The organism is Pseudomonadota bacterium (genome assembly GCA_008501635.1).
In the GTDB taxonomy this organism is placed as follows: Bacteria; Pseudomonadota; Gammaproteobacteria; order QQUJ01; family QQUJ01; genus QQUJ01.
On record QQUJ01000017.1, the window covers coordinates 227,544 to 284,148 of the forward strand.

The following is a 56,605-nucleotide window of genomic DNA, read 5'->3' on the forward strand; positions in this document are numbered from 1 at the left end:
CCTGCGGATTCAGCATCCGCTCGCATTGCGCCGCGTTCTCGGCAACCTGATGGAAAATGCGCTGCGCTACGGGGAGGGAAGTCCCGTCGATGTCGGTTGTTGCTGTTCGGAGGGCACCTTACAGATACAGATCTGCGATCGCGGGCCGGGGATACCCGCCGCAGAGCGGGAAGCCGTGTTCAGACCGTTTCATCGTCTGGAGGGCTCACGCAGCAACCAGACAGGAGGAAGCGGTCTCGGCCTGGCAATCGTGAAGCAGTTGGCGGACGCCCATGGTTGGCAAGTCGCACTTACGCCGCGCAACGGCGGGGGAACCGTCGCCACGGTTACCATCGCCACCAGTTAGCCGCCACCCGGGATCGCCTGTGCCGTTTTATTGAGAAACCGGGGATACAGCGGCCGGGCGGCGTGACGAAAGAGGGAGGGGCTATGTGCGCGCAGCGAGTTTCCGGCACAATCATGCGCGGGCACCTGCGGCCGGGATGGTTGCTCTTGTTGCCACCCCTGGTGATGGCGTGCAAGAGCGTGACGCTGCCGGCCGCGGGGCCGAAGTCTCTCGATGAATATGTACCGCGCGGAAAGGTCGGGCTGGTGCCATTCGCGCAGCGGCGTGCCGGGGTGCAGGCCAATCCCGAGGCCGCGCAGCAACTGTGCAGCCACCGCAGTCCCCGGGTGATGACGCCGATCCGGCAGGAGGTTGTCGGCCATGGCTCGCTCTATGGCATCTACAATCACCCCAATCCCTTCAACCACATCTGGCTGCACACCGACGACAGTATCGCCGGCTGATTGATGACCGCCGACCGGGCGTACCTGAACACGTTGCGTGAATGGCTGCTGCAATCGGGGATTGACGGGTCTTCCTGGTGTCCGGTATACCAACTGCAGAGGTCAACAAGACCCACCACACGATCATGATACGAGGGGGAGATAACAAAATGAAACGACGCGAGTTTGTGAAATCCATTGCTATCGGCGGTGCCATGATTTCCATGGGATCAGCACTTCTGCCACGCCCGGTGTCCGCAACCCCCGGCGGCAAGATTGATATCGGGGCCTGTCGATCCGTCAAGGTCACCTGCATTTCAGAGGTCGGTTGGCACGATACCGGCAAACTGATTGCACAAATGAAAGCCGCCGGCGGGCCGCAGACCGATCAGTGGTCGATTCAGTGGGATCCGGATAATGGTGCCGGCTCGTGCAGCCTGGTGGAGATCGAGGGACTCGACGGCAGCATCCATCGGTTCCTCATGGATGTAGGCTGGAACCCCAAGTACATGGCCGAACGATTTGCCGCGACGGGCGTCGACCGCATGTTGCGCGACGGCGAGATCGAGTTTCTCTTCATCACCCACGAACACCTGGATCATCTGTGGGGCCTGGAGACGGTGCTGCGGCTGAAGCCGGACATCACCATCATGGTGCCAAGCACCTTTCATGAGCCGGCCTTTCAGCTAATCGAGGGCAGCAAGTTCCCGGTACCCGGGGTCGAGAACGCGGTGCACCACACCGGCAAACTCATCAAGCACACGCCCGGCGGGGTCCATCCGCTGGTACCAGGCATGGCAGCAGCCACATTCGATCTACCCATCATTCTGGGGATTCAGGGCGAGCAGTCCCTGTATGCCAACATCGCCGGCAAGGGTGTGGTCTGCATCACCGGCTGTTGTCATCAGACCATTCTCAAGTTCGCCGGCTACGCACGCGAACACCTGGCGGAGGGCGACAAGCTGTACGGCGTCTACGGCGGCCTGCATATCGCGCCGTTCGGCCCGCTCAAGCCCGAACAGGAGGAGATGGTGCGTGCCATCGGTCAATTCGGATTCTCGAAGATCGCCTGCAATCACTGTACCGGCCTACCCGCGGTCGAAATGATGACCACGCTTGGGTACCCAGTCGTGAAAGGCACCGGCGGTTCGGGTTCAGCCAGCGATCTCTATATCGGTAATGGTGACTCGGTAACTTTTACCTAAGGCGCTTAGCTGTAAATTGATACGACCGTCGGGGGTGGCGTCATCACCCCACTCCCGACGGCCTCATAAAAATTAATCTTCCAGGTAGGTGTAGCCGCTGAGCCCCGCCTCCAGCTCTACCAGAAACTGCTTCGCATCAGCGGCGCAGAGACCGGCGCTTTCGATCTGCGCTTTGTAGCGTGACAGCAATACCTCGGGGTCGAAGCGAACGTAGCGCAGCAGGTCGCTGGCGGTGTCGCCCTGCAGCGCTTCGGTGAGTCGGTAGCCCCCGTTGCCGTCCAGCTCCACATTGACCGAACAGGTGTCGCCGAAGAGGTTGTGCATGTCGCCAAGGATCTCCTGGTAGGCGCCCACCAGAAAGATGCCGAGCAGGTAAGGTTCACCCTCGCGCAATTCGTGCAGCGGCAGCGTGCTGTCGATGCCCTCGTTGTCCACGTAGCGCTCCAAGCGGCCATCGGAGTCGCAGGTGATGTCTTCGATGACACCACGGCGGGTGGGAGGCTCATCGAGCCTTTGCAGCGGCACCACGGGAAAGATCTGCTCGATGGCCCAGGCGTCGGGTACCGATTGAAAGAGCGAAAAATTGGCGAAGTAGCGGTCGGCGAGTTTTTCGTTGAGATCGTCGAGGGCGTCGCGGTGGGCGCGTTGACCGGGGACCAGGCGACGCTGCAGTCGCAAGCAGATGGCGTAGTAGAGACGCTCGGCGTGGGCGCGCAACTCCAAGGACAGCATGCCATGACTGAACAGTTCCTGCGCCTCATCGCGCAGGTGAAAGGCGTCGTGGTAGAGCTCCAGCGCAGGGCGCGAATCGGCTTCGCTCAAGGCCAGCCACAGGCTGTGCAGCACAGGATGGTCATCGTCTCGCGGCAATTCGCCGCCTGCAGGAACCCGCGAGACGTCGATGACGTTGGTGATCAGCACCGCATGGTGGGCGGTCATGGCGCGTCCGGCTTCAGTAATCAGATGCGGCTTGGGCAGATCATGGGCCGCGCAGGCATCGGCCATGGCGGCGACGATGTTGTTGGCGTACTCCGAGACGCTGTAGTTCATGGAGCAGAAACTGCGCGAACGCGTGCCTTCGTAGTCGATGCCGAGGCCGCCGCCGACATCGACACAGCCAAGTGGAACGCCCATGCGTTGTAGCTCCACGTAGTAGCGCGCCACCTCGCGCATGGCGCGTTGAATGTCGCGGATATTCGGGATCTGCGAGCCGAGATGCATATGCAGCAACTGCAATGTATCGAGCTTGCCCGCGGCGCGCAGCTGCTCCACCACATCGAGCACGCCCGCTGCGGTAAGACCGAACTTGGACTTCTCGCCACCCGAGTTCTGCCATTTTCCTGCGCCGATGGAGGCGGGGCGCACGCGCACGCCAAGCAGCGGGTCGACGCTCAGTTTCGCAGCCTCCTCCAGCGCCAGCGTGAGTTCGGAGATCTTCTCGATGACAATATGGATGCGGTGACCGAGGCGGCGACCGATGAGCGCCAGACGGATATACTCGCGGTCCTTGTAGCCGTTGCAGATAATAATGCCGTTAGACGGGTTGGACATGGCAAGCACTGCCATCAGTTCCGATTTGCTGCCGGCCTCCAGACCCACGCGCTCACCGCCATGGCCGTGCAGCGCCTCGACCACGCTGCGCTGCTGATTCACCTTGATGGGGTAGACTGCCGTGTAGCCGCCGCTGTAGTCATGACGGCTCATGGCCTCGGCGAAGGCGCCGCACAGGGTGTCGACACGGTCGCGCACGATGTCATTGAAACGTACCAGAACCGGCAACGTGAGATTTGCCTTATGGATCTCATCGACCAGCTGCCGCAGATCGATCTCTCCGCGGCTGGCGTCGCGTCGTGGGCGTGCCACCAGGTGCCCGCTGGCATTGGCGTCGAAATAGCCTTCGGACCAATACGGGAGGTTGTAGGTGGCGCGCGCGGTGTCTAGATCCCAGTCGGTCATCGCTTCACTATCGGTGGTGGAGGCGTGGGCTGCCAAACCTACCGAAACTCAGCCCGGTAGAAAAGTGTTTGTCTGCGAAGGTGCGGTTATAATGCCGACCCCGCGCAAAGTCATCCTCGATCTCGTCCAAGGGTAATCTCATGAGCCTCGATCCCAAAGCCTGGTTTTCCGAAATTCACACCGCGGACGGTTCTGCGTTCTCGCTCAAGATCGAGCAGCGGGTACACGCCGAACAGACCGAGTATCAGCATATCGAGATCTACAGGACGGAAAAGTTTGGTCATCTGATGGTGATCGATGGCTACGTGATGCTCACCAGTCGTGACAATTTTCTTTATCACGAGATGATGAGCCATCCGGTGCTGTTTACGCATCCCGATCCCAAGCGGGTGGCAATCATCGGCGGCGGCGACTGCGGGACGCTGCGCGAGGTGCTTAAACACCCAGGCATCGAATCGGCGCTGCAGGTCGAGATCGATGAGCGCGTGACGCGGCTTGCGGAGCAGTTCTTTCCGGAGCTGTGCGCGGCCAACAACGACCCGCGCGCCCACCTGCTCTTCGACGACGGTATACGCTGGATGCGCGAGGCGGATTCCGGCAGTGTGGACGTAATCATCATCGACAGCACCGATCCCGTGGGTCCCGCTGAGGGGCTGTTTCAGGCTCCCTTCTATCAGGACTGCTTCCGGGTGCTGGGCGAGAAGGGCGTGCTTGCGCTACAGAGTGAGTCGCCTCTCTACCACATGCGTCTGATAAAGGAGATCCACGCGACGCTGCGCGGTGTGGGCTTCCCGGAGTGTCGTACATTGCCGTTCCCACAATGCGTCTATCCCAGTGGTTGGTGGAGTGGAACCATCGCCTCCAAGGGAGTGGCTATCGATTCGTTCCGTGCCCGGGATGCCGCGTCCCGTCCGTTTGCAACTCTCTATTACAACGCAGAAATACACCGGGCGGCTCTGGCCCAGCCACAGTTCATGATCGACGCGCTCGGGGATTAGTGCAGCGCTTGCGGGCCAACCCACTACCGGAGATTATCCGCACCAATGGGCTACATTTTCCTCGGCTTCCCGTAACGCTTTTTTATGGTCGGCATCGCTAAGTATGCGGCGCTTGCCGTGCTGGTCGAGGTCGTAGAGCGTGCTGGCGTTGCGGTAGGTGCGCAGCTGGTCCCGCGCGATGTGACAGTTCTTCTCCCGGTGCTCCTGCGCGGCTCTGCTTTTAGCCGCTTTCGCTTCGCGCTGCAGACGCTCTTCCTTCCAGGCGCGTAGCAGTCGCTGCTGTTTGTCGCGGCGCGCCTCTTCGGTGGGTGCGGCGGGCGCCGATCGCGGTTGCGATTCGATAGCCACGCTCTCGGCGGCCTCCTTATTCGGAGGCTTATCGCCGAAGTGCACCCGACCCTGGGCATCCACCCAGCGAAAGACCTCGCTGTGGACCGGAGATGCAAGCAGCATCAAACCAAGCAGGAGCGCGGTGAGAAGGGGGGTGTGCGAGGGGGTACAAAAAAGCCGCGGGAGGCGATGGCCTGCCCGCGGCGTGTTGCTCGGTACTACCGGCATTCGTTCAACCGCAAAGCTGTTTGAGTATGGTGGCCAGCTTGGAGGTGGAATTGTGCTCGCCGGTATTCTTGGGATAGATCAGGTACATGGGTACGGAGCGCACCCGCCCGCGTTCCAGCGGTAATACCTTCAAATCGCCATTGCGTACCGCATCTTCGATCAGGTGCTCGGGCAGCCAGCCGAAACAGTTGCCGGCCTTGATGACGGCCGAGGCGGTCTCCATGGTCGCGACGTACCATTTGCCCGAACTGCTGACCCAGCCGGAGTGGCGGTCGCCGGTACGGGAATCGGTAAGTATGACCTGAGTCTCCTGGCGCAGATCGTCCTGGGTCAGGGTGCGGTCCAGCTGGTGAAGCGGATGGCTGGGATGGGCGACGGCGACCAGGCGTACTTCCATGAGAAAGTCGGCGAGGCAATCGCGCGGTACCTGAGGACCGATGGCCACATCGGTGGCCTCGGCAAGGTCATCGCTGTCGAGGTTGGCGGCCTCCTGCAGCCGCACCAGGGTATCGGGGCACTCGCGGGAGAAGATGCCGAAAGCGTTGACCAGCAAACTGGTGGGGAAGGCCTTGTCGACCGTAAGACGGATCTCGGTATCCTGGCCGAAGGCGATCTGCTTGGCCATGGCCTCCAGCTCGAGAGCGTCTTTGAGCAGCACGCGCACCTTGTCGACCATGGCTTTTCCGGCTTCGGTCAGGATGGCTTTACGACCCTCCATGGTGAAGAGCTGAACGCCCAGTCGCTCCTGCAGTTTGTTGATGGTGTAGCTGACACCCGATTGGCTGCAATGAAGAAACTCGCCTGCTTGCGCGAATCCACCCGTGTCGATGACCGCCAGGAACGTCACCCACTGATCGAGCGTAGCGAGTGGTGCTCTACCTTGCGATTCTTCGCGGGGGGTAGGAATCCGTGCCTTGTCAGTTGCCGTTGTCATCCTGTGGCCCACCTTTTCTCGGCCCAATGCCGTTTTCACTATATAAAGAGGTTAGAACCAAATCCCGAGGTTATCCGTGAAACCAATCACATTGTAACCCTGATAGGTTCGATGAGCATATCTGTAAGGTTAGCCCTTCACCTCATTGTTTGTCATGTACTTTTTTCTTGATCCTTGAGATGGTCGAGGCGTAATCGCTGGCGCTCGTCAAATAACCGCCGGGCAGCGATCCAGACTGCCGCGATAGTGCCGAAGCCGGTGCCCGCGCTGACCAGGAAGAGGATCATGATCTGATACTTGACGGCCTCCACCGGTGGGCTCCCCGCCAGGATCTGCCCGGTCATCATCCCTGGCAGGCTGACGATGCCCGCGGCGGCCATGGCGTTGACGATGGGGATGGTGCCGGAACGAATGGCATCGCGTAGCACATCGGAAATCGCCTCGCGCCAGGTGTGGCCCAGAATCAGACGCGCCTCGATGACGCGGCGGCGTTCGTGGGCGCCGCTGGTCAGGCGATCCAGCCCGATGGCAACGCCGTTCATGGTATTACCCAGAAGCATACCTAAAAGAGGAATGGCGTATTGGGGGTGATACCAGGGGTCGGCCCCAACGATGACGGTCAGGGCTAACACAGCCACGGCGAACGAGGAGATGAACATCGAGATGCCGCCAACCCCAAAACTCCACCAGCCCGCCAGCCGGTGACGCTGGCGGGCGTGGATCTCCCGGCTCGCCAGCAGCAGCATCAAGAAGCTGAGCCCTACTACCCACAGCAGGTTGACGTGCTCGAACAGGGTCTTGAGCACCAGTCCGACCAGTAACAGCTGTGCGGCGCACCTCACACCGGCAACGAAAACCTGATGGGCGATGCCGAGGTGCATGTAGATCGCCAGGGCAGCCAGAATCAGCATCAGCGCAGCGGCGATCAACAGATCCCAGGTATCGAGCAGGATCATGAGCGTTTCATCTCGCTAAGAACACGGTCGAGGCGCAAGTGGCGGCTCGCAACGCGGGTGATCTGCTCCGGGTCATGGCTGACCCAGATGATTGGCGAACCATGCTCCTGCTGGTAACGCCTGATCAGGGACTCGATGCGCCGTGTGCTCTCTGGATCGAGACTGGCGGTCGGCTCGTCGAGCAGCAACACCTGCGGCTGGTTGGCCAGCAGGCGTATCAAAGCCAGACGCTGGCGTTCGCCCGTAGAGAGGTCGCGTATCCGTGCCTGCCACATCGCCGTCGGCAGTCCTACCTCCGGCAATTGCTGAGCCGCACTGGCATCGGCAAAATGGTCGCTGACCCGGCTTCCCCACCACTCGCTTTCAGCGGGCAGCAGGCCGATCCGCCGTCGCCACTGAGGACCCGACAGCTTCTCGGCCGCGGTACCGCGCCAGGTTACGCTACCCTCGTGGGGCTCCATATCCGCGATTGACCGGAGCAGCAGGCTCTTCCCCGATCCCGATGCTCCGGAGATGCAAAGACACTCGCCTGCGCGCACGCTCAGGCTCAGCGGGCCGATGCCGTGACAACGGATCCCTTCGGCCTGCAGGGTGTCACTGGGTGAAACCTGGTCCACTTGCTAGACTTTGTAGGGTTTGCCCTCTTGTACCTTTAGCTTATGAGCGTTGCAACAATGAAGGAGTCAGCGTCATGCCCGAACCCACCGTTGCCCAGAAAGGTCCCTACGCGCTGGAGTTGGAGCCTGGCACCTACTGGTGGTGCGCCTGCGGGCGATCGAAGAGTCAACCCTTCTGCGACGGATCGCACAAGGGCAGCGGGTTTACACCCACGAAGTTGGAGCTCATGGAGCGAAAAAAGGTGTGGCTATGCGGTTGCAAACGCAGCAAGAAGCAACCGCATTGCGACGGAAGCCACCAGGGTCTCTAGCACGCGCAGCGCGTTGCATAGGTAATCGAGTTGCGAAACAATGCGGCCTTCAGAACCAGCGAAAACCAGAAAGGCGGCGCGGTGATCAACGCCAAAATGCTCGACGACCTTGCCAAGACATTGGCGGGCGCTTTGCCCCCGGGACTGCGTGAGATGCAGCAGGAGGTGGAGAAGAATTTTCGTGCCGTGCTGCAGGGATTCTTCTCACGCATGGACCTGGTGACCCGCGAGGAGTTCGACGTGCAGACCGAGGTATTGATCCGCACCCGAACCCTGGTTGAAGATCTTGAAAAACAGGTTGCGGCCCTGGAGGATAAGGTCCTCGGTGCCGGCAAAAAGGCCAAGGCCACGCCACGCGCACCCAAGGGCGACGACACCGCACAATAGATCTGTTGGCGCGTCGGGAGTGCCGCGTCACGCTCACCAAGGAAGGTTATGCCTCTTGCCGTTGTCTACAGCCGTGCACAGGAGGGCGTTCAAGCCCCGCTGGTGACCGTGGAGGTCCACCTCTCCAACGGGCTTCCCAACCTTTCCATCGTCGGCCTGCCCGAGGCGGCCGTGCGCGAGAGCAAGGATCGTGTGCGCGGCGCGCTGCTCAATGCGGGGTTCGAATTCCCGGCACGACGCATCACCATCAATCTTGCCCCGGCGGATCTGCCCAAGGAGGGTGGCCGCTTTGATTTGCCGATTGCGCTGGGCATCCTGGCGGCATCGGGGCAAATCCCGCAGGCACCGCTTGAACGCTGCGAGTTTCTCGGCGAGCTTGCGCTGGGTGGTGATCTGCGCGCGGTGCGTGGCGGGCTGCCCGCCGCACTCCAGGCGCGCGCTGCGCGAAGGGCACTGTTGGTGCCCGAAAGCAACGTCCAGGAGGCGGCATTGGTGGCCGATGGGGAGGTCTACGGCGCGGCGCATCTGCTCGAGGTGTGCGGCCATCTGACCGGCGCCGCGCCCATCGATGCGGCGCTTGACGCCCACCGGGATACCATGGCGTTCGAGACTCCGGAGCTGGCCGACGTGCGTGGCCAGCATCAGGCGCGCCGTGCCCTCGAGGTCGCGGCTGCCGGTGGACATTCGCTGCTGATGATCGGCCCGCCCGGGACCGGCAAGACCATGCTGGCCAGTCGCCTGCCCGGTATTCTGCCGCCACTCAGCGACGAGGAGGCGCTGGCTACCGCGGCCGTCGCCTCCATCAGCGACCGGGGGTTTCACGCCAATCGCTGGCGGCAGCGACCGTTCCGGGCTCCGCACCATACCGCCTCAGGGGTGGCATTGGTGGGTGGTGGTAGTAACCCGCGGCCGGGAGAGATTTCGCTGGCCCACAACGGCGTCATGTTCCTCGACGAGTTGCCGGAGTTTGATCGCCGCGTTCTCGAAGTGCTGCGCGAACCGCTGGAATCGGGACGGGTAACCATATCCCGCGCAGCCCGGCAGGCTGAGTTCCCTGCCCAGTTTCAGCTGATTGCGGCAATGAATCCCTGCCCATGCGGGTATCTGGGTGATCCCAGCGGACGTTGTCGTTGCACGATGGACCAGGTCCAGCGCTATCGCAATCGGCTTTCGGGACCGTTGTTGGACCGCATCGACCTGCATGTGGAGGTGCCGCGGCTTCCGCACCGGGTCGTGGCGGGCAGTGTATCGCCACCGCCGGAGACCAGCGCGGCGGTACGTGAGCGGGTGGTCGCCGCCCGCAACCGCCAGCTGCAGCGTGCCGGCAAGCCCAATTTCAAGCTGAACAATCGGGAGGTGGAACAGAGTTGCCGCCTCGATGCGGCGGGGCAGCAGCTTCTGGAACAGGCGGTGGAGCGCCTCGGTCTTTCGGCGCGCGCCTATCACCGCATCCTGCGGGTGGCGCGCACCATAGCCGATCTGGACGGCAGTGATCGGTTGCAGGTGCCATATCTTAGTGAAGCAATTGCCTATCGTCGCCTGGATCGCACGGTGCCGGACTAGCCGACGAGAAGAGGCGGACATCATAACCATCTGCCAGATAGACGGATGACGGGGGCCTGAGAATTCGTTTGTCAGGCGTGAGGTAAAACCTGCCCGCCCTGCTAGGGCGCCTGGCTATTCGGTGGAATAGACGGTGAGGATATTGGTGTCTACGATGATGATCTCCGCACGCCCCAGGCGGATCGCGCCTTCCTGCTCCAGGAGTTTGAGGGCCCGTTGCACCACTTCGCGCACGGAGCCCGCCATTGCGGCGATGTCCTGCTGCGTGACTCGCTGACAGGCATCGGCGGCACCCTCGATGAGGGGCTGGTTGCCGGATGCGCAACGCAGCAGCAATCGTGCAACACGACCCACTACGGAGTGCAGGGCGGCGTCCTCGATCATTTCCACCAAGAATCTCTGCCGGTGCGCCATCAGCAACAACATGGCCTTGGTTATATCCGGTTGCGCGTCTAGCAAACGCATCAGTGCGGGACGAGACAGTAAAACCACTTTGCTGTCCTTCGTGGCTACCACCGTGGCCGGATTGGGTTCGCCATCGATAGCGGCGACATCGTTAAAACTGCGACCAGGCCCGAGAATTCGCAGAACCTGCTCACGGCCTTCGCTGGATGTACGCAGCACGCGAACCCGACCGGACACCACCACCCCCAGCCCTGCGCAGGGGTCGTCCTGGATCAGTATCGCCTCTCCAGTTTGGCATTTCCGCACGTTGGCCCTATCAGCCAACGCGGCGACCGCCTCGGTGTTTAGCCTCTTGAAATAGGGAACGGATAGCAGCGCGTCTCGAATATCGTCCATCTCATGCTCTCTGCTACTTAAGTTGCAGACTACCAATTCAGCGATGTGCACTATGTAGCCAGAATCTCAGTCAACGTGGAAAGCGACTGAGGTATGAACGAACAGCAACCGATAGGAGATAGTGCCATGAAATTTTCAATTCCCGAAACGTTGACTCGTGAACATGCGGCTCTGCATGGTCGATTGCACGAGGCCTTGGAGGCAGGTGGTGCAGTCGCTGCCGCCACCCAAAACCTGATCGACAAGCTGCATCCGCACTTTGTGCGCGAGGAAGAGATCGCGATGCCGCCGCTGGGTTTGCTGGCCCCGCTAGCCAAGGGCGAGTATCGAAGTGAGATGGACCAGGTGCTGGAATACACGGAGGCACTGGCCGAAGAGCTACCCCGTATGCTTGAAGAGCATGAGGCTATCAGGTCGGCCGTTCAGCAACTCAGGAGCGCTGCCAAAGAGTCGGGCCGCCAGGACATCGTGGAGTTTTGTGATGATCTGGGCGAGCACGCACGCTCTGAGGAGGAGGTGCTCTACCCCGCGGCTTTACTGGTAGGCGAGGTAGTGCGCCAGCACAGTTTGGAAGCGGTTTAGCGACCCGCCGTGCGCGGTGTAGTGCGGGGTTGTTTGTCAGCGAGACAGCCCCGCCTTGACTCCCCACTGGATGTCGATTCGCCGGGCTGCCACCCCCGAACCTCGGGGTGGCGGCGCTGGTGACAAAGACGGTAACGGGATTGGTTGGCTAGGGACGAATATAAGCCCAGCCCTCTTGCTGGCGCTCCATGAGATGGACCACACCGGCCGGTACCACCTTGGCCGGTGACAGCAGCGCGATCTCCTGGTTCTCCTTCCTGCCCATTCCCTTCATGGTGTTGCCGCAGGCCATGAACGAAATATTGGAGAAGTTCTGCGAAAAAGATTGGACGCGGTCTTTTACCGGTGACGTATCGGCGCGCAGCATGTGCAGCCCCGGGCCGTAGGCGACGATTTCGATCTCCACCTCTTCGGCTTTGTCCTTGTAGTACGCATCCACGTTGGCCGCGTTGTTGAGCGTGAGATTCATGCGCGCAGGGTCATTTTCATCAACATGGAAAACGACACGGTGCACTGGCTGTTATGTCTCTGCTCTCGCATAGACTCTTTTCCCACTTCTGTCTAAGGATCTGTAATGTAGTCATAAACCGATAAGGTAACGGTCCGGCCCGCGGCTAGCCGATCGAGAAAATCATGCGCGACGTTCACACTTGGATGATCGGAGATGGCTACACTGAAGCCGTACCATCAAAACCGGTCGATACATCTGCAGCACGTGATCCGATAGCGTGCTTAGCTCTTTGGTTTCGCGACCTTAAATAGTCGCGGTGTTGCGATTGAGTGCCAAGACGCGGACCGCTTATGTCATGACGTTAGATGGGCGGCTTCCCGTGCTCCTATCCGATGACCGGTGTACCATGGAGTCGTGCGTGCAAAACATCGACGATATTTCCCGCTAGGCATTCTCGATCATACCCTTGGCGCAATCCCTCAATCAGCACCGGTGCTGCCTCTTTTACTTCGGCATGAGGTCCCGTCAAGGCCACGAGCATTGTCTGTTCCACGTGCCCCACAGCGATTCGAACGCCTTCCTTATAATGGCGTCCGTGACCTCTTTGATACTGCACAACGTACGGCGTCGCGGCGTCAGGGGCCAGGGCCGTGATCGCCTCGACCATGCAGTCCTTGAGTTCGGCGCCGGTGCCGCCCGTGGAGACAACCAGACCGAATCCCCGGCCTATGGCGTCCGTCAAAGCACCGATAGCAACGTCGATGTCGTCGTCGACAACCGAGCCCGCTTTCGCCTCATAGCCATTGATAGTGAACAACTCCATCAAGAAGGGGGTATTGGTATCCATCACGTTTCCAGCCATGATCTCGCGACCGGTTGGAAGAATCATGACTTTCCTAGCGAGTTTCTCGCGTAATTGGCCACGGAAGTCGGACATCGCTCCCGGAAGAGTCTCTGCGCGTTCGGGAGAGAGATTGATTACTCCCAGAATGCCGTCCGAATGGATTTCCGTTTCCGTGCCCACGGAAAGACCCGGGATACACGATAGCGATTCAAGGAGAGCCCGTCTCTTACCCGCCAACCGGCCGATGTCGTCGGGGTCGCTCAGGAGATCGAGGGTCAGCTGATCCGAATGCGCATCGACAACCAGTACGTCTTCAGGCGACAGAGTGAGGCTATCGGCGACCGCAGCCGCGATCAGGTCGAGGTCTACATCCGTCAAGCTCAACCCGGTGATTCTGAGTTCGCGTTTGTTGAATAGATGCACGGTCATGGCACGCCCTCCTTCAATACTCAACATGCGAGCGAAAATCCTTCACCGCTGCCTGTAGGGACTGGACGATCAGGGCCATGACGGAGACGGTGAAGTAGCGGACCCCGAGGCTCCGCAACGGGTTTATCTGTTCCAAATCTGTAACGTGGACACCGCATGCCTTGCCTGATGCAACTATCATAGGGATGAGCTTCTGGAGCAGACCAACCATTCGTTGATCGGCAGGCGTTGGGAAGCCATAGTCCAATGACAAATCGCTCGTTCCCAAAAAAACCGCATCAACACCTTCAACGGTCAGGATATGGGTCAATTGATCAACTCCTCGACGGCTTTCCACTTGGATGGCAACCACGGTTTCCGCCTGCGCCTCGCTCATCACATCGGAGCGCTGCCTAAAGCCATATCCGGCGGTCGAAGTGGTTGAGCCGAATCCACGGCGCCCTCTAGGCGGAAATTGGCTGGCGATTACGATTGCATCCGCCTCGGCTGCAGTCACAACTGATGGAACCTGGATTCCGGTAGCGCCAGAGTCGAGGGCGGCTTGAATTCCAGTCGGGTCGGCATCGGCTGTGCGTACTATCGCTGGAGTCCCGCGAAATCGTGCCGAACGCAGGCACTCCTCCATTTCAAGGCGGGAGAAAACCCCGTGCTCCCCATCAAAAATGATGAAATCGAAACCTGCCCGTGCAGCCATTTCCGCCAATGGCGGTGATGCCATCCCGATAAACGCGCCCAGCAGCGGCGTGCCCGAGGAGGCGGCTAGCGCCTTCTTAAAGGTCATCGCCCGTCGACACCAAATAGTCTTCACGGATTGGGCTGAAGACGTCCAGGTTCAGGATCGGCGTGTCTCCGAGAGGGCGCAGTCCGTGCTTAACGTTGGAGGGGACGAGTACGACATCGCCTTTGCTCATACGAATTGTCTCATCACCCAGATAGAATTCGCACTCGCCTAACAAAATATAGGTAATTTGCTCGTGGGGATGGCTGTGAATGGCCGGGCATGCGGATGCCTGTATTTCGTTCATCACCACCGTACTGTTTTTTCCCGAGAACACCCGCCGATCGACACCCTCACGAGCGATGATCCGTCGAATGCTGTCAAAATTCGCCACCTTAGCCATACGATCTCCATTGTTGGCCCCAGTTGCCGCAACGAACGGAATCAATTGGGGAAGGACTGTGTGGTCTGGTGCTTACCGCAGCCGTACCAGTATCAATCTGCCATAAAATACATATCATATATTATATTGACGTGTAAACCTACATCATATATGATCCCTTGCGCCTATGCGGAGAGGGGGATCGGATCTTGGTTGAGCAAATCATACGTTTCGACACCAAGTCGCGTATCGCCTATGGGGCGATAAAGACCGCCATTGCAGAAGGGCGCTATCTGCCGGGAGAGAAGATCGGCATCTCGCAGATTGCCAGAGAGTTGAGCACAAGTGATATTCCGGTCCGCGAGGCTATGCAGCGTCTGGAGGCTGAGGGATTGCTGGAATACACGCCCCACGTCGGTTTCCGGGTGACATCCCCCGATTTCGGCCATTACATCCACTTGTTCGAAGTGCGCCAACTGCTCGAAGGGGAGGCGGCAAAGCGTGCCGCTACGCGAATTTCAGCGAATTCCCTCGCGGAATTGAAGAGGCTGGATTCTGAAATGGCTACCGCGATGCGTGAGGGGGGTATGCAATCCTTCTCGCAGTTAAACCGCCAATTCCATACTGTGCTTTTCGAAGCGAGTGAAAATCCGGTTTTGATACGGGAGATCGAACACGTGGGGTCGATCTATCCCCGCACTAATGCCATTTTCGTGATGTTCCCTCAACGAGCCCAGTCGACCATGCGTGAGCACGCGTTGATCATCCAATGCTTGGAGAGTCGAGATCCCGCCGCAACCAATCACGCCTATCTCGCCCACATGGCCGCCGGATACGAAATGCTGCTCAGGTATCGAGGGGAAATGTCAGGCGAAGTTGGCGCGCAGAACTTAGCTATCAACGGTATCTCAGGAGGTAAGTGATTATGCCATCGGTAAACCGCGTGGCGGTAATCGACGATAAGCTCTGTACGAGATGTCCGGTATGCATCAGGGACTGCCCAACCGAAGCCATCTGGCGAGAAATAATCGACAAAAAGCACTTCATTCGCATCGATAACGATAAATGCCTGGATTGTACAATCTGTTTCACGCGTTGCCCGGAACATGCCATCGGCATGGAGCCCCGAAGCGAACCTCTGTCATTTGGGATCGACTGGACCAAGGCTGACTCGGCTGAAGTTAAACGAATTTGCTTGGCCGCTCACATGCACGAGGAGCAAGTGATTTGCTTCTGCCGGCAGACACAGGCTCGCGAAGTGGCGGCCGCAATACTTCTCGGGCACACCACACCTGAAAGCCTGTCTCTCGCCACAGGTATCCGCACGGGCTGCGGCGTACTGTGCGTGACGGCGGTACTCAGGTTGCTGAAAGCCGCCGGAATCGAAGTCGGCAAGGCGCCTGGATGGCAGTGGTATGGGTCGTATATCACCATCTGGGATATCCCGCCTGAGGTGCGACAGAAGTATCCCGAGTATTTCGTCGAGGATGATTATCAGCTTGCTCTGCAACTCTATCCAAATGAGGTCTGACGATGTCTTTGTCCACGTTGCAACCCGTCGAACCGAGAGCGTCGTACTACAACATCTCTCCGAGCGATCTCAAGATGCGGGCCGTGGATCTGCCCGGACTGATTTCGATACGTACAAAAGACCTGTTCCCGATCCCTGAAACCCCTGTCACTGCCGCATCGCCGGAGGCGATGTGCGACATCATCCGGACCAAGACCATCCAGACGCTCGAAAAGGTGAATCTCGAGCGTGTCCGACCCAACGATTCGGTCAATATCCTGACCTCCCACCATGGGTACTCTATATATGGCGGTCATGCCTATGTGGAGATGATCCGCACCCTTCGTGACGAAATTGAACGCCGCACTGGCGCCAAGGATATTCGGTTGCGTGCCGGGGTCGGGCTACGTTTTCGGGAGACCGAGGAATATATCGAGAAGTTTGGATTGAAAGAGTACTTCCATGGTAAGGCCGAAGGAATCGCTCCTGTCGACCGAGGCGTACCCATCGAAACAGAGATCGGAAGACTCTATGGTATAGCCAAGGCTTACGATGCCCGCTGGATCGTTCACGCGCACAACAACGACGTAAGGGAACTGCATTATCATCGCCAACTCGGGCGCCTGTTCAAGCCCTTTGCCATGTCCTATGCGACTATTGAGACCCGCTCGTCCTATCATCAGAGCACCGGTCCGCGCATGGCCAATCTATTGCCCCGGCTCATTTGGGAATCAGAACATGTACAAAAGCGCTACCTTTGCGGCTGCATGTTGCAGGTAGGACCGGAAGGGATCATGGGTGTTGACGCCAACGAAGATCTCGTGGCGCAGGACAAAGAGTTCTGCAAACTGAACCTGCGTTGGTATGGCAAGCTGCTCACTTTATTGGGAGCGATCGACAAAGCCATCATCATCCTCGACTATCCGGGTCCGATCCCATATACGACTGCGGGAGGGATTCTTTTCGGGAATTTTTTGAATGCCAATGTCGATGAATTCGATCTCAGGCAAGTAACGCCATTTACTCGCTACACAGATATGCTGTACCCGGATGTGAAGCCTTTGGTCACCAACGTGCTAACTCCTCCGAACCCGGCCATTAAAGCGGTGGTGTTGAACTATTGTTCGAAGGGCTATCCAGGAACCTTCTTTCCCAAACAAATGCCGGTTCTGGTCGTTGGGGCGCAAGCGAAGCTATTGGAGGTAGACGAGCAAAATAGCGAGTTCATGAAGTACGCCGTTGAAGTGGACAGTCTACCCAAGGCGGTGAACTTCAGCCGTAACTTCGCCAAGACCGACAACATATTGGTCTTCGACGGCGCCGTTGGCGGGTTCAACGTCAGCGAACCTTTAGCGGAACAGATGTATCGACTCGCGCCAGAAATCTCATCCACTGTAGATGATGTGCTGATGCCTATGTGGCTCAAGCAGCGCGGCATCGTTCATTAAATCTAAGTACGTTTTGTAAGCGCAACAACAACAATAGGGGTGGTAATGGGGGCGAGGTGCTAGGTTTCGACGGCTCCTGGCCCCACTCGTTCCATGACTCTACCGACATGAGATCACAACGTCTAAAAGGAGACGCGCAAATGAAGAAAACAGAAGCGAAGGGGATTCTGAAAAAAGGTTCGATGTCTCTTGCGGTCTTTGGGTTGGCCCTCTTGGGCGCCGTGCCCGGTTCCTGGGCAGCCGACCAAAAAGTGCTTTCGATAGCGACCGGTGGTAGCGGCGGCACCTACTTCGCCATCGGCAGCGGTATGGCGACCTTGGTTTCCAAGTACATGCCTGATTACAAGCTGGTTGTGCAGTCGACTGCGGCGAGCATTGAGAACATCCACTTGGTTGCCAACAAGAAGGTGGATTTCGCCATCGTTATGCCCGATTCTGCCTATTTTGCTACCATCGGCGGGCGGGAATTCAGTGGTAAGGCGAAGTACGACAATCTGCGGGCAGTGACGGCTGGTCATGCCTCCCTCCTGCAGGCGGCCTCCTTGAAATCCTCGGGGATCAAGAACTTTACCGATTTAAGAGGTAAAAAGGTCGCTCTGGGCGCCCCGGGAAGTCCGTCAAAATTCCTGACTATGGCTGCGCTCGAAGCCTACGACTTGAAATCTGACGACTATCAAGCCGCTTTTCTCACCTACGCCGAGATGGTGGAGGGATTGAAAGACGGTAACATCGATGCGTCAGCGGTTTTCGCTGGTATTCCGACTTCGTCCATGCTTGACTTGGCCACCACAACGAAAATCAATTTCTTGCCGGTGGAGGAGAGCAAGTTCGCCTTCCTCAAGAAAAACTATCCCTACTATTCTAAGGCGGTTATCGCAGCCAACACCTATACCGGGCAGGATGCGCCAGTAACAACTCTCGCCGCGCCGGCAATCCTGATCACCAATAGCGACGTGCCGGAAGAGGTCGTGCACCAGTTCATCAGGACGATCTTGGAGCATACCGATGAACTGGCCGCCATTCACCCCGCTGGCGCCAAATGGAACCTGCAAACGGCCACTGATGGCATCGCCATCCCGTTCCACCCGGGGGCGAAGAAATACCTGCAGGAAAAGAACAAGTTGAACTGAAGCGTGGCCACAGGGGAGGTGCCGATAGAAAACGGACCTCCCCTCCGTACCGCTAGTGACGACGATTGCAACCATTTCGATGAAGAAAGCGCGAACTGTTGCAATCTGGGCGACGCTGGGCTTGGCGCTGGTCTTGATGGGGGGATACCTGCTTCTCCCCGTAACGAGGGTACAGTTGAACCTTTCCTCCATGGCTGGCAACCGAGAACACTCTGTGATCCTTTCCGTTGCTCCTGGAGGGAGGATAGGCATCGGTTTTGAGCATTCGTTGTACAAGGTTGAACAAGTCGAGACCTATTTCGTGCAAAAGAGCGGATTACTGCTGAAATCGGTTTATTTCGGCTCATTTGACGCCCTCAACTACTACGACCCGATTGGGGAGCTACCGCGGAAGTCCAAAGGAACCGGCTATGAGGTGGTATTCAGGCGTTCCGTACCGGGAGAAATCAAGTTTTCCATTGCTCGAAGCACCCCGATCTGGCTGGTTGTTGGGGATGATCCTCCGCTGTTCCTGACAGATATCCCTAAAGACTTCACGCAATTTTCTCTTCAAACAATTCGGAGGCCGAGGATCCAGATCCTGTTGGGGAAACTACGCTCATGACCTCGTTCAATAGTTTTTTTCAATCAGCCACAGCACACATCACGAAGCTGGTCTGCATCCTGTTCGGTCTTTTTCATCTCTATACCGCAGGCTGGGGAACGCTTGGTGCCATGGATCAGAGGGTGATCCACATCACCTTCATCCTAGTTCTAGTCTTTCTCAACAAGCCAGTCCACGCGGGCGTCAACGGCGCCTGGCGGCTCTTGGACGTGATATTGACCCTGGTAGCGCTGGCGGTTGGCGGTTACCTGTACCTTAATTCGGAGGAGATTGCCTTTCGTCTGGGAATCGCCAATATGATTGACTTGGCCGCTGGCGCTGCCCTTATCCTCCTACTAATGGAAGCGACCCGCCGGGTCATAGGGTGGCCCCTCCCCTTCATCGCCGGTACAGCCATTCTCTATGGCTTCTTCGGCGACAAGCTCCCGGGTATCCTAGCCCACGGTGGATTTGAGGTGGACCGCCTTATCAGTCATCTATCGTTGACCACCGAGGGAATATTCACGGTGCCGCTCAGCGTTTCTGCAACGGTGGTCGTCATCTTCATCATCTTTGCCACTTTTCTCAACGCCACGGGAGCTGGACAGTATTTCATTGATCTGGTGATGAGCTACTTCGGCCGTAGTAGGGGGGCGCCGGCCAAGGCGGCGGTGGTGGGCAGCGCCATGATGGGAACTCTCAGCGGCAGCGTCATCGCCAACGTGATGGGAACCGGCTCCTTCACGATCCCGCTGATGAAACGCTCGGGGTACCGACCGGTGGTTGCCGGGGCGGTGGAAGCCTGCACGTCCACTGGCGGACAGATAATGCCCCCGATCATGGGGGCGGCCGCTTTCATAATCGCTGAGTTTCTGCGAGTTCCGTACTTGGAGGTGATCAAGGCTGCTGTCATACCGGCTATTCTTTTCTACGTGGCGCTTTTCATTTACGTGCACTTGGAGGCGGCACGGGGTGGCTTGAAGGCGTTGCCCGATGAAGAGATCCGCGAGTATCGGAAGCGCAGGCAGGGCAAGTATTATCAGCTCATCCCCCTCGTCGCTCTGGTGGTGATGATGGCCTCTCTCGGCTGGTCACCAACCCGTTCAGCTTTCTTCGCTATTCTTATCACCCTCGCTATTGGCTTCATTCAGAAGGAAGGGCGACTCACCTTCACTAAGCTGATCGACATGTTCCGGCAGGCGGGGATGACGATGCTGGAGGTAGCCACTGCGTGTGCTACTGCCGGAATCATCATTGGTATCCTCTCCCTCACCGGACTCGGGCTGCAGCTGTCGAGCATTCTTACCGGGATAGCCGGGGGAAATTTAATGATCTTGCTCGTTCTCACGATGTTCGTTTCCCTTATTCTCGGAATGGGTCTGACTACCACTGCCTGTTACGTTATTCTCGCTGTGCTGGTTGCCCCGGCCATAATCAAAATGGGGATCGATCCAATGGCTGCGCACTTGTTCGTCTTCTACTACGGTATGTACTCCTTCATTACTCCACCCGTCTCGCTCGGCGCCTTCGCCGCCGCTGGGATCTCCGGCTCGTCGCCGATGGCGACTGGCTACATGGCGTGGAAGATCGCCCTCCCAGGCTTTATCCTTCCTTTCATGTTCACTTCATTCCCGGCGATGTTGATGAAGGGATCCTGGCCGGAGATTCTCTACGTCACCACTACCGGCCTGGCGGGCGTGTTCTTCATCTCGGCGGCGACCGTCGGCTATTTCCGACGGGATCTCAACAGGTTGGTGCGGGGCATGATGATCGTTGCTGGAGTCCTGCTCGTTCACGGCGGAATGCTGACCGACGTGATCGGTATCGTCCTCGGTGGAGCCACGGTTCTCAGCTGTTACCTCCGCTCCCCCCACCCCAGCGAGGCCCACGCAATCGACGGTATAGTTCCAGCCGATGCACCTCAATCTCGTAACGACGTCTAGAACGGGGTACAGGGGGATGTCTGACAACGCCGGAAATCACGACCTTAGGGACGACATTTTCGCTTCTGTTATGGAGAGACGATACATCGCAGAGGTCCGGGTCACTACCCCTGGATTGGTTTGCGGCGTCGAACTGGCCCGCCGCAAGGTGGAGGTCCTGGACTGCGAAGTGCTGGACGCCGTCAGGGACGGTGCCGACGCGACACCGGAAAGTCCCATTCTTACGTTCACCGGCTCCGCCAAAGCAGTCGCCATGGCCGAGGATTGTGTGCCTGGTGCCATCGCTAAGCCCTCGGGTATCGCCCGTGCTGCCCGCAAGGCCCGAGATCTTGCTGCCGGCAAGGTGCGTGTAGTATCCGGCGCTGCTAAAAAGATGCCGTCCGAGGTTAAGGACCAGGTCCGCAAGGCCGTCCATTGCGGCGGCGGTAGCGGTCGTATAGCCAACGGCCCCTTTCTCTATCTGGACAAAAACTATGTGCGCATCTTCGGTAGCGTGCGCCAAACACTTGCTGCGGTCGCCAGCATGACCGGCCATGTCCGCGCCATTCAACTGCGGGGTTTGGTGGAGGATATCGCCACAGAGGCCCACACCGCTATCGAGTTGGGGGCTGAGATTCTGATGGTGGACACTGGGCGGTTGGATGATCTCGACTTGGTGGCATCGATAGTGCGGGAATCCGGGCGTCGCCCGTTTGTCACTATCGCCTTTGCCGGAGATATCGAGTTGGAAGACATCCCCAAGATCGCGACCCACGACGTGGACATCTTGGATATTGGGCGCGCCGTCATCGATGCGCCTATGGTGGATATCAAATTCGACATTATTGCGAAACGCGCCGCTCCTCGACAGGGCGCCTGCGACCCCGCTGACGCATCGCGTAAATGATCGAGCCAGCGCCTCCGTTGTATGGTTGCCTGGCCACCTCGTTTGGCGACTGCGTCGCCGGTCTCGTACCGGGGCTTGCCGGCATCGTAAGGTTATCCAAAGCGCAAAACATATATTAGGAGTTGGGCATGTCGACAATAGAACTTCAGGCTCGTCTGTTGCAAGAATTGGGGCGGCACACGCGTATTGCCATCGCTGTTAGCGGAGGTATAGACAGCATGACTCTCGCTTTTATCGCACACCGTTTGTCGCCACACCCCGCGGCCATGGTACATGCTGTTTCTCCCGCAGTGCCACCTAAGGCTACAGAACGGGTTGAGGCCTATGCGGCGCGGGAAGGGTGGGACTTGACCATCGTTGACGCCGGAGAATTCGCTGACCCCATCTATCGCGCCAACCCGGTGGATCGCTGTTATTACTGCAAGTCCCATCTTTACAATCGCATTCATGCCCTGGTCCAAGGAACCGTCGCGTCCGGAGCTAATCTGGACGACCTGAATGACTTCCGGCCTGGTCTGACGGCGGCAGCGGAGCGCGGGATCGTCCATCCTTTCATTGCTAGCGGTATTGACAAGAATGACATCCGGGCTATTGCCCGCTGGCATGCACTGAAAGATATTGTGGACCTGCCGGCACAGCCCTGTCTGGCCAGCCGAGTAGAAACCGGTATCAGAATTGAACCGGCCGAGATGACTTTCATCGATCAAGTAGAGTGCCGGATGCGCGAGGTTTTAGGTGATAGTGCCACCATCCGCTGCCGCATTACTATGGACGGTGTTGCCATCGAAGTAGGCGTGGCGGAACTTGCCGCTGCAAAGGGCCAGATCGAGACCATTGCGCGACTGATGTGTACTTCCCAAGGTAGACCCTTCGCCGGCGTCAGGCCCTATCGACAGGGGTCCGCTTTTCTGAAAAATGAGGCGACGGCATCTGGGAGGTGTTAATGAAGGATGTCGTCTTCGACTATGCCCGCGCAGCCCGCATCGGTTTGCCTGAAGCGGTGTTATGCGAGGGGAAACCCTTGGGAACACTGGCCGATCTGCTCACAACATTTGGGCGGGGCAGTGAGCATTCTGTGTTGTTCACCCGGCTGGCTCCGGAGGTCTTTGCTGCCCTTCCCGAAACGGCACGTGCGGGTGTTGATTATCATCCGCTATCTCGAACGGCCTGGGGTGAAATCCTCCCGTGTAAGCCCAAGGGAAAGGTGGCTATCGTTTCCGCTGGAACCGCGGATGGGCATGCCGCTTGGGAAGCGGCACGAACTTTGGAGTTTCTCAGGATTGAATGGACGATATTCGAGGATTGCGGTGTTGCTGGATTGTGGCGACTGCTGGAGAGGCTGCCGAAGATCAATGCCCATGATGTGGTCATCGTAGTGGCTGGTCTTGATGCTGCCCTTGCTTCCGTGCTTGGAGGCCTGACACCGCAACCGTTGCTAGCAGTGCCCACTTCCATAGGCTATGGGGTTGCCAACCAGGGCGAAACGGCTCAGCATAGCATGTTGACCAGTTGTGCCCCGGGCGTAGGCGTATTCAATATCGACAACGGCTATGGTGCGGCCTGCGCTGCAGCTCGGATCGTGAGGCTGCTATACCCGTGAGCATGGAACGCCATCGCCATTCAATCGATCACAGCGATCATGCCCACGGATATGGTCATGGGCATTCCCATCACCATCATGGCCACTCCGCTTCCGACCATCTTCACGAGTACGGGCGGGAAGTGACAGACCCAGCACTCACGCCGGTTCAGGGCAGCTTCATACTGATCCGTCCAGCCAGCGGCCTTTCTGGCGATATGCTGGTTGCTGGCCTAGCGCGGCTTGCTTGCGTGGAAAATGATGAGCTGAGCGCGTTCGCCGCCGGCATCGGGCTACCTGAGGGCTGTATCCGTCTGGAGCGAAGGGCCGTCAATGAGGTCTATGGCTGGGCCTGCCGGGTCAGTCTGCCCCACGAGCATAGCCATCGCACCCTGAATGATATCCGACGGATCATCTTTGCCGCTGAGACCATGTCACCTAGGGCCCGGCAACTGGCGGAGGTCAGCTTTACCCTACTGGCCGAGGCCGAGGGGCGGATCCATGGCATCCCCACAGAGGCCGTGACTTTCCATGAGGTGGGAGCACTGGATAGCATTCTCGACATGTGCCTGGCCTGTATCCTTTTCGATCGCATGGATCCGACCGAGCTGGTTTGCGGTCCCCTTCCGCTTTGCGACGGAACCATCCGATGCAGCCATGGCCTACTTCCGGCGCCCGCGCCGGCAGTGCTGGACCTGATCCAAGGCATGCCGGTCAGAGGAATCCCGTCTGAAGGGGAAACGGTGACCCCTACTGCCATTGCACTTCTGAAAGGCCTCGGAGCCAGGTTTGGCCCTTGGCCGTCCATGACCGTTTCACGCACCGCTCTGGTCTTTGGGACGCGTATCCTGCCGGATGTTGCCAATGGTGCTCTCTTTGCACTCGGCAACGGTCCGATACGTACACTGTCGTGTTAGGCGCTGGCCAAGGCTTGTCGCCATGTCTCGGAAACCAGGCTCCGGTGGGAGATCAACTCATCGAGGACACCCGTCGGAAGTAAGTGGCGAAGATCGCGACCGGCGAGCCATCGTTTCCGGACAAGGGACGAGCGAATCTCCAGATACGGTAGCGGCAGAAACAAGGCACGGCGGCCCGATCTGAATTCATAAGCGGCGGGTAGACTCGGTGGTGGATCCGTCTGTCGGCTATCGGGCCAAAAACGATCAAGGGTCTCATGAAATGCCGTCGGCCCAGCCCCAGAATTTCCCGTTATCAACAGATGGGCGAGCGATACGAGATAGCGCCCTCGGTACCAAAGATGAAGGCGGCAGAACTCATCCTGACCGACGACAAAAAACCGCTCCGCACACGACTCCGCCGTGGCTAGAGCGGACAGTGTCTGGTATGTGAAAGAAGGGGTCGGCAGTCGGCTCTCGATGTCGTTGACGACGCTCCCATAAAGATCATGCGTGGCGAGACGCACCAACTCCACACGGAGGGCGTAAGGCAACAGGTCAGTCGCTTTTTTGTGGCCTGGCGAGAAGCAAGGGATCCACTCTATACGATCGAAACCCAAAGCTTCAGACGCCTCTACAGCGAGTCGAATGTGCCCGATATGGATCGGATTGAATGTTCCCCCTATGGTCAATATTCTCATTGAAGCATTTCTTGGATATTAGGTGAAGGGCTTTGGGTGGTTTCGCAAATCTCCGACCGATTGAACCTATAGCAGTGTATTTTGCTTCTCAAGAATTGCTGCGGGGTATTCGACCGATGTCCGGAATGATAAATCATCGTCCAAAATTCCACACAGCCAGAGCCGATCCACAATCTTCCTCGTCGACGCTCGTGCCAAGTCATCATCAAGTGAAGACTTAGAGTCTCGGCTCATGCTGTACAAAGGAAGGTTCAGTCACTGCAATGTCGGTCATCTGATGTTCCTCATCTTTTTTGCACCCGATTTCGTCGACCCGATTCTCGCTGAGTCGCAGCCAGTTGATCTCACCGCTGAGGGCTTGATCAAATGCACAGACTTACCGCTGAATTAGCGGAAGCGTGCGGCATGTCTCCAAATTGGATGATGTTTTCCAAAACATAGAAATTGTACCCGCTTTGGAGGCAACAGCCTTTGGCTAAATTGGAAGGACTTCCCCCTCGACATCGGTTCATCCTCCGGAACTACCAATCTGACGAAAATCCTCGGTTCGCGTACATGCTAACGCCCGTACTCTACAATCACTGTTTTGACGGGTTGTACCCCAACCTCGGATATCGAATAGGATTCGATCGTGAAGGGCGATTCGATGGATTTTCCATACTCGATATAGCAGATTCCATGAAAAATCTTTTCCGTGAGGCGGTAGAAGCTATTTGCGGGAAGGGGAATCCCGACGCCACAGGCGGTCTGACGCCCCCAATATTCACCATGTCCTTGGTAGACGGGATGCAATATAATTGTGAGGACTTCGAGCAGTTGGGATCACAAGTCCGCCGTATGTGCTGCCCTAGCAGTGCGATCTCTTTTGTTTTTCCAGCATCTGGCTTCAAAGATCGAAGCGCCTTTTCAATGATACTTAGTCGGCCCTGAATAACCCTGTTTTCACACCGCTACTATGGAGGTAGGCGTGCAGTCGGCCAGCCTTGGTTGCAGGGTGATCATGTCGGAAAACCTGCTGGGCACATAATTTCGGGCCGCCGGGCTGTAGAGCCACGATAAACCTCTTGCGACCACGCCAAACACTGGCCTACAAAAAACTGAGTCGCTTCAAGATCAGACGCAGATCGTGGCCGGCGCAGCACAACAGCGCATTCATCTAGGTGCACTCTTTGCCTTTCAGGCGTTTGCAGTCCAACAGCCCATCCGATTTCAGGTGGCCGATGACCGGCTCGATGGCTTGACGATGCTTTAACGATCGCTTCAACCGCAGTGTGGTGATACCGAGATACACTACCGCTTGCCGCTCCCCGGTGTCCGCGGTAACCGCGATTGACAAACACTTCTACGATCACACCGCCCGTCATCCGCCGCACCTGTTCCAACGCCGTGACCAGCGTATGTCCAACGAACGTATTACCAGGTAGCGCGCCAAGCCGGCCGCAATAAAATTGCTCCGGTTGGTCGTGGCGATGCTCGCCTTCACATCAAACTTGTAGTGCTCGTGCACCTTAGTTTAGTGTAGCCCCGCCATCAGCCGGGTCAGCTTCGCCGGATAGCCGTTATCGGCGCAATACAGATCACCAAACACCGTATCAAATCGCTCCCAGTCAATCATTGCTGCGAGCCGGTAAAGCTCGTGGCACTGATCGAGCAGGTTTACTAAGCGGATACGAAAGAGGTCGGCGGAAGGGGATGACGCGGACTTCTTGGGGCGCATTTTTTGATCCAACAATTGCAAGCAATCGAGGTGTGATTATATAAAATCTGACATTTTGAAGCTGTCAATAGAAACAATATTATTTAGTGTATTCAGTATGTTTCACTTAATTCTTAAGGTTTTCCAAGGCGGACTGCTTAACGTTAGGGGGCTTCGGGATCAACGGTGAGCACGAGACGAAGCGATATGTCATTCCCCACCTTTTTGTAATCTCTATTGCAGCCTTCGCAAGCCAGGATCTGCCATCTAATCAGATTCCGCGGCGTTGTATTTGGATGCCATGCCGCAGGAAAGACATGATCCGAGGTGTAGTCAATCCCAGCCGTAAGACGGTGAACACGTTTCCCCCGGTGGAGTCCTCCTAGCCACAGTCGAGGTATCAACCTGAGCCCCAATGACTATCCTTTGCCGCGGCGGAGCGTCAGCACCGATGTCAGCAGTAGCGTCGTGCTAGCTCATAAGGTGCAGCCTGAACACCTAGCAGGTTACTTAGAAACTCGGCCGAAAGTCTTCTAGGCGATTACAACTGTAGAAACGCCAAGTTGGAGTCGCCGAGTGCGAGGGGTTCACGACCCCGCGGGACCCTTGTTCAGCTACTTTTCACCCGAATAGCGTGTCCCGCCAAAACATCCGCTGCGTCAGGCCAAACACCAAACCGACGAGGCCCTGAAATCACTGTCGCCGACGTTTAATGCTACGTACAGTGGCGTGGAACGACCGTCGATCCCGCCGGAAAGACTGCTAAAGAGCCTGTTGCTGATCGCCCATAATCGGTCCGCTCGGACCGTTTGTTCTGCGAGGTGCTGGATTACAATATTCTGTTCCACTGGTTCTTGGACATGAGCCTGGAAGAGCTGTTGTTTGGCGCCTCGATTTTCTCCAAGAATCGGGAGCGGCTGTTTGATCACCAGGTCTCACACGATTCTTTGATACGGTGGTGAAGCTGGCCCGGAACAAGCGGCTGCTGTCCGACGAACACTTCACGTTGGAGGGCACCCTGATCGAAGCCTAGGCGTCGATGAAGAGCTTCAAGCCCAAGGGCAAATCGGAACGGAAACCACCGGACGATCCGGGCAATTCGGGCAATCCGACAGCAGACTTCCATGGTGAGTGACGCAGCAATGACACCCATGAGAGCAGTACGAACCCGGAAAGTCGTTTGTTGCGGAAGTCGCTGGGCGAGGAATTGCGCCTGTGCTTCGAGGGTATGCGTTGATGGACAACCAGCATGGCCGGTGTACGGACATGACCATGACGTTGTCGGTCGGGACAATGGAATCTGACGCGGATGAGGCCATGCTGGACCGGCAGTGAAAAAACGTGTGAAGCTGCAGACATTGGGTGTGGACAAGGGTTACCACAACAAGAAGTTTGTCACCGGCCTGAGCCAGCGAGACACTAACAAGCTGCTGAAAAATGACTAGTTTTGAACACTATGGATGTTTCTGTACCTGTATTTCAGGTGAGGCGCCTTCGCTGGGCGCTTCCAATGGGTGATTGCTGAGCAACATGTCCATATTGGTTGTCAATTTGTCACACCCAGGCCCGAGAATTCACAGAACCTGCTCACGGCCTTCGCTGGATGTACGCAGCATGCGAACCTGACCTGACACCACCACATGCTTGAAGAGCATGAGGCTATCAGGTCGGCCGTTCAGCAACTCAGGAGCGCTGCCAAAGAGTCGGGCCGCCAGGACATCGTGGAGTTTTGTGATGATCTGGGCGAGCACGCACGCTCTGAGGAGGAGGTGCTCTACCCCGCGGCTTTACTGGTAGGCGAGGTAGTGCGCCAGCACAGTTTGGAAGCGGTTTAGCGACCCGCCGTGCGCGGTGTAGTGCGGGGTTGTTTGTCAGCGAGACAGCCCCGCCTTGACTCCCCACTGGATGTCGATTCGCCGGGCTGCCACCCCCGAACCTCGGGGTGGCGGCGCTGGTGACAAAGACGGTAACGGGATTGGTTGGCTAGGGACGAATATAAGCCCAGCCCTCTTGCTGGCGCTCCATGAGATGGACCACACCGGCCGGTACCACCTTGGCCGGTGACAGCAGCGCGATCTCCTGGTTCTCCTTCCTGCCCATTCCCTTCATGGTGTTGCCGCAGGCCATGAACGAAATATTGGAGAAGTTCTGCGAAAAAGATTGGACGCGGTCTTTTACCGGTGACGTATCGGCGCGCAGCATGTGCAGCCCCGGGCCGTAGGCGACGATTTCGATCTCCACCTCTTCGGCTTTGTCCTTGTAGTACGCATCCACGTTGGCCGCGTTGTTGAGCGTGAGATTCATGCGCGCAGGGTCATTTTCATCAACATGGAAAACGACACGGTGCACTGGCTGTGCGGCCTGGAGCGGCGAGATTGTCGCCCCAAGCGCAGCCAGGAGCAGAAGGGGGATCAGTAGAAACGATGTGCGTGGTGCCATAGTCAGGGCTCCTCAATGTGTGGGGTACCCTTTGAATATGACCAATATCAATTGTTTCGCTATGGGGGTAAACCCTTGCTTCCACCAGGATTGGAGTGTGTCAACCCGTTACGCCAGCCCGCTGAGCCGCTTCCCATGCGATCAGGGCCGCCTTGCGTTCTGCCCCCCAGCGGTATCCGGTGAGGGCCCCATTGGCGCGCAGCACCCGGTGGCAGGGAATGAGCAGGGCAATGGGGTTGTGGCCGATCGCCGTCCCGATCGCCCGTCCGGCACCCTGGTAACCCAGTGTTTCGGCCAGGGCGCCATAGCTGACCAGCCGCCCGGGCGGAATGTTGAGCAGGGCGCGCCACACCTGCACCTGCAACCGGGTTCCCTTGACGAGCAAGGATGGCGCTCCATGCCCGCCAGCGAGGGCGCGCGCCAGCGCTGCCTGCGTGCCCTGGTCGTCGCGTTGAAACCGGCTCGACGGCCACTCGGCTCTAGCCTGCGACAGCCCCTGCTCCTCCTTGCCAGGTTCCAGGAAGCGCAGTCCGCAGATGCCGCGCTCGGTGAGCAGAATCAACGCCTGACCGAAGGGCGTGGGGTGGACACCGTGGCGGATCACCATCGTTGCGCCCCGCTGCTTGTATTCGCCGGGTGTCATGGCCTCCAGGGTGAGGAAAAGATCGTGCAAGCGCCCCGGTCCGGAGAGCCCGGTTTCGAGGGCGGTATCGAGTACGCTGCGCTGATCGCGCAATAGCCGCTTGGCGTGCTCGACCGTGAGGTAACCGAGAAACTGTTTGGGGCTGACGCCTGCCCAACGCACGAAGAGGCGCTGAAAGTGGAAGAGGCTCAGTCCCACGTGTTCCGCCAGCTCGCTGAGATCGGGCTGCTGCAGCCGCCGTTCGTTGATGTATGCGATGGCCCGGGCGATACGTGCGTAATCACGGTAGCCTTGATCATCGACCGCGGGCTCTACTGGTTGTCCCTCAGTGCATATCGGGTTCATGGGGTATTGATAGCACTTCACGCGGGGCGGCGGCGACCCGATTTTTGCTGTCCAGGTACCGTGGATGCATCAGTGTGTGCTACGTGGTACCGGAAGCGATGGGTGCGAATGTCTTCTCCACGACATCGCCTCCGGGGGGTGCGTAGCTATACTTCTAGGTTCCAAACGCATTGGCCCTATCCCGGGAGGCAGCATGTCCGCTATCCACGAACCCTTTACCGCCATCGTCGTGGACCGACCCGAAGGCAAGTACCAGGCGCAGTTTCGCGATCTTACCAGGGCAGATCTTCCCGATCAGGGCGACGTGCTGGTGCGCGTGCGCTACTCCAGTCTCAACTACAAGGATGCCCTGGCCGTGACGGGCAAGGGGCGTATCGCACGTACTTTCCCGCTGGTGCCGGGCATCGATCTCGCCGGCGAAGTCGTGGAATCGGTGTCCACCGACTTCAAACCCGGTGACGCGGTGTTGGTGACCGGGTGCGAGATTGGTGAGGTCCACTGGGGCGGATTTTCGCAGTTTGCGCGCATGCGATCGCAGTGGCTGGTGCCCATACCGCAGGGCTGGGACGCCCGGCTCGCCATGGGTGTCGGAACCGCGGGTTTCACCGCGATGCTGGCGGTCATGGCGCTGGAGCATCACGGCGTCGACAAGAGCGGCGAGGTGGTTGTGACCGGGGCGGCGGGGGGCGTTGGCAGCATCGCGCTGACATTGCTCGCCAAGGCCGGCTTCCAGCGGATCCTGGCGTCCACGGGACGTGTGGAGGAGGAGCCCTATCTGAAGCAACTGGGTGCCACCGGCGTCATCCAACGCGCGGAGCTGGATCAACCGGCCAGTCCGCTGGAGTCGCAACGCTGGGCGGGTGCCGTGGATGTGGTGGGCGGCCAGACCTTGTCGAAACTCATCAGCCAGATGCGTTGCGGCGGCGCGATTGCGGTTTGCGGGCTTGCCGGCGGCGCCGATCTGAACACCAGCGTCTACCCCATCATTTTGCGCGGTGTCAGCATTTTGGGCATCAATTCCGTCTACATTCCGCAATCGCTGCGGCTTGAGGCCTGGGAGCGGGTGGCCCGTGACCTCTCACCGGAAATGATTGAACGCATGATGCGCGTCGAGCCACTGAGCCGGGTGCCCCAACTCTCTGAACAGGTGCTGGCGGGGCAGGTGCGCGGTCGCGTGGTGGTGGACCTCGGTTAGCCCACCTGAGGCTCGGCCTCGACGCTGAGGCAGACGCGGTCGCGCCCCTTCTCTTTGGCGGCGTAAAGCGCGGCATCGGCGCTTTGAATCAGGGGTTTCAGTGACTGCATGTCGGGGGTGGCGACCGCTACACCCACGCTCAAGGTTATGGTGACCTGCTCCTTGCCGGTCTCAAACGGCAGGCCGGCGACCGCGCTGCGCAAACGGTCAGCGACCCCGGCCGCGGTTTGCGCGTCGGTTTCCGGGAGCAGCACCAGAAACTCCTCACCTCCGTAACGGCCAATCTGGTCGCTGGGACGCAGCAGATCCCGGCACAGGGTCGCCATGCCCACCAGTATGCTGTCGCCCACCAGATGGCCGTAGCGGTCGTTGAGCTGTTTGAAGTTGTCGATGTCGATCATCAGCAGCGAAAAGGGCCTGCGCGTGCGCCGGTAGCGGTGCAGTTCATTGCTCGCCTCCACCAGAATCGCGCGACGGTTCAGGCATTCGGTGAGGCTGTCATGGGTCGCGAGGTCGCGCAGCCGCGCTTCGGCATCCAGTAGCCAGCGACGCGAACTCTCCGCCAGACGGTACTGCCGAATCAGCAGCCCCACCACCACGCCGGTAAAAAGAAACACGGTGAGCAGTATCGCGGCAGCCGTGAGAATCTCGTTGCGCGCGCGGTTGAGAATCGCCTCCGCCTCCAGGCCCACGGTGAGGACCAGGGGGTAATTTTCGAGCTTGCGGTAGGCGACCAGGCGCAGGATGCCGTCGGTGTTCTGGGGCGCCCAGTTGGAGCCGGCATCATTTTCCGCCAGTGTCTTGCTGAAGAGGGGCCCCTGCGAGAAGTCCTGCCCGATCAATTTCTCCGGAGCAGGGTGGCGCAGCAGCAGAATGCCGTCGCTCGAGAACAGACTGAGCGAGCCGGTGCCGTCGGGGTGAAGCTGGCGAAAGAGCTGCTCGAAGGCGGAGAGATTGAAAAAACCCACCGTCTGCATACCCTCCGCGGTCGCGGGGTAGAACATCGGAACCACCCAGGTATCGCGGCCCTTGAGTGGCAGGCTGGGTTGTGTGGTGAGCGTGTCGCGGGTCGTGGGCGGGGCGAGACGCGCCGGGAGGTCCTGGGTCGGGCCGATGTGGGTGAGCGTTTTGCCATCGACGGCGATCACCCGCAGTGCGTGCCACGCCTTGTCCACGCCAACCCAGCGTTGTGGCAGCGCACGAGGATCGTTGGCGGTGGCGGTCAACCAGTGAGGGTCCAGCGCCTCCAGTGCCTCAAGGCGATCGATGAGCCACTGCCTGGCGATCTCCGCCTGACCCTGGACAGTAGCGACCGCCCGCTCTTCGGCCTGATTCTGGATACGCCACAAGATCGCCGCGGAGGTGCCGGCGAAGAGCAACAGAAAGATGATGGCGCTGATCAGCAGCAGCCGGCCCAGGCGGGTGTAGTGAATCTCGTGGCGATGCGGGGGGTCGGGCGAAAGGAGCTGCCTGATATCCGCAGGTTGAGGGTCATTTTTCATGGTATTACCCAGTCTAGCCTATGGAAACGTTGGAGAGTTTCGCACCTCAATCAGACTATCATCACTACACGCTGAAGGGATTGGGGTATTCAATGTTTAACTTCGAGTGCCACCCGATGATTCGGTGTACACACTTTCCCAGTGGACGCGAGGGAGGAAGCGGGGATTGAAGGTCGTATTCTCGGCAAATCAGCAGCGGCATGCCGGTCAAAAAGAGTTGACCGAGGGTGCGTTGGTACCTTGCTTCGAGCGTCCGGAGCGGGCTGAGATCATCTTGCGGTACTTGTCTGAAGCAGGATTGCCCGCCCCAGTGGCCCCCGGCGATCGCGGAATAAGCCCCATTGCCGCGGTCCATGATTCCGACTACCTGAGCTTTCTGCGTCACGCCCATGAAGCATGGTTGGCCGAGCACGGCCCAGAGGCGGGTGATGCGCTGCCAACCGCCTGGGCAACCCACGGGTTGCGCAAGATCATGCCGCGCCGTATCGACGGGTGTTTGGGTTACTACTGCTTCGATGCCGGCACCCCGATAGGATCGGGTACTTGGGCGGGTAGTTACTGGGCAGCGCAGGCGGCGCTGCACGCCCAGGGGCTGGTGCAGGGCGGTGAACGTGCGGTCTACGCAGTGACCCGCCCTCCGGGGCATCACGCGCACCGAGCCCTCTATGGGGGTTACTGCTACCTCAATAATGCAGCTATCGCGGCGCAGGGTTTCATCGACGCGGGTTGCGAACGGGTAGCGATCCTGGATGTGGATTACCACCATGGCAATGGCACGCAGGACATCTTTTATCAGCGCGACGATGTGCTTACCGTTTCTCTGCACGCCGATCCTCGCGATAGCTACCCCTACTTCATGGGCCACAGTGATGAGCTTGGCGCGGGACCGGGTGCGGATTTCAACCGCAACCTACCCTTACCCCTCGGGACCGATTGGTTGAGCTACGCGGAGGCGCTCAGTTGCGCCTGCGCTGAAGTGAAACGCTTTGCGCCCGCAGCGTTGGTCGTTTCGCTGGGCGTCGACACCTTCGAGGGGGATCCACTGTCGCGCTTTCGCATCCCTGTCTCGGCCTTCCCGCGCATTGGGGCGGCCATCGCCGGTTTGCGACTTCGCACCCTGTTCGTGCAGGAGGGGGGCTACGTCTCCGAGGCGCTGGGGCGGAACGTAGCGGGAGTGTTGCATGGATTTCTCGACGCTTGACGTCGGGCACGCTTGCGCCCAATCCTAGGCGTCTTTGGTGCAGCGCTTCTGCATCGCTGCGATCTCTTCGTGGTGAGCCATGAGCGCGGTTACACAATGGTTGTCCAGGCGTTCTCCGCTGATTTTGGCAAAGGCCTTGTCAACTTCAGCGACACTCCTGGTTCGCGTTTGACCGTCTGTTGTGGCAGGGCAATCCTGTTTCGCGTTGCGCCGCCGGTCAGCAGTGAACGCTTACCTTTGTTTCCCGCGTGACATTGCGCGTGTGTTCCGCAGCGGCTAGCCGCTACAATGCGCCCTCGTTCAATCTGCGGTACCCCTTACCTCCCGATGGACCTGAATCCCCGACAACGCGAAGCGGTGCGCTATATCGACAGCCCGATACTGGTCCTGGCGGGCGCGGGCAGCGGCAAGACCCGCGTCATCACCCGCAAGATCGCTTATCTGATCGATGAGTGCGGTATTGCGCCTCACCACGTTGCCGCCGTCACCTTCACCAATAAAGCATCCCGCGAGATGAAGGAGCGGGTAACAAAACAGGTCGGCGGCAAAAACGCCAAGGGGCTGACGGTATCGACCTTTCACAATCTGGGTCTCAATATCCTGCGCCGTGAATGCAAGCGCCTCGGGTACAAGCCGGGCTTCTCCATTTTCGATGCCAGCGACAGCGCGGCTCTGATCAAGGAGCTGTTGCGCAAGGACCACGGCGGTGACGGCGGTCAGGATGAGGCGGTGCAATGGACCCTCTCCCACTGGAAGAACGATCTGCTCACCCCCGAACAGGCCCTTGCCCAGGCTGAAAACGAGCACCAGGTCGCGGCCGCCGTGCTCTACGAGCGCTATCAGCGCAATCTCAAAGCGTATAACGCGTTCGATTTCGACGATCTGATCCTGCAGCCGGTGCGGCTCTTCGACGGGCACCCCGAGGCGCTGGAGATCTGGCAGAACAAAATCCGCTATTTATTGGTCGACGAGTACCAGGATACCAATCTCAGCCAGTACCGCCTGGTGCGGCAGTTGGTCGGCGTGCGCGGGGCGCTCACCGTGGTGGGCGATGACGATCAATCCATCTACGCCTGGCGCGGCGCGCGCCCCGAAAATCTGGTGCGCCTGAGTGAGGATTTTCCCGAACTCAAGGTGATCAAACTGGAGCAGAACTATCGCTCCACCGGACGTATCCTCCACGCCGCCAATGCGTTGATCGCCAACAACCCGCATGTATTCGAAAAGCGATTGTGGAGCGAACACGGGCCTGGTGATCAGATTCGGGTGTTGGTCTGTCGCAACGAGCAACATGAGGCCGAGCGCGTGGTTTCACAGATGATGGGGCATCGGTTTCAGCACCGCACCGGCTATGGCGACTACGCCATCCTCTATCGCGGCAATCACCAATCGCGGGTCTTCGAAACCGCGTTGCGCGAGGCGCGCATCCCGTATCACCTCTCCGGCGGCACCTCGTTTTTCGAGCGTGGCGAGGTGAAAGACATCATGGGCTACCTGCGCCTGCTGGCGAACCCGGATGACGACAATGCCTTTCTGCGCATCGTCAACACGCCGCGTCGCGAAATCGGTCCCGGCACATTGGAGAAAATGGGTGGCTACGCCACCGAGCGCGGCGTGAGCCTGCTGGCCGCCAGCTACGAGTTGGGTCTGGAGCAGATCCTCAACCGCCGCGCCCTGGATCGGGTGCGGCACTTTACCGACTGGCTGGTGGACGCCGCCGATCGTGCCGAGCGCGGCGACCCCATCGCCGTCATCAAGGGGTTGATCCGCGAGATCGACTACGAGGCCTGGCTGGCCGACACCAGCCGCGATCTGCAGCAGGCCGAGAAGCGCATGGAGAATGTCACCGAACTGGTGGCGTGGCTGGAACGCATGGCCAAGGAGAGCGTTGAGGAGAAGGGCATCGGTGAACTGGTGGCGCGGCTGGCGCTGATGGATATTCTGGAACGCGATGATGAGGAGGAGGCCGGCGATCGCGTCTCATTGATGACCCTGCACGCCGCCAAGGGGCTGGAGTTTCCCCACGTCTTTCTCGTCGGCTTTGAAGAGGAGTGCCTGCCCCACCGCGCCAACCTCGAAGGCCACGGACTGGAAGAGGAGCGGCGCCTCGCCTACGTCGGTATCACGCGCGCGCAGAAGAGTCTGACGCTTACTTACGCCGAGCGGCGCAAACGCTATGGCGAGATGCTGGAGATCGAACCGAGCCGCTTTCTCGCCGAACTGCCCGAGGACGATCTGAAATGGGAAGGCAAGGAGGGCAGCATCGATTCCGCAGAGCGCCAGCAGACCGGCAAGGCGCATCTGGCTAATCTGCGCGGGATATTGGGTGACGGATGAGTCTGCTGGTTCTCGTTTTGGCGCGTATGTATCTGAGACTTTTTCATCGACACGCTGTACGACGAGGTGATCGAGCCGAAGGGCGAGATCAGCAACTTCACCTTGTTGTTGCGCGTAGTCTGCACGCCGTCATGGGGTTCGGTGGCGTAGCGCTCAGCCTTACTGCTCCACCAGTTCCACCCGCCGGTTCTTGGCGCGCCCCTCTTCGCTGCGGTTGGAGGCCACCGGCGAGAGAAAACCCACCCCCCAGTCCTGTAGCCGCTCGGCAGCGATGCCGTGCTCCTGCGTCAGTGCTTGAACGACGGCACGCGCGCGCTGCTGCGAGAGGTCCATGTTGTAGTCCAGTTTGCCCTGGTTGTCGGTGTGCCCCACCACCACGACCCGTAACTCGGGCTGCGCCTGCATCAGTTTGGCGATCTCTTCCAGAGTGGGTTTCGACTCCGGCTTGATGGTGGCCTTGGCGGTATCGAAATAGAGCCCGTAGAGGGCGACGCGGCCAGTCTGGTCGATCTCACGCGCCATGGCGTTGGCATCGATGGTGACCATGTTGGACTCCATCGGCTTGAGCTCGATGACATCGAGCTGCGTGAAGGTGCGTCCACGGCGTGCCCCGCCGCTCGAGGTATTGCGCACGGTATAGAGCGAGACGTAGATGTCTCCCTCGCCGCGTTGCAGCTTGCCCGCCAGGAAGCGTTGATCATCGTAGTTCTCGCCAAACAGATCATAGGGGGCGACGGCGTGATTGAAATTGCGCCCCCCGCACTCGACGTTCTTGCACAGGAAGATCTCCTCGAAACCCGCCTGCTACAGGCTCTGCTGGTAGTTGCGAAACACCTCCAAGGTCGTACGTTCGGGCGGCGCAATATAACTGATGCGCGTCACCTTGCCCTCCAGCGGTTGGGTCGCATCGAGGTTCTTCGCTTTTCCGCCGTAGTGTTTGGCGGCACGCACCAGAAGCCCGTACTCGTCGAAGGCTCGCTGCTCGTATTTCAGAATCTCGGAGCCCGCATAGCGGGAGATCATCGGGTGGTCGCGCGATCCTTTTCTATCGGCGGCAGTGGTCACGGTGCACGCCACGGACAGGATCGAGAGAAGTGCAATGCGTTGAATAGTGAGTGGAATCACGGAAGCCTCCTTTCCAGCCAGGGTGCATGGTCGATTGAAAGCTGGCTGGCAGCCCGTCGGTTCGTCAGCCTGCCTCAGGACTACCTAAGCGTAGTCAAGCAAGGGAAATTTGAAACCGGCATCGGTGCTCGATGGTCGGGCCGCGGGACAGGATCTGAAAGATAGAGATTGCAATTGGTGGATATCCACCTAATAATTCGCTATAAAGGCTGAGTGTTTTCATCAGGTATGAATCAGGGTCCGGAAATCGTGCCCGCTATATGGGCTTGAACAGGCGGTGGCGATGATGCAAGTGAGGTCAGTGTGGCAGCAGCAGTAGAAGAGCGGGCATCAGTGGTGGTGCGCTTCGCCGGCGACTCGGGTGACGGCATCCAGCTGGCCGGCACGCAGTTTGCCGATACCTCGGCCATTGCCGGCAACGATTTTGCGACCTTTCCCGATTTCCCGGCGGAGATACGCGCCCCGGCGGGAACCATCGCCGGGGTCTCGGCTTTTCAGATCCAGCTCTCGCGCGGTCACGCCTGGACGCACGGTGACGCGCCCGAGGTGCTGGTGGCCATGAATCCGGCGGCGCTGCGGGCCAATGTTTCCGCCCTCAAGCCGGGCGGCACGGTGGTTTTGAACACCAGCGGATTCACCGACAAGAACCTCACCAAGGCAGGCTATGCACAGGATCCGCGTACGACCGGCGAACTGGATGATTACCGTGTCGTCGAGGTGGATGCGGCCGGGATGACCGAGGCGGCGCTCGCCGATCTCGAACTCGGCCACGGCGCCAAGCAGAAACACAAGAATTTCTTCATGCTGGGACTGGTCTACTGGTTGTTTCAGCGTGACCCGAAATCCACGCTGGCGTGGATCGAGAAAAAGTTCGCCAAGCACGATCCGTTGGTGAGCGAGGCCAACATCCGCGCCTTGAAGGCGGGTTACCACTACGGCGAGACCACCGAGCTGAGCGTTCCCCAGCGGGTGGTGGCGGCCGCCCCTCACGAACCGGGGCTCTACCGGCGCGTCTCCGGCAACGAAGCCATTGCCCTGGGCATGCTGGCGGCGGCCGAGCGCGCGGGTCTGGAACTGGTGCTGGCCTCCTACCCCATCACCCCGGCCTCGGACATCCTCCACACCCTGGCGCGCTACAACACCTACGGTGTGCGCACCCTGCAGATGGAGGACGAGATCGCCGCCATCGGCGCTGCCATCGGCGCCGCCTACGCCGGCGGTTTTGGCGCCACCACCACCAGCGGTCCGGGCATGGATCTCAAGGCTGAGGCGCTGGGCCTGGCGGTGTCGCTGGAGCTACCGCTGCTGGTGGTCGACGTCCAGCGCGGCGGACCCAGCACCGGTCTGCCGACCAAGACCGAGCAGTCCGATCTGCTGCAGGCCTGCTATGGCCGCCACGGTGAGGCGCCGGTGCCGGTGCTGGCACCCGACAGCCCCGGTGATTGTTTCTGGACCGTCATCGAGGCCGCGCGTATCGCGACGCGGTTCATGACGCCGGTGATCGTGCTCTCCGATGCCTATATCGCCAATGGTACCGAGCCGTGGAATGTGCCCTCGCTCGATCTGATCCCCTCCATTCCGGTGCAATTCGCCACCGAGCCGGAAGGTTTCCAGCCGTTTGCGCGCAACGCCGATGGCGCGCGACCCTGGGCACTGCCGGGCACCCCGGGGCTGGAGCATCGCATCGGGGGCCTGGAAAAATCCGCTGGCAGCGGCAACGTCAGTTACGACTCCCTGAACCACGAGCGCATGACCCGGGCCCGGGCCGAAAAGGTGCAGCGTGTGGCTGATACCTACGCACCGTGCGAGGTGTTTGGAGATCACGACGGCGATCTGCTGGTAGTCAGCTGGGGCGGTACGCTGGGCGCGGTGCGCGAGGCGGTGTTGCAGGCGCGTGGTGCCGGCGCTCAGCACGTCGGGCATCTGCATCTGCGCCATCTCAATCCGCTGCCAAACGATCTGGGCGAGATTCTGACCCGCTACCGCCGCGTACTGGCGCCGGAGCTCAACAGTGGCCAGTTGGCGCAGTTGCTGCGCGCCCGCTACCTGATCGATGTGCAAACCTACTCGAAGATGCAGGGCCAACCGTTTTATGTGCACGAACTGCTGGCGGCCATCAACGCGCAACTGGAGATCAGTCCATGACCGCCGTGACACTCGACAAACCGGCCCCCAAGGCCAAATCGGCCCGCGCGGAGTTCAAGTCCGATCAGGAGGTGCGCTGGTGTCCCGGTTGCGGCGATTACTCGATCCTCAACCAGTTCATCCGCGTGCTCGCCGATCTCGACACGCCGCGCGAGAACCATGTGCTGGTGAGCGGCATCGGTTGCTCCAGCCGCTTTCCCTACTACGTGGATTGCTACGGTATTCATAGCATCCACGGCCGCGCCCCGACCATTGCCACGGGCATCAAGGCGCTGCGCCCGGAGCTGACCGTGTGGGTCGTCACCGGCGACGGCGATGGACTGTCGATCGGCGGCAACCACCTGCTGCATGCGTTGCGGCGCAACGTCGATATCAAGGTGCTGCTGTTCAATAATCGCGTCTACGGGTTGACCAAGGGGCAGTACAGCCCCACCTCGCTGGCCGGCATGCGCACCAAGACCTCGCCCGGCGGCTCCATCGAAACGCCTCTCGATCCCCTGCGCCTGGCGCTCACCGCCGGAGCGAGTTTTGTCGCACGCAGCATCGACACCGACGGCCCGCACCTGTATCAGACGCTGAAACGCGCGGCGGAGCACAAGGGCGCGGCTTTCGTCGAGATCTTCCAGAACTGCCCGGTGTTCAACGACGAGGTCCACGGCCACCTGACCAACAAAACCGGCAAAGCCGAGAACGTCCTCTATCTGGAGGCGGGAAAACCCCTGGTCTATGGTGCCGAGGGCGACAAGGGCATAGCGATCGATGCGCGCCTGCACCCCGAAGTCGTTGCCGCGACCGATAAGCGGGTTCTGGTAATGGACGAAGGTGCCGAGCCCTTGGCGCAGCTCCTCACCGGTCTCCACCATCCCGAATTCCCAACGCCGGTCGGCGTTTATCGGTCGGTGCAAAGGCCAACCTTCGAAGGTGAACTTGCCCAACGATTGCCGGAAAATCGAAAGATCGACAAATCACGCCTGCAGGGTCTTCTTGAATCAGGCCCCACTTGGCGCATCGGGGTGGATTGGTTGTAACGACCCACGGGGCTCCGGCCTTTGTAACCCGAGGTGGAATACCCGTGATTCGAGCGCTAGAATGGCGCGCTCGTTAAATTGATGCGCCCGTAGCTCAGCTGGATAGAGTACCGCCCTCCGAAGGCGGGGGTCACAGGTTCAAATCCTGTCGGGCGCGCCATCAATGAAAAGGCCCTCACTGCGAGGGCCTTTTAGTTTTACTGCATCATGTAGTTAGCTGACGCTAACCGGTGTCCTTAGCGCAGTTTCCTCTGGATCTGTGCATTCACTTCGGCACCACTCAGCGCGCGCCTGTTGTTGCGTGAATTGCAGTCATCGTTGTGGCGGTTGGCATCGGTTGCAAAATCGGGATCGGTGTATTGGATTTCCGCAACAATCTTTGGTGGAAACTCGACCGAGCGACTCCAGTTGATGTGTTTGGTGAAGTAGTTCCAACCACTCCCGGCTTTGACCTCTTCAAACTCTTTGGTGTCAATGATACGCCGCGCGCCGCCGGCGGTAGGTTCCAGCACGAGATTCATGCGCATGCCGTGCGGATTGGGCCGGTAATCCAGATTGCCGTTGTTGTGTAGCTGGACCATGAAATTGAGGCGTACATCCGGTGGAGTCGGCTGGCGCACGATATAGACGCTGACGCCTTTGATTGTCAGGTCGGGGCAACCTTGTGGCTTCAGAACCCCGGGTTTGATCTGTGGCTGAATCTTGGGGCTGATCTGCGGTTTAAGCTGCAGGTTGGGGTTTGCGGCTTGCGCGGATGCTGAGATACACAACCCGGTCGCCAGAACTGCGGTCATCAGCTGTTTCATCGTCTCTCCCTTTCGGCAAGTGTTTTGGATTTGGTCCTTGAGTCGTGCGACGGCTGTTTAAGGTTCACCGGCCAAGGCCTCTTTATTAACACACTGCTTACGCCCGCTCCTGGGCGAGTCGCGGCAACGGCCTCTCGTTGATGGGCAGATGGATCACCGCTGCGGCGATGCCCAGCGCGACGCCCGCCCACCATACCGTATCGTAGGTGCCGGTCGTATCGTAGAGCCGCCCCCCGAGCCAGACGCCGAGGAAACTGCCGACCTGATGGCTGAAGAATACGATGCCGAACAGCGTTGCCATGTACCGCACCCCAAACACCTGGGCGACGATGCCCGAGGTGAGCGGTACCGTGGAGAGCCACAAAATCCCCATCGCCCCGGCGAACAGGTAGATGGTCAGCTCGGTTTTCGGGGACACGAGCAGTGCGGTGATGACGATCGCCCGCGTGAAATAGATGAAGGCGAGCCCGCCTTTCTTGCTCCAGCGTTGACCGGCGGCACCCGAGAGAAACGAGCCGATGATGTTGAACAGACCAATGATCGCAATCGAGTAAGCGCCCACTTCTGCGGGTAACCCCAGATCTCTTACGTACGCCGGAAAATGGACCGTGATGAAGGCGACATGGAAACCGCACACAAAAAACCCCACGGTGAGCAGAACGAAACCGCGGTGGCCCACCGCTTCTACCACTGCACCGCCGATGCTCTGTTGGTTGGCCGCCTCGCCTGGGTGATCGGTGTTGCCCGGCAGTACGAGGGCCAGCGGGATGATGATCAGCGCCGTTACGGCGAGGATGAGCAGTGCCGAGTGCCAGCCGAATTGCGTGATGAAGAGTTGCCCGAGGGGTGAGAAGACCACCTGACCGAAGGAGCCGGCGGCGGTACCCAGACCCAGGACCAGCGAGCGCCGCTCCGGTCCTACGACTTTTGCCAGCGCAGCGAGCACGATGGAGAAGGCGGTGAAGGCGATTCCCAGGCCTGTCAGCAGGCCGCCGAACAGGTGCAGTCCCATGCTGCTGGTGGTGGTCGCCATGCCCCAGACACCGGCCCCGTAAAGCACGGCGCCCACCGCAAGCACGCGGGTGGGGCCGAAGCGGTCGGCAATGGCGCTGGCGACCGGTACCCCGATCCCCCACAGCAGGTTCTGGATCGCCATCGCCAGGGCGAAGGTCTCGCGGCCCCAGCCGCGCGCCTCGGTCATTGGCTCCAGAAACAGGCCGAAGACCGAGCGCACACCGAATCCAATCATGGCGATCAAGCACCCGGCGACTATCACCAAGGCGGGTGTGCGCCAGCCTATCGTTAGTGGTTGCATCATGAATCGGTCCCAGTGTTGCCGGATTGGCGACCCCTTATAGCATACGGAAACAGTCAGAATAAGCGCGGCATGTGAACTGGTTATACACCCGCCAGCAAGGTGCCGCCATCGACCGTCAGGGTCACTCCCGTCATGTAGCTGCCCGCATCGCTCGCCAGCAGCAACAGCGGGCCGGACAGCTCGGTGAGTTCTCCCGTGCGCCGCGGAAACAGGCGCGTGAGATAGACCTGGCCCTTCTCGCTGGCGAAGAAGTCACGGTTGATCTCGGTCGGAAAATAGCCCGGTGCCAGTGCGTTGACGCGAATCCCTTCGCGCCACAGTTCGCGCGCCATGGTACGGGTGAGATGGATGACGCCCGCCTTGGCGGTGGCGTAGTTGCTTTGCGTCGCCTGGGTCGCAAGCCCCAGGATGGAGGCGATGTTGATGATGGCGCCCTGCGTTTTGTGCGCGACCATGCGGCGCGCCACCTCCTGACTGACGCGCCACACGCCGCTGAGGTCGGTGTCGAGCACCCGTGACCACGCCTCCTCCGACATGGTCAGGAACGGTTGGGTATCGGCGATGCCCGCGTTGTTGACCAGAATATCGATGGGGGCGCACGCCTGCTCCGCAGCGCTTACGGCGGCTGCGACGCTGGAGCGTTCGGTGACGTCCATGACGACGGTGTGCGCGGTGATTCCGTCCGCCGCCAGGGTCTCCACCGCCGCGTGCAGGCGATCGGCATTGCGGGCGGCGAGAATCACTTGGGCACCGGCAGCGGCCAAGGTGCGGGCGAAGTGGAGTCCCAGCCCGGTGGCGCCGCCGGTAACCAGCGCGGTTCTGCCGTGCAGGGAAAAGAGTTCGGCGGGAGTCGGGTTGGCATCGCTCATGGGCTTTCTCCTCTTCGCATGGGCGTTTATAACTCCTTGGGCGGGGTCAGATAGGCCGCCGCACGGCCCAGTGTCTGCTGCCCGGCCTTGACCTCCATGCGCGCGATGCTGCGCAGATGCACCTCGTCGGGGCCGTCGGCATAGCGCAGCGCGCGTGCCCAGGTCCACAGATCGGCCAGCGGCGTATCGGGGCTGATGCCCATGGCGCCGAAGGCCTGCATAGCGCGGTCGATGACCCGGGCCTGCATCGCCGGTACCAGCGCCTTGATCATGGCCACCTCCTTGCGCGCGGCCTTGGCGCCCTCCCGATCGATCACCCACGCCGTTTTCAGCACCAGCAGGCGCGCCTGTTCGATCTCGACGCGGTTCTGCGCGATCCACTCGGCCACCACACCGTGTTGGTGCAGGTAGCGGCCAAAAGTCTTGCGCTCCTGGACGCGCTCGACCATCAACTCCTGGGCGACTTCCGCCTGACCGATGCAGCGCATGCAGTGGTGGATGCGCCCCGGACCAAGGCGCGCCTGGGCCATCATGAAACCGTCGCCCTCGGTGGCCAGCAGGTTGGCGCGCGGTACGCGCACGTCGCGGAACACGATCTCGCAGTGGCCTTCGGGGGCGACGTGGTTCATGACGCGGATGTTGCGCACCACGGTGACACCGGACGTCTCTATGGGCACCAGGATCATGCTCTGCTGGCGGTAGGGCTCGGCGTCGGGATCGGTCTTGCCCATCACGATCAGCAGCCGGCACTGCGGGTGGGCAGCATTGGTGATGAACCACTTGCGCCCGTCGATCACGTAGTCGTCGCCGTCGCGGCGGATCAGGGTCTGGATGTTGGTGGCATCCGAGGAGGCGACGTCGGGTTCGGTCATGGCGAACGCCGAGCGGATCTCGCCGGCCAGCAACGGGACCAACCACTGCTGGTTCTGATCCGCGGTGGCGAACTGGTGTAGCAGCTCCATGTTGCCGGTATCCGGCGCGTTGCAGTTGAATACCTCCGGCGCCCACATCACCCGGCCCATGATCTCGGCCAGCGGTGCGTATTCGAGATTGGTCAGCCGGGTACCCGGCTCTGCGTCGTGCAGCGCGGGCAGGAAGAGGTTCCACAGCCCCTCCGCTCGGGCCAGCGCCTTGAGATCCTCCATGAAGCTCGGCGGATAGTTGCCCTGGTCAACTTCGCGCTGCCACGCGCCGATGCGCGGGACGATGTGATCGTCCATGAAGTCGCGCACGCGCCGGCGCAGCTCTTCGACCTTGGGGGTATAGGCAAAATCCATGGTTACTCCCGGGGTTGTCGGGGTGATTGACGCCCGTCCGATGACTTTGAGACCTGACCGGACTCAGGATAATCGGCATGCGGTGACGGCGGCAAAACGGAAGCCACCGAAAACACCGAAGACACTGAAAGGATAGATTGGACTAGCGACTTCGTAATGACAGAGTGCCCTTCCACGTGCGGCGGTTCGCCCTCGGCAGTTTTCGGTATCTTCAGTGTCTTCGGTGGTTCCCCAATCTTCAATCATCCTCAATGATCGCCATAGCCATCTCCGCCAGGGGCCGCGCCAGCTTGCCGACCTCCACCGCCCGTGGATTGGAAGCATTGCCGTCCAGCGCGCGCTTGCCCACGCCCTGCACGATCGCCGCAAAGCGGAAGAAGCTGAAGGCGAGATAGAAGGCCCAATGGGGGATCTCGTCGAGGCCCATGCGATCGCAGTAGGTGGCGACATACTCGGCGTCGCTGGGAATGCCCAGCGCGGCGCGATCGATCCCGCCCAGTCCCGGCAGCAGCTCGCCACTGCCGGGCAGGTGCCACTGCATGCACTGGTAGGCGAGATCGGCGAACGGGTGGCCGAGAGTGGAGAGCTCCCAGTCGACCACGGCGATCACGCGCGGTTCGCTGGCGTGGAAGATCAGGTTGTCGAGCCGGTAATCGCCGTGCGCCAGAGCGACGCGGCCGTCGTCCGGCGGCATGTGCGCCGGCAGCCATTCCATCAGCTGGTTCATGGCGGCGATGGTCACGGTCTCGCTGGCGCGGTACTGCTGCGCCCAGCGGCTGAACTGGCGCTCGTAGTAGTTGCCGGGCCGCCCGTAGTCGGTGAGACCCACCGCCGCGATGTCGACGCTGTGCAGTGCCGCCAGCACGCGATTCATGTCGTCGTAGACCGCGCTGCGCGCCGCGCGGTCCAGTTCCGGCAGCGCCGGGTTCCAGAACACCCGTCCCGCTTTGTACTCCATGACGAAGAACATGCTGCCGATGATGCTCGCGTCCTCGCACAGGTGATAGACGGCGGCCACGGGTACCTCGGTGTCGCGCAGCGCCGCCATCACCCGGTACTCGCGATCGACGGCGTGGGCCGATTTCAACAGTTCGCCCGGCGGCTTGCGGCGCAGCACATAGTTGCCGCTGGCGGCATGCAGCAGGTAGGTGGGATTGGACTGGCCGACAGTGAATTTCTCCGCGCGCAAAGGGCCGCGAAAACCGGGTATGGCGCTCTTCAGATAGGCGGCCAGGCGGGGTTCGTCGAGGGCGTGCGGTGATTCACTCATCGGTTGCGTCAGCCGTAGGTGATGGCGTCGAAGCGCCCGGGTGTATCCAGATGCGGCACGGCGTTGAATCCGGCCAGCACCATGCGCCGGTCGTTGAAGTAGAGCCGTGAAAGACTGGTGTTGTAGAGCTGCATATTGAGTTCGATCGCCTGTTCGTCCGCCAACGCCAGCACCGCGCCGAGGATCGCCGCGATCGGCCCGCCCGAGCTGACCACCAGCACCCGCTCGCCTTTGGCGGCCGGGCGCTGGATATCGGCCACCACATCCGCGATGCGCTGTTTGAAATCTTCCCAGCTCTCCGGCAGATGGTCATCGAGCTTGCCCGCCGCCCAGCTCAGCAGTGCGTGTTTGAGGAGACGGTAGAAGGCGGCGTGATCATCCGCCGGCGGCTGCGCCGTATCCGTGGTTTCGCGGTAACTCCGCACCAGGGTGGTGAAATCGTACTCGTTGAGACCGGTGTGTTCCTCTGCCGTCAGCTCCCTGCCCAGACCACTGGCAAGAGCCGTAACCGTAGCGCACTGGCGCTGCAAGGTGCCGACCATCGCGCGATCGAAGGTCAGGGCACGCTCGGCGAAGTATGCGCCCAGCCACCGCGATTGCCGTTCTCCCAGCGGCGACAGGCGATCGTAGTTGCCGGCGCCGAAGGAGGCTTGTCCATGGCGGACCAGGTACAGCTCGGCCATATCGGGTGAATCTCCTCAATTCCAGGGCGCAGCAAACGCAGTGGGTCACAAGTGATACGAAACGCAACGTTAACCGCAACCGGAAGGGTTCAAGTAGCAGCGGATGGCGGTATCCGGTTTTCTCTCCGTCGAACCTACCAGTCCCTGCCGGTAATCCGGTCGTTACGGCGTAGATATCGTCCTTCGACCCTGAGCGCAAGCGGTTCGCCCGCAATGGGTGCAGCCCGCCCGCCCGGTCGCTGTGCGTGCAGGTGTAGATGGGGTTCGGCGGAGTTGCCCGAGTTTCCGACCTCGCCCAGTAAAACGCCCGGCTCCACCCGCTGCCCGAGCTCGACCCTGACGCTGCCTTGCCGCAGATGCGCCAGTAACAACACCGCCTCTTCACAGCGCAACAGCACATGGTTGCCCAGCAGGTTGATGCGGTCCATCTCGGGAACAGGCATATCGCGGCGACTGTTTTCCACCCCGATGACTTCCCCCGCGCAGGGGGCATGCACGCGTTTGCCGAAGATCGCGTAGCGCGCCGGGTCTTCCGGTTGCCAGCCATCGCTGTGCCGGCCGAACCGGTCCACCGCGACCAGATCCAGCGCGTAGGATTGGCCGCGCCAGTTGCGGAAACGCTCGATCGCCGGGTCCAGCGTCATCATGTGGCCGTTGATCAGCAGGTGCGATCCTCCGTGCGCCACGATATAGCGGCCGGGACCCAGCGGAATGGGCATGTCGACGACCTCGAGCGGCGGTAACGCGCCGCCGATCACGGCCAGGCGGCCGTACCAGGAGCTCGTCGCGATGAGCAGCAGCGCAAACACCAGGCCCGTCCAGCCGGAGATTCGGGTCGGCCACATCGGGGCCCTGCCCAGGTTGCGCCGGATGACATGCACCGCGACCGCCAACGCCCAGATCGCGCCGTAGGCCCAGGGCAGCCACCAGGGAAGCACGATCCACATGACGATCCGTGCGTGGGCAAAAAGGAACAGCGCGGTGCCAAGTGCCTGCAGCGTGTATCCGACCCGGCTGGCGGCGGGGAACAGTACCAACCCGGTCAGCAGAATCAGCGGCAGCGCAAGCTGAATCAGCAGAATGGCGGGTGTCGTCACCGGCGCTCCCCACCACCAGGCAGCAGGCGTATCCGTTCGACCTGCGCACGATAGAAGGGGAAGTAGGCGTCAGTGCCGAAAAAGTTACCGCCATCGACCCGGAAGGGCAGACGGTAGCCGTCGACCTCGCGGAAATCGTCCAACGTGCCGCCAAAAGGCTGGATACGGTAGCTCTTGTCGGGGTTCGCATCGCTCCAGCGCGGGATCATCACCCAGATTGGCCGCCCCGCGGCATCGACGTGGATGTCTACGGTCTGGGTCATGCCGCGATGCGTGACGGTGGCCCGCGCGGTGTCGGCGTCCACGCTCTCCCAGGTGACGCCGTTCTGGGGCAGGAGCGCGGCCGGTGCCCAGAAGGCGGCTTCGGCCACCACCCGTCCGAAGGCGGCGCGCAGATGATCCTGGTCGCCCCCGGCGCGCGCCACCGGCAAGACCCCCATCAGCCAGAACCGCACCCAGGACTCCTCGCCCTCCATCCCGTCCGATCCGGTGAAACGCAGCGGCCAGCGTCCCGCCTCGAGGTGCCAGACCAGCCCATGCGGTGGGGAGAGGATCTGGCGTGCGCGCATCGGCTGGTAGCCGGGGTTCTCTTTGGTGCCGAGCGACAACGTTCCCGACATGGTGATCTCGCTGACCGTGCTGAGTTTCGCCGCTGGGGCAATGGAAAAAAGGAAATAGCGCTGCGCGGCTTCAGGCAGATCCTTGACCAGGGCAGTGTCGAAATGTTCGGGCAGGATAGAAGGGGTGTGTTCCAGGCGCTGCCATGCCGCAGCGGTGCTGCGCTGGTCGGATTGACGCCAGAGCTGAAGCGCCCCAATGGTGATGACAAGAAGAGCAATAGCAAAGTAAACGTACTTCATCATCATCGTTGGCCGGCCTTGCAAAGGTTGTTGCGAATCGCTGATGGTCGCGGGGGCGTAACGCGCAGAGCGACCTTAAACCACTGACCATCTCCGCTCAACGTCGAGTATCGAGGTCACGGGTCGCGGACATGACGGTCTTTGCCAGCCCCGCTTCCATCTCGCGCATGAGCGACGTTGTGTCACCGGCGACGTCGATATCGGTGTTGATCTGGAAGGCGATGCAAACACCGTGAGCAGGGTAGTAGCGCAGACTGGAGCTGTATCCCGGAATCCACCCGCCATGACCGTATACCGGACCGAAGGGGCTGGTGCGATAAACACCGACTCCCGCTCCGTATTGAACGTCGGGCGTGTCCGGGCTTATTGGAATCGAATTCAGAAGCTCGTCCAGATAGATGCCCGGCATCGCTCTCCCCCCGAAGAGCGCCGAGCCCCAGCGGGCAAGATCGCGAGAATTGCTCACCAAGCCACCGCCCGTCCATTCGAGACCGGGGTGCCATACCATCGCACCCTCCGCTGTGGTTGTTTTGCCGGGAAGTCCGAAGGCGTTATCCGCCGCTATGTAGCCAGCGGCGAGACCCGGTAGATACCGACGGTCAGCCGGTGTCGTCTGTGTCAGATCGAGCGGTGTCAAAAAGCGCTCCTGGATCTCGGTGTAGTAGCTTCTGCCGGTGACTTTTTCGATGACCAGGCCGATCAGGATGTACCCGGTGTCTGTATACGCCCAGCCCTTACCAGCCTCAAACAGCGGCGGCCGGTCCAGTACGAACTCAATCAAGCGCTCAGGTGGAAAGGGATTTTTCTTTTTGCGCCATTCTTGGGAGAGTGCGGCGGCAAAGCTTTCCAGTCGCACGTGATCAGGCACGCCCGAACGGTGCGTCAGGAGATGGCGTAAAGTGATCGTGGCGTGATTGGGCAGCCGCGCAAACCATGGCCGGTTGCCTAGCCATTGGGAAACCAAACCATCGAGATCCAGGACGCCTTCGCGTGCAAGGGCGACCGCTGTCGCACCGACGAAGGTCTTGCCGATACTCGCCGCCGGCATTCGCGAGCGCGGGGTCATCGCTGTGCCGGCTTCCAGGTCGGCGGCTCCCGTTGCCGCGACTCCGACCGTGCCATCGCTCAGCACGTAGGCGGCCGTTGCACCCGGGAAACCGTAACGGTTCTGAAAGGCGTCGAGAGCGGATTGAAACGCATCTGCGAGCGCAGATGCCGCCGCGCCATTGGCTTGCGAAAATACCAGGCAGGAGAACAGGCAGATCAACATCCGCGGTGGCGCGCGGCGGAAACGGAACGCCACGAAACCTTTCAAGGTGCCCTGACCTCGTGTGCGGGCCCGGCTGTGGGAATGACCTCTGTCACGGCATTGACACCAGTGAGCATCGCTTCTCGGTTGAACCAGACGATCACAACCGCCGCCGCGACGAAGAACAGCGTGTCGTAGGGTTGGGCGTCGGGCCAGATCGGATTGATGAGCTGAAAATGCATCACGGCAGCCAGCAGGATACTACCGCGTGAGGCATTGAACAGCGCGGTCATGATCACGCTCACCGCTATCGTCCCGGCGAAGAACGGAGTGAACGACCACGCACTCTGCTGAGTTCCGCTCAGCAGGAAGGCTGGCAAATGCCAGAAGCCCCAGACGATACCCAGAATCAGCGCGGCCCAGAGGGGCGTGAACCTGCGTTGCAGCAGGGGGAGCGCCAACCCGCGCCAGCCGAATTCCTCGACCGGTCCTTTGATCGCGGCAAGCAACAGCGCGATGAGAAGCGCCTGAAAGGGGGCAAAAGGAATGGGTTCCGCGAAAAGATTGCCCTTCAGCGCAGCGCCACCGTAAAAAAGCAGGGGCACGCCGACAACCAAAAAGACGTACCAGAGCGGCGCGCAGCGCCAGAGAAACAGCCGGGTGAGAAAGCGCCGCAATCCGTTAGCGCCACTGTGGTAGATGACAATGATGAAAGCCGCGATCGCGGGTGCATACACCGCCAGGAAGAAGAGCGGATGCTGGCCGGATATTTCACCGAAGAACGCGGTCATCCGGTCAGGGAAAACGATGAACAGCGCCACGATTCCCCACGCCAGACCGAAAGCAATGAGCAGAAAAGGGATTAGAGCGCTGAAGGGGATTGGGGGTTTGACAGTGTTGGATGAGTCAACCATCGAGAGTGATCCTTGTGACAAGGCAACAACCTTGAACGTGGCAGCCCGGTTGCGAGCGTGAGGTGCAGTGCCAAAGAACCGCAAGCCCGCCGCGCCAGCCCCGGGTGACACAGAATGTACCAATGCCTGGGAGGCATTACACTAGGCGTCGGAGAGCCGCTACCCGGGAGCACGCTGTATGCCGAGCATCTTTGAGCGGGACCTGGACAAGAACGCCGCCAATCACCGACCCATGTCGCCGCTCAGTTTTTTGCGCTGGTCGGCGCGCACCTACGCCGAACGCACTGCGCTGATACACGGTGCGCAGCGCTTCACCTACCGTGAATTCGATGAGCGCTGCCGGCGCCTGGCCGATGCCCTGTCGCGCCGCGGAATCGGCGCGGGTGACGCGGTGGCGATCATGTCGCCCAACACGCCGCCGATGCTGGAGGCGCATTACGGGGTGCCGATGACCGGCGCAGTGCTCAACGCGCTCAACTACAGGCTCGACGCGGGGGCCATTGCCTTCATCCTCGAGCACGGCGAGGCCAGGGCGCTGATCACCGATCGCGAGTTCTCGCCGGTGATCGGCGAAGCGTTGCGCCGCCTGGGGCGCGAGATCCTGGTGATCGATATCGACGACCCGCTCGCCACCGGCGGCGAGCTGCTGGGCGAGATCGACTACGAACAATTTCTTGCGAGCGGCGACCCCGCCAGCGAGTGGGCACTGCCGGAGGACGACTGGCAGGCCATCTCGCTCAACTACACCTCCGGCACCACCGGCAATCCCAAGGGCGTTGTCTACCATCACCGCGGTGCCTATCTCAATGCCCTGGGCAACGCGCTGATGTTCGAGCTCAACAGCGAGTCGGTCTATCTCTGGACCCTGCCGATGTTTCACTGCAACGGCTGGACCTACACCTGGGCCGTGACCGCCGTGGGTGGCATCCATGTGTGCCTGAGGCAGATGGATCCCGCCCGGGTTTTCGAGCTGATCGAGGAGCAAGGGGTAACGCATCTGTGCGGCGCGCCCATCGTGCTCAACATGCTGGTGCACGCCCCGGCCCAGGCGCAGCGCCGCTTCGAGCGCACCATCGAGGTGGCCACCGGCGGCGCGGCACCGCCCAGCCGGGTGATCTCGGCCATGGAGTCGATGGGCTTTCGCGTCACCCATCTCTATGGCCTCACCGAGACCTACGGCCCGGCGACGCTCTGTGCCTGGCAGGGCGAGTGGGGGCGGCTGCGGCCGGAGGAGAAGGCGCTGAAGATGGCCCGCCAGGGGGTGCGCTACCCGACCCTCGATGACTATGCCGTGCTCGACCCCGACACCCTGGCCCCGGTGCCGGCCGACGGCCAGACCCTCGGTGAACTAATGCTCAGCGGCAACACGGTGATGAAGGGCTATCTGAAAAATCCCAGTGCGACCGCGGAGGCATTTCGTGGCGGCTGGTTCCACACCGGCGATCTCGGCGTCATGCACCCCGATGGCTACATCGAGATCAAGGACCGCTCCAAGGACACCATCATCTCCGGCGGTGAGAACATCTCCAGCCTGGAGGTGGAAGAAGTGCTCTATCGTCACCCCCTGGTGATGGAGGCGGCCGTGGTCGCCAAGCCCGACGACCATTGGGGTGAAACCCCCTGCGCATACGTTACCTTGAAGCCCGACGCGGGTGAGGTGGACGCGGCGACGATCATCGACTTCTGCCGTGACAACTTGGCCCACTTCAAGGTACCGAGTAGCGTGGTGTTTGGGCCTCTGCCCAAGACCTCCACCGGCAAGATACAGAAGTATGTGCTGCGCGAACGGGCGCGCGGTGCCGGCGAGTGAGCCGAACCCGGCGGCTCTGGAGGTGTGCCCAGGGGGCAGGGGCACCAAAACCTTCCATCGCGCTCAACAATGCACTATAGTACGTGTCCATTATCGGGCGACGGCATTAAGATGCATGTTAGGTGTCGCCGTGTCGCTACCCTCCATCTCAAACAGGGGATAGATCGTCATGACCCAAGACGAATTCGCAGGCCTGATCGCTGAGGTGACCTCCCGGATCGCCGGGCAGGAGCTGGGACCCGAGCTGGCGAAATTCCTCAATGCCACTTTTCCGCCAGATGGTGCGACTTTCGCAGCCATCGAAAAGGGTTGTCACGCCGCTATCGCCGCCGGCTGGATGTGCAGCCACGAGGCGGGCGGCATCCGTTATGGCCGGGTCATCAAGCCCGGCGATCGGACCCACGGTTTCAGCGTCGATGTGGTCCAGATGAAGGACATCAAGGGACCGCATCATCGTCATCCCACGGGCGAGATCGACATGATCATGCCGCTCACGCCGGGCGCCAAGTTCGATGGCCAGCCCAAGGGCTGGCATGTCTATGTGCCGGAAAGCGCCCACTACCCGACCGTGACCGAGGGCGAGGCGCTGGTCCTCTATCTGCTGCCTGACGGCAGGATCGAGTTCACCAAGCGTTGACAACGGGGTACGGACAGGACGATGAACAAACAATCCGAAACGGGTTTTCTGACCGTCGACGGGGTACGCCTGGAGTATGCACGCTTTGCCGCTGCGCAGGCGGATCTGCCCACGTTGGTGTTTCTTCACGAGGGGCTCGGCTGCGTGGCGCTGTGGAAGGATTTTCCGGAACGTGTGGCGGCGGCCACCGGGTGCGAGGTCTTCGTCTACAGCCGCATCGGTTACGGGAAATCGGACCCGGTCGAGGTGCCGCGCCCGCTGAGTTACATGCATATCGAAGGGTTGGAGGTGGTGTCGAAGGTGCTGGATGCCGCCGGGATCGGAGAGGCGGTACTGGTCGGCCACAGCGACGGCGGCTCCATCGCGCTGGTCAATGCCGGCGCGGTCCACGATCGGCGGGTGACCGGTCTGGTGCTGCTGGCGCCCCACGTCTTCAACGAAGCGGTGTGCGTGGAGAGCATCCGCAAGGTCAAGATCGCCTACGAGACGACGGAACTGCGCGACAAACTGGCGCGGCTGCATGGCGACAACGTCGACTGCGCGTTCTGGGGCTGGAACCACGCCTGGCTCGATCCCGACTTCATGCAATGGAACATCGAAGAGTACCTGCCGGGGGTAAAAGTCCCCATCCTGGCCATTCAGGGCGAAGACGACGAGTACGGCACGCTGGCGCAACTCGACGCCATCGAGCGTCAGGTGAACGGACCGACGGAGCGCCTGGTGTTGCCGGACTGCGGGCACTCGCCGCACCGCGATCAGCCGGAGGCGACGCTGGAAGCGATCACCGGCTTTGTGAATACCCACTACGCGCAAGTCCGGCAAAACCGGATGTCAGTGACCTGAGCCGGTCACCCTGACCTTTCCCGGCGCGGCTGCCAGTAGGAGCGGCGGCAGCCGCGAAAGGCTTATCCCGGCGTCGAGCCAGAATCGCGGCTACCGCCGCTCCCACATCCTGTAATCAGACATCAATCCCGAGGAGTATCGAATGCAGCTCAAGAATTATCTGGAAGGCCGTTGGATAGCCGGCAACGGAGCGGGCGTGCCGCTGATCGACCCGGTCACCGGCGAGGAACTGGCGCGTGCCGGCAGCGCAGGCCTGGATCTCGCCGCCGCCCTCGCCTACGCCCGCGAGACGGGCGGGCCTGCGCTGCGCGCCATGAGCTACGCCGAACGCGCCGCCCTGCTGCGCGCCGTGGCCGACGTACTGACCGCGCAGCGCGACAAGTACTACCGGATCGCGCTGGAGAACTCCGGCAATACCAAAGGCGACGGCGGACTGGATATCGACGGGGGTATCGGTACGCTCAAATATTACGCCGCCATCGGCAAGGCGCTGGGCGATCACCGTTTTTTGATGGAACCGACGCTGGAGCGGCTGGGGCGCGACGAGGCGTTCCAGGCCGGGCATATCTGGACGCCGATCAGTGGCGTCGCCATTCACATCAATGCCTTCAATTTTCCTTCGTGGGGCATGTGGGAGAAGGCGGCAGTGGCGCTGCTCGCCGGCGTGCCGGTGTTCGAGAAACCGGCGACCGCGACCGCGCTGCTGAGCCACGCCATGGTCCGGGACGTGATCGACGCGGAGGTGCTGCCCCCCGGGGCGCTGTCGCTGCTCTGCGGCGGCGGTCACGATCTGCTGGATCATGTGCAGAGTAATGATGCGGTGGCCTTCACCGGGTCGGCCGCCACGGCCGCCAAACTGCGTTCCAATCCCAGGGTGATTGCCAGCAACGTGCGCTTCACGGTCGAAGCCGACAGCCTCAATCTGGCGCTGCTGGGTCCGGATGTCCAGCCCGGTAGCGACGAGTTCAAGCTTTTTGTGAAAGAGGTGGTGCGCGAGATGACCACCAAGGCGGGGCAGAAGTGCACCGCCATCCGCCGCGTTCTGGCGCCGGCCGACCGCATCGATGCCCTCGCGGAAGCGCTCAGCGCGCGCCTGGCGGGTACGACCGTCGGTGATCCGCGCAACGAGACCGTGCGCATGGGTCCGCTGGTCAATCGCAGCCAGCAACAGGCCGCCTGGGAGGGGATCGAGCAACTCAAGCAGGAGGCCAGCGTGATCTTCGGTGGCGAGCGCGACTGTGCCCTGGTGGATGCCGACCACGCGACCGGCTGCTTCGTCCCACCGACGCTGTTGCGCTGCGATTCGCCCGCCACCAGTCGCCTGGTGCACGAGGTGGAGGTGTTCGGTCCGGTGGCCACGCTGATGCCGTATGTGAGCACCGAGCAAGCCTTTGAGCTGGCCGCGCGCGGCGGTGGATCGCTGGTGGCGTCGGTGTTCACCGGTGACGATGCCTTCGCCGCGCAGGCGGCGGTCGCGCTCGGGCCGACCCACGGGCGGGTGTTCATCATCGATGCCTCCGTCGGCGAGAGCCACACCGGGCATGGCGTGGTGATGCCGCAGTGCGTGCACGGTGGACCCGGGCGCGCCGGTGGCGGTGAAGAGCTGGGCGGGCTGCGTGGTCTGCGGTTCTACCACCAGCGCAGCGCAGTGCAGGCCAATGCGAATCGGCTCGAGGCGATGCAAGGGCAAGCGGCGGTGGTATCGTTGTGATTGCAGCTGTCGCCGCCACGGCCCTCCGCGCCGGGCGCGTAGGTGTCAATGTAGGTCGGGCTTCGCGTCCATTGCCTCCCCCCGCATTGGGGATGCAGGAGCGGCGGCAGCCGCGAAAGGATTGAGTTGTGTCTCTCGCAAAGACGCGAAGTTCGCCAAGATAAGAATCCCCTTTGCGTTCGCTGCGTCTTGGCGTCTTAGCGCGAAATCTGGCTCGATAAGAACTCGCGGCTTCCGCCGCTCCTACACGGGATCTGAAACCATGTCTTACGACAATCTTGTTTATACGGCGCAAGACGGCGTTGCGACCCTCACCCTCAACCGCCCCGAGGCGCGCAATGCGCTGAACAATGCGCTGCTCTCCGAGGTGGCGGACGCGCTGGAGGCGGCTGCCGCCGACGATGCGGTGCGGGTAGCGATCATCACCGGCGGGCCCAAGGTCTTCGCAGCGGGAGCGGACATCAAGGAG

The 56,605-nt window shown here is 60.5% G+C and carries 56 protein-coding genes, 1 tRNA gene and 1 pseudogene (2 of these 58 only partly in view); 32 read left to right on the plus strand and 26 right to left on the minus strand.

Annotated features, from left to right (window positions below; all coding sequences use genetic code 11):
• From DWQ09_09315 to DWQ09_09325, 3 genes are all read left to right on the plus strand, one after another.
• On the plus strand, nt 1–346 hold the 3' portion of the coding sequence (locus DWQ09_09315) for a HAMP domain-containing protein (GenBank protein KAA3628445.1). Its footprint begins 740 nt before the window's first position; 346 of the gene's 1,086 nt are visible here — the last part of the coding sequence; the start codon falls outside the window, past its left edge; the stop codon is at nt 344–346.
• 83 nt (nt 347–429) lie between these two features.
• A complete protein-coding gene (locus DWQ09_09320) occupies nt 430–789 on the plus strand; it encodes a hypothetical protein (protein ID KAA3628313.1) in 360 nt (119 codons plus the stop codon).
• Between the two features lie 77 nt (nt 790–866).
• Nucleotides 867–1,973, plus strand: coding sequence for an MBL fold metallo-hydrolase (locus tag DWQ09_09325; GenBank protein KAA3628314.1), 1,107 nt, complete (start codon nt 867–869; stop codon nt 1,971–1,973).
• Nucleotides 1,974–2,045: 72 nt separating this feature from the next.
• Here the strand turns inward: DWQ09_09325 and DWQ09_09330 are convergent, their stop codons facing one another.
• Nucleotides 2,046–3,929 (minus strand): biosynthetic arginine decarboxylase, encoded by a 1,884-nt coding sequence (locus DWQ09_09330; protein ID KAA3628315.1) that lies wholly within the window; start codon nt 3,927–3,929, stop codon nt 2,046–2,048.
• A 140-nt stretch (nt 3,930–4,069) separates the two neighbouring features.
• Here DWQ09_09330 and DWQ09_09335 point away from each other — a divergent pair, with 140 nt between their 5' ends.
• Nucleotides 4,070–4,927 (plus strand): polyamine aminopropyltransferase, encoded by an 858-nt coding sequence (locus DWQ09_09335; protein ID KAA3628316.1) that lies wholly within the window; start codon nt 4,070–4,072, stop codon nt 4,925–4,927.
• 33 nt (nt 4,928–4,960) lie between these two features.
• On the opposite strand, the gene DWQ09_09340 is transcribed toward DWQ09_09335, so the two are convergent.
• The 4 genes from DWQ09_09340 to DWQ09_09355 all read right to left on the minus strand — a co-directional run bounded on the left by DWQ09_09340 (nt 4,961) and on the right by DWQ09_09355 (nt 7,992).
• The gene (locus tag DWQ09_09340; GenBank protein ID KAA3628317.1) at nt 4,961–5,485 is read right to left on the minus strand and encodes a DUF4124 domain-containing protein; all 525 of its coding nucleotides are present in this window, start codon (nt 5,483–5,485) and stop codon (nt 4,961–4,963) included.
• 4 nt (nt 5,486–5,489) lie between these two features.
• Nucleotides 5,490–6,419: a LysR family transcriptional regulator gene (locus tag DWQ09_09345; GenBank protein ID KAA3628318.1), complete on the minus strand. Its 930-nt coding sequence runs from the start codon at nt 6,417–6,419 to the stop codon at nt 5,490–5,492.
• Between the two features lie 152 nt (nt 6,420–6,571).
• Nucleotides 6,572–7,375, minus strand: a complete 804-nt coding sequence (locus DWQ09_09350; protein KAA3628319.1) for an iron export ABC transporter permease subunit FetB — start codon at nt 7,373–7,375, stop codon at nt 6,572–6,574.
• Nucleotides 7,372–7,992 (minus strand): ATP-binding cassette domain-containing protein, encoded by a 621-nt coding sequence (locus DWQ09_09355; protein ID KAA3628320.1) that lies wholly within the window; start codon nt 7,990–7,992, stop codon nt 7,372–7,374. The genes DWQ09_09350 and DWQ09_09355 overlap by 4 nt, the downstream gene beginning before the upstream one ends.
• Nucleotides 7,993–8,066: 74 nt before the next feature.
• Between DWQ09_09355 and DWQ09_09360 the strand changes: the two genes are divergently transcribed.
• From DWQ09_09360 to DWQ09_09370, 3 genes are all read left to right on the plus strand, one after another.
• A complete protein-coding gene (locus DWQ09_09360) occupies nt 8,067–8,303 on the plus strand; it encodes a CDGSH iron-sulfur domain-containing protein (protein KAA3628321.1) in 237 nt (78 codons plus the stop codon).
• Nucleotides 8,304–8,384: 81 nt separating this feature from the next.
• The gene (locus tag DWQ09_09365) at nt 8,385–8,690 is read left to right on the plus strand and encodes a hypothetical protein (protein ID KAA3628446.1); all 306 of its coding nucleotides are present in this window, start codon (nt 8,385–8,387) and stop codon (nt 8,688–8,690) included.
• 48 nt (nt 8,691–8,738) lie between these two features.
• Nucleotides 8,739–10,253: an ATP-dependent protease gene (locus tag DWQ09_09370; GenBank protein ID KAA3628322.1), complete on the plus strand. Its 1,515-nt coding sequence runs from the start codon at nt 8,739–8,741 to the stop codon at nt 10,251–10,253.
• Between the two features lie 114 nt (nt 10,254–10,367).
• Here the strand turns inward: DWQ09_09370 and DWQ09_09375 are convergent, their stop codons facing one another.
• Nucleotides 10,368–11,054 (minus strand): Crp/Fnr family transcriptional regulator, encoded by a 687-nt coding sequence (locus DWQ09_09375; GenBank protein ID KAA3628323.1) that lies wholly within the window; start codon nt 11,052–11,054, stop codon nt 10,368–10,370.
• Nucleotides 11,055–11,180: 126 nt separating this feature from the next.
• Between DWQ09_09375 and DWQ09_09380 the strand changes: the two genes are divergently transcribed.
• Nucleotides 11,181–11,636, plus strand: a complete 456-nt coding sequence (locus DWQ09_09380; GenBank protein ID KAA3628324.1) for a hemerythrin domain-containing protein — start codon at nt 11,181–11,183, stop codon at nt 11,634–11,636.
• A gap of 148 nt (nt 11,637–11,784) precedes the next feature.
• Here the strand turns inward: DWQ09_09380 and DWQ09_09385 are convergent, their stop codons facing one another.
• The 4 genes from DWQ09_09385 to DWQ09_09400 form a co-directional block, all read right to left on the minus strand.
• Nucleotides 11,785–12,105 carry a hypothetical protein gene (locus DWQ09_09385; protein KAA3628325.1) on the minus strand — a complete coding sequence of 107 codons (321 nt, stop codon included), beginning with the start codon at nt 12,103–12,105 and terminating at the stop codon, nt 11,785–11,787.
• Nucleotides 12,106–12,472: 367 nt separating this feature from the next.
• Nucleotides 12,473–13,387 carry a competence/damage-inducible protein A gene (locus DWQ09_09390; protein KAA3628326.1) on the minus strand — a complete coding sequence of 305 codons (915 nt, stop codon included), beginning with the start codon at nt 13,385–13,387 and terminating at the stop codon, nt 12,473–12,475.
• Complete coding sequence (locus tag DWQ09_09395; protein ID KAA3628327.1) at nt 13,374–14,141, minus strand: hypothetical protein; 768 nt, start codon at nt 14,139–14,141, stop codon at nt 13,374–13,376. Before DWQ09_09395 ends, DWQ09_09390 begins: the two co-directional genes overlap by 14 nt.
• On the minus strand, nt 14,131–14,481 hold the full coding sequence (locus tag DWQ09_09400) for a cupin domain-containing protein (GenBank protein KAA3628328.1): 351 nt from the start codon (nt 14,479–14,481) through the stop codon (nt 14,131–14,133). Before DWQ09_09400 ends, DWQ09_09395 begins: the two co-directional genes overlap by 11 nt.
• A gap of 158 nt (nt 14,482–14,639) precedes the next feature.
• On the opposite strand from DWQ09_09400, the gene DWQ09_09405 reads away from it, so the two are divergent.
• The 10 genes from DWQ09_09405 (at nt 14,640) to DWQ09_09450 (ending at nt 24,456) form a co-directional block, all read left to right on the plus strand.
• Complete coding sequence (locus DWQ09_09405; GenBank protein ID KAA3628329.1) at nt 14,640–15,383, plus strand: GntR family transcriptional regulator; 744 nt, start codon at nt 14,640–14,642, stop codon at nt 15,381–15,383.
• Between the two features lie 2 nt (nt 15,384–15,385).
• On the plus strand, nt 15,386–15,991 hold the full coding sequence (locus DWQ09_09410) for a (Fe-S)-binding protein (protein ID KAA3628330.1): 606 nt from the start codon (nt 15,386–15,388) through the stop codon (nt 15,989–15,991).
• A gap of 2 nt (nt 15,992–15,993) precedes the next feature.
• Nucleotides 15,994–17,418, plus strand: a complete 1,425-nt coding sequence (locus DWQ09_09415) for a hypothetical protein (GenBank protein ID KAA3628331.1) — start codon at nt 15,994–15,996, stop codon at nt 17,416–17,418.
• 56 nt (nt 17,419–17,474) lie between these two features.
• Entirely contained in the window at nt 17,475–18,548 is a 1,074-nt protein-coding gene (locus DWQ09_09420) for a hypothetical protein (GenBank protein KAA3628332.1), read from the plus strand.
• Between the two features lie 79 nt (nt 18,549–18,627).
• Nucleotides 18,628–19,152 carry a hypothetical protein gene (locus DWQ09_09425; protein ID KAA3628333.1) on the plus strand — a complete coding sequence of 175 codons (525 nt, stop codon included), beginning with the start codon at nt 18,628–18,630 and terminating at the stop codon, nt 19,150–19,152.
• On the plus strand, nt 19,149–21,074 hold the full coding sequence (locus tag DWQ09_09430; protein ID KAA3628334.1) for a TRAP transporter permease: 1,926 nt from the start codon (nt 19,149–19,151) through the stop codon (nt 21,072–21,074). The genes DWQ09_09425 and DWQ09_09430 overlap by 4 nt, the downstream gene beginning before the upstream one ends.
• Nucleotides 21,075–21,327: 253 nt before the next feature.
• Entirely contained in the window at nt 21,328–21,960 is a 633-nt protein-coding gene (locus DWQ09_09435) for a quinolinate phosphoribosyl transferase (protein ID KAA3628447.1), read from the plus strand.
• Nucleotides 21,961–22,088: 128 nt separating this feature from the next.
• On the plus strand, nt 22,089–22,904 hold the full coding sequence (locus DWQ09_09440; GenBank protein KAA3628335.1) for an adenine nucleotide alpha hydrolase: 816 nt from the start codon (nt 22,089–22,091) through the stop codon (nt 22,902–22,904).
• Nucleotides 22,904–23,560, plus strand: coding sequence for a nickel pincer cofactor biosynthesis protein LarB (larB, locus tag DWQ09_09445; protein KAA3628336.1), 657 nt, complete (start codon nt 22,904–22,906; stop codon nt 23,558–23,560). Before DWQ09_09440 ends, larB begins: the two co-directional genes overlap by 1 nt.
• A 2-nt stretch (nt 23,561–23,562) precedes the next feature.
• Entirely contained in the window at nt 23,563–24,456 is an 894-nt protein-coding gene (locus tag DWQ09_09450; protein ID KAA3628337.1) for a LarC family nickel insertion protein, read from the plus strand.
• Here the strand turns inward: DWQ09_09450 and DWQ09_09455 are convergent.
• Nucleotides 24,453–25,136, minus strand: coding sequence for a nicotinate-nicotinamide nucleotide adenylyltransferase (locus tag DWQ09_09455; GenBank protein KAA3628338.1), 684 nt, complete (start codon nt 25,134–25,136; stop codon nt 24,453–24,455). The two genes, DWQ09_09450 and DWQ09_09455, sit on opposite strands and share 4 nt — an antisense overlap.
• Before the next feature lie 1,513 nt (nt 25,137–26,649).
• Entirely contained in the window at nt 26,650–26,853 is a 204-nt protein-coding gene (locus tag DWQ09_09460) for a hypothetical protein (protein KAA3628339.1), read from the minus strand.
• Between the two features lie 788 nt (nt 26,854–27,641).
• Between DWQ09_09460 and DWQ09_09465 the strand changes: the two genes are divergently transcribed.
• A complete protein-coding gene (locus DWQ09_09465; GenBank protein KAA3628340.1) occupies nt 27,642–27,794 on the plus strand; it encodes a transposase in 153 nt (50 codons plus the stop codon).
• Between the two features lie 678 nt (nt 27,795–28,472).
• Entirely contained in the window at nt 28,473–28,667 is a 195-nt protein-coding gene (locus DWQ09_09470; protein KAA3628341.1) for a hypothetical protein, read from the plus strand.
• Between the two features lie 148 nt (nt 28,668–28,815).
• Here DWQ09_09470 and DWQ09_09475 read toward each other — a convergent pair whose 3' ends face one another.
• Together DWQ09_09475 and DWQ09_09480 are read right to left on the minus strand one after the other, a co-directional pair.
• The gene (locus DWQ09_09475; protein ID KAA3628342.1) at nt 28,816–29,271 is read right to left on the minus strand and encodes a hypothetical protein; all 456 of its coding nucleotides are present in this window, start codon (nt 29,269–29,271) and stop codon (nt 28,816–28,818) included.
• A 100-nt stretch (nt 29,272–29,371) separates the two neighbouring features.
• Entirely contained in the window at nt 29,372–30,259 is an 888-nt protein-coding gene (locus DWQ09_09480) for a methylated-DNA--[protein]-cysteine S-methyltransferase (protein ID KAA3628343.1), read from the minus strand.
• A 193-nt stretch (nt 30,260–30,452) separates the two neighbouring features.
• Between DWQ09_09480 and DWQ09_09485 the strand changes: the two genes are divergently transcribed.
• Nucleotides 30,453–31,454, plus strand: coding sequence for an oxidoreductase (locus tag DWQ09_09485; protein ID KAA3628344.1), 1,002 nt, complete (start codon nt 30,453–30,455; stop codon nt 31,452–31,454).
• Here DWQ09_09485 and DWQ09_09490 read toward each other — a convergent pair.
• Entirely contained in the window at nt 31,451–32,956 is a 1,506-nt protein-coding gene (locus DWQ09_09490) for a GGDEF domain-containing protein (GenBank protein KAA3628345.1), read from the minus strand. The genes DWQ09_09485 and DWQ09_09490 overlap by 4 nt on opposite strands.
• A gap of 166 nt (nt 32,957–33,122) precedes the next feature.
• Between DWQ09_09490 and DWQ09_09495 the strand changes: the two genes are divergently transcribed.
• Nucleotides 33,123–34,157 carry a histone deacetylase family protein gene (locus DWQ09_09495; protein ID KAA3628346.1) on the plus strand — a complete coding sequence of 345 codons (1,035 nt, stop codon included), beginning with the start codon at nt 33,123–33,125 and terminating at the stop codon, nt 34,155–34,157.
• Nucleotides 34,158–34,445: 288 nt separating this feature from the next.
• Nucleotides 34,446–36,494, plus strand: a complete 2,049-nt coding sequence (gene rep / locus DWQ09_09500) for a DNA helicase Rep (protein KAA3628347.1) — start codon at nt 34,446–34,448, stop codon at nt 36,492–36,494.
• 159 nt (nt 36,495–36,653) lie between these two features.
• Here the strand turns inward: rep and DWQ09_09505 are convergent.
• Nucleotides 36,654–37,517 (minus strand): annotated as a pseudogene (locus DWQ09_09505) (DUF4892 domain-containing protein).
• Nucleotides 37,518–37,602: 85 nt separating this feature from the next.
• Here DWQ09_09505 and DWQ09_09510 point away from each other — a divergent pair.
• The 4 genes from DWQ09_09510 to DWQ09_09525 all read left to right on the plus strand — a co-directional run bounded on the left by DWQ09_09510 (nt 37,603) and on the right by DWQ09_09525 (nt 40,952).
• On the plus strand, nt 37,603–37,707 hold the full coding sequence (locus DWQ09_09510; GenBank protein KAA3628348.1) for a DUF1737 domain-containing protein: 105 nt from the start codon (nt 37,603–37,605) through the stop codon (nt 37,705–37,707).
• 215 nt (nt 37,708–37,922) lie between these two features.
• On the plus strand, nt 37,923–39,764 hold the full coding sequence (locus DWQ09_09515) for a 2-oxoacid:acceptor oxidoreductase subunit alpha (GenBank protein KAA3628349.1): 1,842 nt from the start codon (nt 37,923–37,925) through the stop codon (nt 39,762–39,764).
• A complete protein-coding gene (locus DWQ09_09520; protein KAA3628350.1) occupies nt 39,761–40,792 on the plus strand; it encodes a 2-oxoacid:ferredoxin oxidoreductase subunit beta in 1,032 nt (343 codons plus the stop codon). Before DWQ09_09515 ends, DWQ09_09520 begins: the two co-directional genes overlap by 4 nt.
• A gap of 83 nt (nt 40,793–40,875) precedes the next feature.
• Nucleotides 40,876–40,952: transfer RNA gene (locus DWQ09_09525), tRNA-Arg, on the plus strand.
• A 76-nt stretch (nt 40,953–41,028) separates the two neighbouring features.
• On the opposite strand, the gene DWQ09_09530 is transcribed toward DWQ09_09525, so the two are convergent.
• The 10 genes from DWQ09_09530 to DWQ09_09575 form a co-directional block, all read right to left on the minus strand.
• Complete coding sequence (locus tag DWQ09_09530) at nt 41,029–41,598, minus strand: hypothetical protein (protein KAA3628351.1); 570 nt, start codon at nt 41,596–41,598, stop codon at nt 41,029–41,031.
• Between the two features lie 97 nt (nt 41,599–41,695).
• Nucleotides 41,696–42,913, minus strand: coding sequence for an MFS transporter (locus DWQ09_09535; GenBank protein KAA3628352.1), 1,218 nt, complete (start codon nt 42,911–42,913; stop codon nt 41,696–41,698).
• Nucleotides 42,914–42,996: 83 nt separating this feature from the next.
• Nucleotides 42,997–43,785: an SDR family NAD(P)-dependent oxidoreductase gene (locus DWQ09_09540; protein ID KAA3628353.1), complete on the minus strand. Its 789-nt coding sequence runs from the start codon at nt 43,783–43,785 to the stop codon at nt 42,997–42,999.
• A gap of 26 nt (nt 43,786–43,811) precedes the next feature.
• Nucleotides 43,812–45,062 carry an acyl-CoA dehydrogenase gene (locus DWQ09_09545; protein ID KAA3628354.1) on the minus strand — a complete coding sequence of 417 codons (1,251 nt, stop codon included), beginning with the start codon at nt 45,060–45,062 and terminating at the stop codon, nt 43,812–43,814.
• A gap of 238 nt (nt 45,063–45,300) precedes the next feature.
• Nucleotides 45,301–46,332, minus strand: coding sequence for a phosphotransferase family protein (locus DWQ09_09550; GenBank protein KAA3628355.1), 1,032 nt, complete (start codon nt 46,330–46,332; stop codon nt 45,301–45,303).
• 8 nt (nt 46,333–46,340) lie between these two features.
• Nucleotides 46,341–47,015, minus strand: a complete 675-nt coding sequence (locus DWQ09_09555; GenBank protein ID KAA3628356.1) for a histidine phosphatase family protein — start codon at nt 47,013–47,015, stop codon at nt 46,341–46,343.
• 134 nt (nt 47,016–47,149) lie between these two features.
• Complete coding sequence (locus tag DWQ09_09560) at nt 47,150–48,112, minus strand: M23 family peptidase (protein KAA3628357.1); 963 nt, start codon at nt 48,110–48,112, stop codon at nt 47,150–47,152.
• Complete coding sequence (locus tag DWQ09_09565) at nt 48,109–48,972, minus strand: hypothetical protein (GenBank protein ID KAA3628448.1); 864 nt, start codon at nt 48,970–48,972, stop codon at nt 48,109–48,111. The genes DWQ09_09560 and DWQ09_09565 overlap by 4 nt, the downstream gene beginning before the upstream one ends.
• A 97-nt stretch (nt 48,973–49,069) precedes the next feature.
• Nucleotides 49,070–50,242: a class A beta-lactamase-related serine hydrolase gene (locus DWQ09_09570; protein ID KAA3628449.1), complete on the minus strand. Its 1,173-nt coding sequence runs from the start codon at nt 50,240–50,242 to the stop codon at nt 49,070–49,072.
• Nucleotides 50,243–50,283: 41 nt separating this feature from the next.
• Complete coding sequence (locus DWQ09_09575) at nt 50,284–51,135, minus strand: CPBP family intramembrane metalloprotease (protein ID KAA3628358.1); 852 nt, start codon at nt 51,133–51,135, stop codon at nt 50,284–50,286.
• A 178-nt stretch (nt 51,136–51,313) separates the two neighbouring features.
• Between DWQ09_09575 and DWQ09_09580 the strand changes: the two genes are divergently transcribed.
• The 5 genes from DWQ09_09580 to DWQ09_09600 form a co-directional block, all read left to right on the plus strand.
• Nucleotides 51,314–52,945: an acyl-CoA synthetase gene (locus DWQ09_09580; protein ID KAA3628359.1), complete on the plus strand. Its 1,632-nt coding sequence runs from the start codon at nt 51,314–51,316 to the stop codon at nt 52,943–52,945.
• 169 nt (nt 52,946–53,114) lie between these two features.
• Nucleotides 53,115–53,582 (plus strand): DUF4863 family protein, encoded by a 468-nt coding sequence (locus DWQ09_09585; protein KAA3628360.1) that lies wholly within the window; start codon nt 53,115–53,117, stop codon nt 53,580–53,582.
• A 21-nt stretch (nt 53,583–53,603) separates the two neighbouring features.
• On the plus strand, nt 53,604–54,425 hold the full coding sequence (locus DWQ09_09590; protein KAA3628361.1) for an alpha/beta hydrolase: 822 nt from the start codon (nt 53,604–53,606) through the stop codon (nt 54,423–54,425).
• Nucleotides 54,426–54,567: 142 nt separating this feature from the next.
• Nucleotides 54,568–56,136: a 3,4-dehydroadipyl-CoA semialdehyde dehydrogenase gene (locus DWQ09_09595; protein KAA3628362.1), complete on the plus strand. Its 1,569-nt coding sequence runs from the start codon at nt 54,568–54,570 to the stop codon at nt 56,134–56,136.
• A gap of 262 nt (nt 56,137–56,398) precedes the next feature.
• Nucleotides 56,399–56,605, plus strand: partial view of a 2,3-dehydroadipyl-CoA hydratase gene (locus DWQ09_09600; protein ID KAA3628363.1) — the 5' portion only. 567 nt of this gene lie beyond the right edge of the window; only the first 207 of its 774 coding nucleotides appear in the window; the start codon lies at nt 56,399–56,401; its stop codon lies off the right edge, out of view.

What these genes read in the sequence shown, in the direction of transcription:
- DWQ09_09320 (KAA3628313.1), top strand. Translation starts at nt 430, where the DNA reads ATGTGCGCGCAGCGAGTTTCCGGCACAATCATGCGCGGGCACCTGCGG.
- DWQ09_09330 (KAA3628315.1), bottom strand. Translation starts at nt 3,929, where the DNA reads ATGACCGACTGGGATCTAGACACCGCGCGCGCCACCTACAACCTCCCG.
- DWQ09_09335 (KAA3628316.1), top strand. Translation starts at nt 4,070, where the DNA reads ATGAGCCTCGATCCCAAAGCCTGGTTTTCCGAAATTCACACCGCGGAC.
- DWQ09_09340 (KAA3628317.1), bottom strand. Translation starts at nt 5,485, where the DNA reads ATGCCGGTAGTACCGAGCAACACGCCGCGGGCAGGCCATCGCCTCCCG.
- DWQ09_09345 (KAA3628318.1), bottom strand. Translation starts at nt 6,419, where the DNA reads ATGACAACGGCAACTGACAAGGCACGGATTCCTACCCCCCGCGAAGAA.
- DWQ09_09350 (KAA3628319.1), bottom strand. Translation starts at nt 7,375, where the DNA reads ATGATCCTGCTCGATACCTGGGATCTGTTGATCGCCGCTGCGCTGATG.
- DWQ09_09360 (KAA3628321.1), top strand. Translation starts at nt 8,067, where the DNA reads ATGCCCGAACCCACCGTTGCCCAGAAAGGTCCCTACGCGCTGGAGTTG.
- DWQ09_09370 (KAA3628322.1), top strand. Translation starts at nt 8,739, where the DNA reads ATGCCTCTTGCCGTTGTCTACAGCCGTGCACAGGAGGGCGTTCAAGCC.
- DWQ09_09375 (KAA3628323.1), bottom strand. Translation starts at nt 11,054, where the DNA reads ATGGACGATATTCGAGACGCGCTGCTATCCGTTCCCTATTTCAAGAGG.
- DWQ09_09380 (KAA3628324.1), top strand. Translation starts at nt 11,181, where the DNA reads ATGAAATTTTCAATTCCCGAAACGTTGACTCGTGAACATGCGGCTCTG.
- DWQ09_09385 (KAA3628325.1), bottom strand. Translation starts at nt 12,105, where the DNA reads ATGAATCTCACGCTCAACAACGCGGCCAACGTGGATGCGTACTACAAG.
- DWQ09_09390 (KAA3628326.1), bottom strand. Translation starts at nt 13,387, where the DNA reads ATGTTGAGTATTGAAGGAGGGCGTGCCATGACCGTGCATCTATTCAAC.
- DWQ09_09395 (KAA3628327.1), bottom strand. Translation starts at nt 14,141, where the DNA reads ATGACCTTTAAGAAGGCGCTAGCCGCCTCCTCGGGCACGCCGCTGCTG.
- DWQ09_09400 (KAA3628328.1), bottom strand. Translation starts at nt 14,481, where the DNA reads ATGGCTAAGGTGGCGAATTTTGACAGCATTCGACGGATCATCGCTCGT.
- DWQ09_09410 (KAA3628330.1), top strand. Translation starts at nt 15,386, where the DNA reads ATGCCATCGGTAAACCGCGTGGCGGTAATCGACGATAAGCTCTGTACG.
- DWQ09_09415 (KAA3628331.1), top strand. Translation starts at nt 15,994, where the DNA reads ATGTCTTTGTCCACGTTGCAACCCGTCGAACCGAGAGCGTCGTACTAC.
- DWQ09_09425 (KAA3628333.1), top strand. Translation starts at nt 18,628, where the DNA reads ATGAAGAAAGCGCGAACTGTTGCAATCTGGGCGACGCTGGGCTTGGCG.
- DWQ09_09430 (KAA3628334.1), top strand. Translation starts at nt 19,149, where the DNA reads ATGACCTCGTTCAATAGTTTTTTTCAATCAGCCACAGCACACATCACG.
- DWQ09_09435 (KAA3628447.1), top strand. Translation starts at nt 21,328, where the DNA reads ATGGCCGAGGATTGTGTGCCTGGTGCCATCGCTAAGCCCTCGGGTATC.
- DWQ09_09440 (KAA3628335.1), top strand. Translation starts at nt 22,089, where the DNA reads ATGTCGACAATAGAACTTCAGGCTCGTCTGTTGCAAGAATTGGGGCGG.
- larB (KAA3628336.1), top strand. Translation starts at nt 22,904, where the DNA reads ATGAAGGATGTCGTCTTCGACTATGCCCGCGCAGCCCGCATCGGTTTG.
- DWQ09_09450 (KAA3628337.1), top strand. Translation starts at nt 23,563, where the DNA reads ATGGAACGCCATCGCCATTCAATCGATCACAGCGATCATGCCCACGGA.
- DWQ09_09455 (KAA3628338.1), bottom strand. Translation starts at nt 25,136, where the DNA reads ATGAGAATATTGACCATAGGGGGAACATTCAATCCGATCCATATCGGG.
- DWQ09_09460 (KAA3628339.1), bottom strand. Translation starts at nt 26,853, where the DNA reads ATGCGCCCCAAGAAGTCCGCGTCATCCCCTTCCGCCGACCTCTTTCGT.
- DWQ09_09470 (KAA3628341.1), top strand. Translation starts at nt 28,473, where the DNA reads ATGCTTGAAGAGCATGAGGCTATCAGGTCGGCCGTTCAGCAACTCAGG.
- DWQ09_09475 (KAA3628342.1), bottom strand. Translation starts at nt 29,271, where the DNA reads ATGGCACCACGCACATCGTTTCTACTGATCCCCCTTCTGCTCCTGGCT.
- DWQ09_09480 (KAA3628343.1), bottom strand. Translation starts at nt 30,259, where the DNA reads ATGAACCCGATATGCACTGAGGGACAACCAGTAGAGCCCGCGGTCGAT.
- DWQ09_09485 (KAA3628344.1), top strand. Translation starts at nt 30,453, where the DNA reads ATGTCCGCTATCCACGAACCCTTTACCGCCATCGTCGTGGACCGACCC.
- DWQ09_09490 (KAA3628345.1), bottom strand. Translation starts at nt 32,956, where the DNA reads ATGAAAAATGACCCTCAACCTGCGGATATCAGGCAGCTCCTTTCGCCC.
- rep (KAA3628347.1), top strand. Translation starts at nt 34,446, where the DNA reads ATGCGCCCTCGTTCAATCTGCGGTACCCCTTACCTCCCGATGGACCTG.
- DWQ09_09520 (KAA3628350.1), top strand. Translation starts at nt 39,761, where the DNA reads ATGACCGCCGTGACACTCGACAAACCGGCCCCCAAGGCCAAATCGGCC.
- DWQ09_09530 (KAA3628351.1), bottom strand. Translation starts at nt 41,598, where the DNA reads ATGAAACAGCTGATGACCGCAGTTCTGGCGACCGGGTTGTGTATCTCA.
- DWQ09_09535 (KAA3628352.1), bottom strand. Translation starts at nt 42,913, where the DNA reads ATGCAACCACTAACGATAGGCTGGCGCACACCCGCCTTGGTGATAGTC.
- DWQ09_09540 (KAA3628353.1), bottom strand. Translation starts at nt 43,785, where the DNA reads ATGAGCGATGCCAACCCGACTCCCGCCGAACTCTTTTCCCTGCACGGC.
- DWQ09_09545 (KAA3628354.1), bottom strand. Translation starts at nt 45,062, where the DNA reads ATGGATTTTGCCTATACCCCCAAGGTCGAAGAGCTGCGCCGGCGCGTG.
- DWQ09_09550 (KAA3628355.1), bottom strand. Translation starts at nt 46,332, where the DNA reads ATGAGTGAATCACCGCACGCCCTCGACGAACCCCGCCTGGCCGCCTAT.
- DWQ09_09555 (KAA3628356.1), bottom strand. Translation starts at nt 47,015, where the DNA reads ATGGCCGAGCTGTACCTGGTCCGCCATGGACAAGCCTCCTTCGGCGCC.
- DWQ09_09565 (KAA3628448.1), bottom strand. Translation starts at nt 48,972, where the DNA reads ATGAAGTACGTTTACTTTGCTATTGCTCTTCTTGTCATCACCATTGGG.
- DWQ09_09570 (KAA3628449.1), bottom strand. Translation starts at nt 50,242, where the DNA reads ATGTTGATCTGCCTGTTCTCCTGCCTGGTATTTTCGCAAGCCAATGGC.
- DWQ09_09575 (KAA3628358.1), bottom strand. Translation starts at nt 51,135, where the DNA reads ATGGTTGACTCATCCAACACTGTCAAACCCCCAATCCCCTTCAGCGCT.
- DWQ09_09580 (KAA3628359.1), top strand. Translation starts at nt 51,314, where the DNA reads ATGCCGAGCATCTTTGAGCGGGACCTGGACAAGAACGCCGCCAATCAC.
- DWQ09_09585 (KAA3628360.1), top strand. Translation starts at nt 53,115, where the DNA reads ATGACCCAAGACGAATTCGCAGGCCTGATCGCTGAGGTGACCTCCCGG.
- DWQ09_09590 (KAA3628361.1), top strand. Translation starts at nt 53,604, where the DNA reads ATGAACAAACAATCCGAAACGGGTTTTCTGACCGTCGACGGGGTACGC.
- DWQ09_09595 (KAA3628362.1), top strand. Translation starts at nt 54,568, where the DNA reads ATGCAGCTCAAGAATTATCTGGAAGGCCGTTGGATAGCCGGCAACGGA.